This is a genomic window from Streptomyces sp. Y309, from assembly GCF_056712025.1.
On record NZ_CM160048.1, the window covers coordinates 8,245,693 to 8,301,241 of the forward strand.

Sequence of the window (55,549 nt, forward strand, 5' to 3'; positions counted from 1 at the left end):
CTTCCTGGTGCGAGGTGGCCATGGCCACCGAGTGGAAGAAGCCGTCGAACATCACGTTCATCGCGCTGAGCAGCGCCAGGTCGTACAGTGCGGCGATGCCCGCGTCGGCGCCGAGGTACTTGGCCGCCCCCAATGCCTCCAAGGTCTCCTTGTGCGCATCGAAGTGCGCCTTCTGACCGCTGTAGAGGACGAACGCCTGGGAGGTCGCGACCGTCGACGGGATCGCCATGATCCCGCCGTCCAGGTAGGCCGCACCATGACCCACTGCCCAGGCCTCCGCCTCTCGCGCCTGGGCCGGTGTGCCATTGGTGAGGTTGACCAGAGTCCGGCCGCGCAGAGCGTCGGCGGCGGGCCGAAGGGTCGCGTCTGTGACGTCGTAGTCCAGCAGGCAGACGAGTGCCAGCGGGCTGGCGAGGACCGCTGCCTCAACCGTCGAGGCTCGCACGGCACCGCGAGCCACCAGGTCATCGGCCTTGGCGGCGCTGCGGTTCCATACGGTCGTGGAATGCCCCGAAGTGATCAGGGCGTCCGCCAGTGCCCGTCCCATCTCGCCGAGACCGATGACTGTGACTGCCGTGTCGCCCACAAGTGCTCCTGTTGGTGCTCGCGTGATCAGATGCCTTCCGTTCACCTTCGGGTCGGCACCGGCATCTCACAAGTACGCACAAAAAAGTGCGTAGTTACCTACGGGTGTGTGAGGGAGGAAGGACGCTCGGCGAAGCCCCATGCGAAGGCCCGGCGCGGGGCACCCCACGCCGGGCCTCCGCTGACCCGTCCGTCAGGGACGGGCGTCGGCGCTGGAGGAGATGAACAGGCGTCCGTCGCTCCCCTGGCCCTTCCAGGCCGCGTACAGGCGGTTGTCGAAGACCGCGAGTGCCGGGCCCATGCTCGTGCCGCCGCCGAACGTGGCCTGAGGGCCGAAGGTCCGGCCGTCCGCGCTGGCGTTGTAGAAGAGGCGCTGGTCGTCGCCCGCGCCCTTCCATGCCACGAAGAGCGCGCCGTGGAACACCGTCAGGGACGGGCCGTGGCTAGTGCCGCCGACGCCGCCCAGCGGGCCGCGCTGGTCCCACACCAGGCCGTCGGCGGTCGTCGCGTGGTGGACGCGCCCCTCACCGGCGCCCTTCCACGCGAGGTAAAGCTGTCCTCCGAACGCGGTCGCCGTGGGCGCCCTGTCGGTGCGGGCGCCGGGCACCGTCTGCTGGTCCGACCAGGCCGTGCCGTTGGCGGTGGACGCGTAGAAGACGCGCGCGTCGTCGCCGGTGCCCTTCCAGATCAGGTACAGGCGGCCGTTGAACTCGGCGAGCGCGGGACTGGTGTTGGTGCCGCCGACCAGCGGGCTCTGTTCCGTCCAGCGGGTGCCGTCCGCCGTGGAGGCGTAGAAGATGCGCTGGTCGTCGCCGGTGCCCTTCCAGACGAGGTAGAGGCGGCCGTTGAACTCGGCGAGGGCGGGAGCGGTGTTGGTGCCGCCCACCAGCGGGCGCTGGTCGGTCCACGCGCTGCCGTCGGGGCTGGAGGGGGCACTCACCTGATCCGGCGATGTGGAGGTCCGGTGGCCGTGCTCGGCGGTGGCGCCCCAGGGCCATCCTGGAGAGGCGAGTGACGCGCAAGTACCCCCGAAAAGTCAGGGGGTGGGGGCCTTCGTCCATGAGGCAGCGCCACCGTGGCGCGCCTGGCACCCGGCCTTGCGGGAACACCGGGAGGCCGTGACGACCCGGGTGCATACTGGCGAAGTGAACTGGAGCGTCGAGGCAGTGACCCGGGGGGTGCTGGGCACGGCGTCCGAGTCGTCGAACTTGGGCGACCTGGCCGATGAGATCGCGCGCCTGGTCGGGCACGTCCTGCCGCACGACGGGTTCTGCCTGATGGGCATGGATCCGGTCGCCGGTACCCCCGCCTTCGCCGCCCGGGGCCACGGCTACAGCCCGAACGCATGCCGCAAACTTGGGATCGGCCACCGCGCCGATCGCGACCTCAACCCGTTCGCGGAGCTCGTCCGTGGCCCCTGCCCGGTCTGCGTCTTCGGCACCGGCTCGCCCAAGAATGACGTCACGGCCCCCTGGCACGAGGTGCTGGCCGCCGAGGGCGTTGCCTGTGAACTACGGGTGGCGCTCACGCTGCGCGGCCGTGCCTGGGGCGGGTTCGTGCTGGTGCGTGGGCCAGGGGTGCGGCCGTTCGTCACGGAGGACGCCGACCGCGCGGCTCGCCTCGGTCCCCGATTGGCCGCCGCCGTACGGAGCTTCGTGAGCAGGACGAGCCGCCTTGGGCCCGTGCGAGGTGGACCCGGACCCGGAACGCTGATCATCGATGAGCGCAACGGGATCAGCTCCGCCACTCCGGACGGGCAGGCGTGGCTGCGGAGACTGGCCGCGGACCCCCTGCACACCGGCGGCGAGCACGCCATCACCCCGATGTGGGGGCCGCTGGTCGCCGCCCGGCGCGGGGACCGGCGCGCCACCACCTGCGTCCCCACGGCACACGGCTGGATCGTCATCACCGCACAGCCACTGGACGGCCCTCTGGACGGACTTGTGGCCGCCACCATCCAGTCGGCCCCCACCGGCCATCTGCTCACCGCCGTGTCCGCCTGGCACGGCATCACGCCCCAGGAACAACTGGTCGTCCAGCACGCCCTGGAAGGAATGCAGGTCAAACAGATCGCACGCCGACTGGATCTCTCACACCACACGGTGAACGACTACTTCCAGGCGATCTACCGCAAGGTCGGCGTGAACAGCCGGGACGAGCTCATCACGATCCTGACGCGCTGAGCCCGGCTGCGTGCCGAACACCGAACACGGCTCGTACGTGAGCCGCGGCCGTCAGGTCCTCACGCGGCGCGGGACTGGCGGCGATAGCCGCCGGGGGCCTGGCCGTACTCGCGCTTGAAGGCCTTCGCGAAGGCGTACTCGGAGCCGTAGCCGGTGCGCGCGGCGACCGTGGTCAGCGGGGCCTCGGACTCGCGCAGGAGCTTGGCGGCGTTCGTCATGCGCCAGCGGGTCAGGTAGGCCATGGGCGGTTCGCCGACGAGGGTGGTGAAGCGGCGGGCGAAGGCCGCGCGGGACAGTCCTGCCCGGTCGGCGAGCGACTCGACGGTCCACTGGGCCGACGGGGCCTCGTGAATGGCGGCCAGGGCCGGGGCGACCGCGGAGTCGCCGAGCGCGGCGGCCCAGCCCGCGGCGGCCGCGGGAGGCCGGTCGTCGAGCCAGGCGCGCAGGATGTAGAGGAGCAGCGAGTCGATGAGCGCCGGGACGATGCCGGCCGAGCCGACGCGGGGATTGTCCAGCTCCACGCGGAGGAGCTGGACCGCCGCGCTCAGCTCGGGGTGCCGGCCCTGCCCGGTGGGCAGATGGATGACCTCGGGGAGCTGGCGCACGAGCGGGTGCGGGCGGCCCTGGTCGAGGTGATAGTTGCCGCACAGCAGGCTGGTGCGGGCGCCGTCGCCGCCGAGGGTGACGGTGCCGATCGGCGTACTAGGCCGGTGCTGTCCGGGCTGTTCCTCCTCGGCCGGGGTGGAGGGATCGTCGGCGAGGATGTGGCCGCGGCCGTCGCGCAGGAAGATCACGTCGCCGGGGCTCAGGGGGATCGGCTCGGTGTCGGGTGCGTCGGGTGCGTCGGGTGCGTCTTCCAGCGGGATCAGCCAGCACGTTCCGTGCAGTACGACGTGGAATCCGGCGCCCGCGACCGGGGGGAGGCGCAGGCCCCAGGGGGCGCGGCCCTCGGTGCGGACGGACGTGGGGTGCCCCGTCCGCATCGAGGCCAGCGCCTCGGTCAGGATGTCCAACGCTCTCCCCTTCCCCGCGTGCCCAACGCCTTCTTCCCCCTCTTTCGCTCCGCGTCCCGGCCCTCCACCCTAGGCTGCCGCTCACGCGACGGTGAGGACGACCTTGCCCTGGACGCTGCCGGTCCCGACCAGCTCGTGGGCCTTGGCGGCGTCGGCGAGCGGGAACGTCTCGGCGACGTACGGACGGATGCGGCCCGCGTCGACGAGAGCGGCGATGGCCTCCAGCGAGGCGTAGTCGGGCTCGACGGAAACGCCCGCGAAGTGCCGCCCCGCCGCCTCGACCTGGGCGGCCAGCTCCTGGTTCCAGTGCTCCATGATGCTGACGAGGACACCGCCGGGCCGCAGCACCTGAAGGGAACGCGTGCCCTCGGAGGAGGAGTCGAAGACGGCGTCGACGTCGCGTACCACCTCGGTGTAGTCGGTGGTCCGGTAGTCGATGACCTCGTCGGCGCCCAGGCCGCGTACGAAGCCGTGCTTCGGCTCACTGGCCAGGGCGATCACGTGGGCGCCCCGGGCCTTCGCGATCTGGACGGCGAAGTGGCCGACGCCGCCGGCCGCGCGATGGATCAACACCCGCTGTCCCTCGGCCAGTCGGGCCGCGTCGACCAGGCCCTGCCAGGCGGTGAGCGCGGCGAGGGGGAGGGCGGCGGCGTGCACGTGGTCGAGCGTGGCGGGCTTGCGGGCCACCTGCCGCGAGGGAACGGCGACGTAGTCGGCGTATCCGGTGGCGGCGCGGGGGAAGAACGGCATGCCGTAGACCTCGTCACCCGGCTTGAACCGGGCCCCGGGACCGGCCTCCTCGACGACGCCGGAGATGTCCCAGCCGACACCGAACGGCGGCTCGCCCAGCAACGGGTACGCACCCGAACGCACGGCCACGTCCACCGGGTTGACCCCGCTCGCGTGGACGCGGACGAGTACTTCGCCGCCGAGCGGGCTGGGGCGCTCGGCCTCGACGGTCTCGAGGACCTCGGGCCCGCCGAAGGACTTTTGGATGACAGCACGCATGGGAGGAGTTCCTCTCGGTTCGTCCGGCCCCTCGTTCGGCCGGTCGTTGATGCCTCAACCCTAGGAAGATCGAACGAGCCGATGAATATCCTTCTGTCTCCAGAAGATGTCTCAGCGTCTTACGGGTCGAGGGCCTGGCTGCGACTGCGACTGCGACTGCGACGCGATCGATCGCCTTGCGGGCGTCCTGAAGTGGAGGGGCGCCTCTCAGTACCCGTACGGCCGGGGGCAGTTGAGCCGTCCGGAGGTGCTCTTGATTGACTTGCGGCGAGCCGAACGGGGAACGGGCGCTCGGCCCTGCCTCCGCACCGTGAGCCTGGGGGAAGAATGCCCGATCCGCAGAAGCCCGCCCTCAACCGCCGTGCGCTGCTCGGCGGTACCGCGGCAGCCGGAGTCGGTGCCATGGTGCCGGCCGGTTCCGCGGTCGCGGCCGATGCCGATGTCGATGCCGGTGCTGATGCCGGTGTCGACGGTCGGCGTGGCCCTGTTGATCAGGCGGCGATCGACGCCGTCGCCCGCCGGATCGAGCGCAATCTGATCGCGCTGCGGAGTGATCTCCACGAGCACCCGGAGGCGGCGAAGTGGGAGAAGGGGGAGGTCGCCACCTCCAGGATCGTGAGCCATCTGCTGCGCGCCGCCGGGCTCGAGGTGAGGACCCGCGTCGGCGGCCTCGGCGTCGTCGGCGTACTGAAGGGGGCCCGTCCCGGGCGAACTGTCGCCTACCGTGCCGACATGGACGCCGTACCGCCGAAGGGGATCATCCCCGCAGGCGACAGGCCCGCCCATGTCTGCGGGCACGACCTCCACACCGCCGTGGGCGTCGGCGTCGCGCAGACTCTCGCGCAGCTGAGACACCGGATCGGCGGCACTGTGGTCTTCGTCTTCCAGCCGGGTGAGGAAGCCCTGGAAGGCGCCGAGGCGATGATCGAGGACGCGGCACTGAGGGACGCGCCCGAGGAGATCCATGCCCTGCACTGCGGCCCGTTCCCGGTGGGGCAGTTCGCCGTGACGCCGGGGAGTGGCCTGCCGGGGCAGGACGGGGCCGCCATCACGGTGACCGGCCCGGACGCGCTCGCATCCGCCGAGCGGCTCGCTGCCGAGATCAAGCAACTCGCCACGGTGGCACCCCCGCAGACGCCCGCCGACCTGGAGAAGATGGTCGCGGACGTGCAGACTCCGCATGGGCCGCTGGCCAGGTTCGTCGCCGTCCGTGCGAACGCCATGAAGGACAAGGAGACCGGCCGGGTCACCATCCCCGTGTCGTACCGCTGCTGGCCCGAGGAGCACTACACCGAGGTCCGCAAGGCGATCCGGCGGCTGGCCGAGCCTTACGACGGTGTGGTGGTGGACTTCGCCAAGGAGCCGTTCCCCGCGATGGTCTGCCCGGAGGGGGACGCCCTGAACCTGAGGCGGCACCTGCGCCGCGTCCTCGGCCCGGACGCGGTGACCGTGATGCACGCCGCGTTCCCGTTCAACGGCGAGGACTTCGCGCTGTTCCTGAAGAAGATCCCCGGTACGTACACCTTCCTGGGCGTGCGGACGCCCGGGACCGTCATCACGAAGGGCTACCCGCACTACGGAGACTTCGACCCCGACGAGCGGGCCATCGGCATCGGCGTCCGCGCGATGGCGGGGTGGCTTGCCGAACGTGCCCGGGGCTGAGGCTCATTCGCTCGCGCCACTTCGCTCGCGCCACTTCGCTCGCGCCACTTCGGTCGCGCCGCCCGGGGCCATGATGGGGGTCATGACGTTGTCGACGGCATTCACGAAGTTGTTCGGTGTGCGGCATCCGATCGCGCTGGCGCCGATGGGGGGTTCGGCCGGTGGTGAACTGACGGCGGCCGTCTCGCGCGGCGGCGGGCTCGGGTTGCTGGGCGCCGCGCGCGGGGATGCGGACTGGTTGGCCCGTGAGCTGCCCATCGTGGCGCGGGGCACGGCGGGCCCCTGGGGTGTCGGCCTCTGGAGCTGGGCGATCGACATCGGCACGGTCGAGCGGATATTGGAGCACAGCCCCAGGGCGGTGATGCTGTCCTTCGGGGACCCGAGCCCCTTTGTCGAGCGCATCCGCAGGACGGGCGCGGCACTGATCATTCAGGCCACCAGCATGGAGGAGGCCAGGCAGGCGGTGGACCTGGGCGCCGACGTCATCGTCGCGCAAGGGACGGAGGGCGGCGGACACGGCGCCCGACAGGGGCGGTCCACCTTGCCGTTCGTGCCGCTGGTGGTGGACCTGGCGGCACCCGTGCCGGTGCTGGCGGCAGGCGGGATCGCCGACGGCCGCGGCGTGGCCGCCGCCCTGGCCCTGGGCGCGGCGGGGACGCTGATCGGCACCCGCTTCCAGGCCACGGCCGAGGCCTTGGTCCACCCGTCGATCGCCACCACGATCGTCGAGGGACGCGGCCAGGACACCGAGCGCAACCGCGTCCTCGACATCGCCCGCGGATCCGACTGGCCCTCGAAGTACACAGCCCGCACTCTGGGCCACCGCTACCTCGACCGATGGCGGGGCCGGGAGGCGGAACTCGCCGCGGATCCCCACGCGCAACGGGCGTACGAGGACGACGTGGCACGAGGCGAGGTCCCCCCGCTACCCGTGTGGGCCGGCGAGGCGGTCGACCTCGTCACCGACCTCCCGCCCGCGGCCGACCTCGTCGCCACCCTGGCCGCGCAGGCCGAGGAGGCACTGACCCGAGCGGGGAGGCACTGACCGACAGCCTCCGCGAGGACGGCTGACGCGCGCGGCCGGATCCGTCGCGGAGAGGTGTCAGGTGTCAGTGTCCCCGAGTAGGCCCAGCCCCAGCGTCTCGGCGAGGCCGTACTCGTCGGCGAAGAACCAGGCTTCGGCGACCTTGCCGTCGGTGAGGCGCCAGATGCCAAGTTCCAGGGTGTCCAGCGGCTTGCCCGTGGGCTCGATGCCGAAGAGCGGGCCCGTGTGCGTGCCCCGGATCGTCCAGACCGCCCAGACGCGGTCGCCCTTGGCGACGATGTCCTCGATCCGGTCGTGGCGGTCGGCGATGGACTCCGCGGTGTAGCCGCTGCCGTGGGCGAAGCCGCCGCGCGCCGCCAGGTGGGCCATGCCGTGGCGGTGCACCCGGCAGCCGGGGGCGAGGAACGCCCGGCGGCCCTCGACGGTGGCGCGTCTGAGGGCGAGGATCGTCGCGAGGTTGCGGCGCTCCTCGGGGGTGTGGACCGGTACCGGGCCACTGGCCGTCCGGCTGACGAGCGAGGACATGGGGCGCTACCTTCCGTCGGCGAAGTAGCCGGAGACGTCGATCGGTTCGTCGGACAGGCCGTACGCGCGCATCGCCTTGGCGACCCGCCCCACCATGGGGCGGACGGTGGCCGCGTCCTGCTTCTCCAGATAGCGGTTGATGACGACGTCGGCGGCGACGTCGGCGTCCGTGCCGGTGAAGGTGGGCAGCAGCTCACGGACCTCTTCGGGGTGGGTGTTGGCGTACCGCGCCGCCTTGGTGAGGGCCGTCCGGAAGGCGGTGATCTCCTTGGGGTGGGCCTTGGCGAAGGCGGAGGTCACCAGATAGCCGCCGACCGGATAGCCCTTGAGCTCGCCGGTGTCGGTGTCGAAGACGGAGCGGGCGCCGAGCTTCTGGATCATCTGGGTGCGGAAGGGCTCGCTGGTGCAGGTCGCCGCGACCTCGCCGGAGGAGAGCACGTTGGCGTGCTCGGGCGGCGACACGGGCGTGAACTTGATGGTGTCGGTGGGCAGCCCCTGCGCCTTGAGCGCCGAGCGGACGTTGAGGATGCAGACCGTGGTCGGCGCGAGGACCGCGAGCTTCTTCCCCTTGAGGTCGGCGAGTTCGCGGGCGGAGGACTTCTTGGCGACCAGGACCTGCTGATTGCCGTGCCGCGCGGTGTCGGTGATGGCGACCAGGCTGACGCCGATGCCCTTGCTGTACGCGGTCAGACCGCCGACCGAGTTCGCCCACGCCATGTTCACCTGCCCGCCGACGATCGCCTCGATGGTGCTGCCCGAACCGAGGTCCGGCTCGGCCTTCACGGCCAGGCCCGCGTCCTTGAAGTAGCCCTTCTTCAGGGCGATGTGGAGCGGGACGTTGCTGACGTTGGTGGGGTAGGTGACGCTGATCTCGGACCGGCCTGCGCTGTCCTTCGCGACCTTGGCCCCGGTGTCCCCGGAACCGCCGCACGCGGCGAGCAGGCCCAGGGCGCAGGCGGCGGCCGTGCCGGAGAGGGCGGGGGTCGAGCGGTGGTGCGGGGGCATGGTGGTCCCTTTCTGCGGTGAGTCAGCCGTTGGCCGCCGCGGGTTGGGGGTCGGCGGAGTCGGACGGGGCAGGATGGTCGGCGGCCGGAGTGCCGACCACGGCGGCCTCGCCGGACGCCGCGCGGATGTGCTGGGCGACCAGGCTCCGCTGGCGTACGAACTCCGGCAGCGACCGCGTCGTGATCTGGTCGCGCACGGCGGGCAGTTCGACGTCCATTTCGGTGAGGACGCCGCCGGGGGAGCGGCTCAGCACCAGGACCCGGTCGGCGAGGTACACGGATTCGTCGATGTCGTGGGTGACGAAGAGGATCGTCATCCTGGACTCCTGGTGGACCCGCCGGGTCAGGTCCTCGAGGCCCGCCCGGGTCTGCGCGTCGACGGAGGCGAACGGCTCGTCCATCAGCAGGACCCGCGGCCGGTACGCCAGCGCGCGGGCGATCGCCACGCGCTGCTGCATGCCGCCCGAGAGCTGCCACGGATACCGGTCGGCCTTGTCCGCGAGCCCCACCGACTCCAGGGCCAGGGCCACGCGCTCCCGGCGCTCGGCCGTGCGCAGGCCCAGCGAGCGCAGCGGGAAGTCGACGTTGCGGCCCACTCGCATCCACGGGAACAGGGACCGGCTGTAGTCCTGGAAGACGACGGCGAGCCCGTCCGGCACGCCGTCGGCCACCTGCCCGAGCACCCGTGCCGTGCCGGAGGTCGCGGGCATCAGCCCGGCGACGCACTTCAGCAGCGTGGTCTTGCCGCAGCCCGACGGGCCGACCACGGACAGCAGTTCGCCCTCCACCACTTCGAAGGACACCCCGCGCAGGGCGGTGTGCGCCGACGCCCCTTTGCCGTACTCCTTGGTCAGGTCCCTGACCTCCACTGCGCTCACGGTCGTCCTTTCCTGTCGGAGTTTCCTGTCGGACCCGGAGGGGATGGCTCGCAACGGCTCAGCCGCGTGCGGAGAGATGGCGGTGCCAGCGCAGCAGCCACTTCTCGGCCGCCACGAACAGCAGGTTGAGCAGATAGCCGACGAGGCCGAGCAGCACGATGGCCGCCCACATGTCGAGGATGTCGAAGGTGCGCTGCGCCGTGATCAGGAAGTTCCCGAGACCGCTGTCGGCCAGCAGCCACTCGGACAGGACCATCAGGATCAGCGAGAGCGACAGCGTGATCCGCAGGCCCGCGGCGATCTTGGGCAGCGCGGCCGGGACGATGATGCGGACCAGTTGGACGCGCACCGGAATGTGGAAGGCGCGGGCGGTCTCGCGCTGCACGGGCTCGACGGACCGTACGCCCTGCAGGGTGTTGAGCAGCACCGGCCAGGTGCAGCCGAACGCGATGAGCCCGACCCTCATCAGGTCGCCCGCGCCGAAGACCAGCAGGAACACCGGGACGATCGCCGGTTTCGGCAGCGAGCGCAGAAAGTCGACGGGCGGGTCGATGTATCCGGCGGCCCGCTTCCACTGCCCGGCCACCAGGCCGAGCAGCACGCCGGCGGCCCCGCCGAGCGCCCAGCCGCCGAGCGCGCGCAGCACACTGGGCCCGGCGTCCCGCAGGAAGCGATCGGTGAGCACGCCGTCAGCGAGCGGAGCGGAGAACCACAACTCCCGTACGCGTACGGCGATGTCGGCTGGGGTGGGAAAGTAGGGCGACTGTTCGGCGGCCGCGGCCCACTGCCACAGCAGGACGGCGATCAGGGCCGGGACGACGCGGATCAGCACGCCGCCGACGACGCCGAGGATCCGGCGTACGACGTGCTCGGGAAGCCGGGTCGCGGCCGAGGCCAGGACGGCCATCATGAGGCCTCCCTGGTGTCCCAGCCCGTCAGGCGCCTGGAGGCGGCGCTCGTCAGGGAGTTGAGCAGGAAGCCGAGGAGACCGGCGACGGTCACGGCCGCGAAGACCCGGTCCGCGTGGAAGCCCGCGTGGGTCGCGGCGAGGACGGTGTGCCCGATGCCGTGCTGCGTGCCGACGGCGATCTCGGAGGCGATGGCCACGGTCAGTCCGGTGGACAGGGCCAGGCGCAGGCCGGTGAGGATCAGCGGCAGCGCGCCGGGCAGGACCACGCGCCACCAGGTGGCGAGCGTGCCGACGCGGAAGCTGCGGGCGGTCTCCACGGCCACGCGGTCTGCTCCCCGCACTCCGTACATGGTGTTGAAGAGCAGCGGCCACGTGGTGACGAAGGCGACGAGCGTCGCCTCCATGCGCATGCCCTGGCCGAGGACCAGCACGAGCAGCGGGATGATGGCGATCCCCGGCACCGAGCGCAGCGACTCCACGATGGGCGTCAACGCCTTGGTGAGCAGGGCGTACGAGCCGAGCAGCAGCCCCGCGGGCACGGCCACCGCGCAGGCCAGACCGACACCGGTGAGCACGGCGCGCAGGGTGTGCGCCACCTCGCCGAGGAACTCCGGATCGGCGAGCATGCGCGCGGCCTCCGGCAGGATCACACTGGACGGCGGCAGGAGTTGACGGTCGATCAGGCCGAGTCGTGCGAAGCCCTCGAAGCCCAGGGCGAGGACGGCGGCACCGACGAGTCCGCGCCCGAAGGGGGCCAGGCGCTGCCGGGCAGCGGAAGCGCGGTGGGCAGGGGCATCCCCGTCCGGCCGGTGCGCGGCGGAGGCCTCCTCGCCCCCGCTCGCCGACCGTGTGCCACCGGTCTCACCTTTCCCGTCCGGAGGGCCGCCCCCTCCGCCACGCCGACGGGTCGCCGACACGGCCACCCCGCACACCACCCCGGCCGCGACCGACACCCACCCCCACCCGCTGAAGTCCCCCCGCACGCCCACGAGTGCGTCGACGGACCAGGCGCCGGGACCCGCCAGCGCGACGCAGCACGCGGCCGCGAGCAGCACCAGCTCGTACTCGAATCCGCCGCGCCTGCGCGAGAGGCCGCCGCGCACATGCAGCAGCAGGATGTTCACGAACGTACCGATGAGCGCGGCGGTGGCGAGCGGTGTGAGGGCGCCCAGGGCGAGGAGCACGCCGCCCGCCGTCTCCGACAGGCCCGCCGTCGCGGCCATCATGCGCGGCGGCCGGTAGCCGACGCGGGCGAAGAACGCGGCCGCGCCGTCCAGGCCTTCGGCTCCCCACCAGCCGAAGAGCTTCTCGGTGCCGTGATAGACGATGATCGCGGCGACGGCGAGGCGGAGGGCGAGCAGACCCGCGTCCACGGCGGTCGACGAGTCCATGTCAGCCCCGCCCGGCGGCGAACGCGGGCAGGACCTCGTCGATGAACAGGCGCAGGGAGCGGTCGGACGTACCGGCGTCCATGAAGCCGTAGTTGAACAGCAGACCCATGTGCCGGACACCGGCGTCCTCGTACGTACGGATCTGCTCGCGCACCGACTCCGGATCACCGACGACCATGGCGTGTTCGAGGAAGGCGTCGGGGGCCTGCGGGGACACGCCGACCACGCTCTTCATGTGCTCGGCGTCGCGCAGATTCCGTACGGCCCCGAAGCTGCGGCGCTGGCTCTCGCCCATGAGGACGAGCCGCTCACGGGTCTCGCGCTCGGCACGCTCGGCGGAGCCGGCGACGTACACCTGCTTCTGCACCATGCTCCAGTCCAGCCGCTCCTGGACCTCGCCCTCGGTCAGGGCGGTTTCGGCGCCGCGCAGCGCCTGCTCGTACACCCGCCAGCGGGCGGCGAGCCGATCGGGCTTCTCGCGGGCGGAGAACAGATACCAGCCCTTGTCCCCGGTCCACCGCGCGCCGTCGTCGCTCTGAGTGGCGCGGGCGAAGGGCGGCGCCGTGCGGTGGTACGCGGACGGCATGATGCGGGTGTGCAGGGTGCCGTGCTCGAAGGCGCTCTTCCACTCCAGGGGCGGATCGTCGGGGCGCTTGGCGAGGGCCGCCTCGAGGATGCCCAGGTTCTGCGTCAGCTGTGCGTGCCGCTCGCCCGGGTCGCGCCCCATGCCCGCGTACTCCACGGGCGAGCCGCCCGCCGCGAACCCGACGATCAGCTCGCCCCGGGTGAGGATGTCGAGCAGATTGCACTGCTGCGCGAGCCGCATCGGATTGTGCAGCGGCGGCACGGCCACCGCCAGGCAGAACTTGACGCCCTCCCGGACCCGCGGCGCGAGATGCGCCGCGTACATGAAGTTGTCGCCGTAGGTGTTGTAGCCGGAGAAGTGGTGCTCGGTGAGGACGACGCCGTCGAAGCCCGCGTCGGTGGCCTCCACCGCCTGCCGGGTCAGGGTCTCGACGATGCCCACGTCCTCGTGCGGGCCGAGGGTCTGGGCGTTGAGATAGATCGAGAAGCGCATGCGGGGCTCCTTCGGAGCGGTCGGGCCGCCTGCCGGGGCCGCTGGGCCGCTGGGCCACGGGTCCGCCGGACCTGCCGAGTGCCGAGCAGTTTTGTGAGGGTGCCCGGTGGCGGTCAATGTGGTTGTGGAGTTCGTAACGTGGGGCCGTGGCGGGCGGGCGGGGTGGGCATGGCACGGGTGACGATGCGGGCCGGGGCGCGTCCGCCACGGAGGTGCTGGGGCGTGTCCGCCACGGAGGCGAGCGACATGGCAGCGGAGGCGGAACCGCCGGTGCGGGTGGGCGAGTTGAGGATCTCCGGTCTCTCGGCGAGCGCCTCGCGCCGCCTCGCCGCTGCCGCACGGCGTCTCCAACTGCCCCGGGACGCGGTGGTGTTCGGCCCGGGGGATCCCGGTGACGCGCTGTTCGTGGTGGTACGTGGCCGGGTGCGGCTCGAACGCCGTGCCGAGGGGGCCCGGGAGTTCGCCCCGGCGCTGCTGGGTCCCGGCGACGTGTTCGGCGAGCTGACGGTGTTCGACCCCTCGCCGCGCGGTGCCACGGCCCGCGCACTGACCGGGACGGAGCTGCTGCGCATCGGCTCGGCGCGGCTGCGCGCCGTCCTCGCGGCGGAGCCGGACGCGGCCTGGCAACTGCTCGGCCTGCTGGCCCGCAGGCTGCGGGGCGCGCACGCCGCCACCGAGACGCTGCTGGCCACCGACCTGCCGACACGCCTCGCCAGGACCCTCCTGGAACTGTCGACCCGCTTCGGCGAGCGGACGGAGGCCGGTCTCCTCGTACGGCACGGGCTCACCCAGTCCCAGCTCGCCCTCCACGCGGGGGTCTCGCGCGGCAGCGTGAACCGGGTGCTCACGGGGTTCGCCGAGCGGCGGCTGGTGCGCGTGCGCAGCCGGGCGGTTCTGATCACCGATGAGGGAGAGCTGCGGAAGGAGGCCCGTCAGGGGCCGGGTGGTTCCGGTGGCGCCGTCGCCAGGTCCGCTGAGCCCGGTGACTCCGGTGGGAAACCCGCGTAGCGCCTGCGGTGGTAGAGGAGCGGCGCGGCGCCGGGCCGGTGGTCACCTTCGACGACGAGGCCGATGGCGACGGTGTGGTCGCCGCCGTCCACGGTGCGCAACAGCTCGCACGAGATGTACGCGACGATGCCCTCGGTCAGGACCGGCGTGCCGTTGCGCGCGGGGCGCCAGGCGACGCCGGTGAACTTGTCCGGGCCCTGCCGCGAGAAGCGGCGGGACAGGGCGGTGGCGTCGGCCGCGAGAACGTTCACGCAGAACGCGCCGTGGCCGAGGACGGCGGCCAGCGTGCGGGACTCCTTGCCCATGCAGACCAGCATCAGCGGCGGCTCGCACGACAGCGAGCAGACGGCGCCGGACGTCATGCCCGCGGGCGTGCCGGAGGCGCCCAGGCCGGTGACGACGCAGACACCGGTGGGGAGCGCGCCGGCGAGGGGGCGGAACAGGTCGGGGGGTACGCCGCGGCGCCCGCCGTGTGCCGCGGTCGGCGGGGGCTGGGAGGGGGCGTTCGGCACCGGGGCCTCCAGGGAGGGGCGGGAGCGGGTGGGTGCCTTCAGCGTGCGCGGCGGGCGCGGACGGCGGCCGGGGCTGTGGAACTCGCCACAGGGTGGGGGCGTGAACTGTGCGTGAGTGCACGGGAGTTCCCCGGCGGTCTCACATGAGGAGTCGCAATGGCTGCTCCAGGTACGAGGTGAACTCCCGCATCCACTGAGCTGCCCCTGGGCCGTCGATCGAGCGGTGGTCCACGGACAAGGTCGCGCGGAGCACGGGTTCGGCCCGCACCAGGCCGTCGACGACTACGGCTTCGTCCCGGGAGGCTCCCACCGCGAGGATCGCCGCCTGCGGAGGGTTGATGACGGCGGTGAACTCCTCGACCCCGTACCCGCCGAGGTTGGTCAACGTCAGGGTTCCGCCCACGAGTTCGTGCGGACGCAGCCGACCGGTGCGGGCGCGCGCGGCGAGGTCGGCGGCGGCCCCGGCGAGTGCCGTCAGCGGCAGCCGGTCGGCCGCGCGCAGCACGGGCGTGACGAGTCCGCTGTCCGTCGTCACGGCGATCGCCACGTCCACGCTCTCGTACGCGCACACGGCGTCGTCGGTCCAGACGACGTTCATCGCGGGCACCGCGCGGTGGGCCAGGGCGGCCGCCTTGACGAGGAGGTCATTGACGGAGATGTGCGGGGTGCCGCCGTCCCGGCCGGCGTACTCGTTCAGGCGGCGTCGCAGTGCGAGGAGTTCGCCGACGCGAGCGGAGCCGCGTACGTAGAAGTGGGGCGCGGAGCGTTTGCTCTCGACGAGCCGGGTGGCCATGGCGCGGCGGGCCCCGCTCGCCCCCTCCCGGTGCACGTCCGCCCTGTCGCTGTCGCCGCCGCCGTCGACGTCCGCCGTCGCCTTGTCGCGGGCGATCGCCGCGAGGACGTCGCGGCGTACGACACGGCCGCCCGGACCCGTGCCGGGAATCTCCTCGGGCGCGAGGCCGGCCTCGCGGGCGAGGCGCCGGGCGAGCGGACTGCTGAAGACCCTGCGGTCCGCAGCAGCGATGCTCCCGCCCTCGCCCTCACCCACGGCCCCCTCCGCCCCCAGCACCACGAGCAGCACCGCCTCCGTGGCGCCCGCCGCGACCTCCGGCATCCGCAGCACGCGTGCCATCTCAGGCCCTCGCCATCTCGGTCAGCTTGGCGGCGACCTCTGCCTCGCCCGCGAGCGCCGCGCGCTCCAGGGCCGCGCTGATGCTGGGGGAGGCCTCGCCGCCGGTGAGGCGCTGCACGGGATGGTCGAGCCAGTCGAAGAAGCGGCGCTGGATCTCGTCCGCGAGCCAGCCTCCGTACGACGTGCCCGCGGCACCCTGCTCGGCGATGAGCACGGCGCCGGTCTTGCGTACGCTCTCGCCGACGGTGTCCCAGTCGAAGCTCGCCCGGTCGAGCCAGCGCAGGTCGACCACCTCGGCGTCCACGGCACCGTCCAGCGATTCGACGGCACGCAGCACGCACCCCGTCATCGCGAGATAGCTGAGCACGGTCACCCCCGCGCCCACGCGCCGGACGGCGGCCCTGCCGACGGGCACGCAGTAGTCCCAGTCGTCGACGGGAGCGGGGCCCCGCGTCCCGTACAGATCGACGTGTTCGAGGACCACCACCGGGTCCTGGCAGCGCAGCGCGCTGTTCATCAGGCCGACGTAGTCGAAGGGGGTCGAGGGCGCGGCGATGCGCCAGCCGGGGGCAGTGGCGAGGATGCCCGCCGGGTCCATGGAGTGCTGGGAGCCGTAGCCCGTGCCGGCGGCGACCTTGCTGCGCAGGACCAGGGGGACGGCGGCCGTGCCGCCGAACATGTGCCGGACCTTGCCTATCTGGTTGAAGAGCTGATCCGCCGCGACCCACATGAAGTCCGCGTACATGAACTCGACGACCGGCCTGAAGCGCCCGTCGAGCGCGATGCCGCCCGCGGCGCCGCTGAAGGCGTTCTCGCAGATCGGGGTCCCGAGGACCCGGTCGGGGAATGCCTCCTTGAGGCCGCGCGTCGCGCCGTTCGTGCCCCCTTTGAGGCGGTGCACGTCCTCGCCGAGCACGACGACGGACGCGTCGTCCCGCATGCGGCGGGCCATGACGGTGGCGACCGCGTCGACGAACCGCGTCTCGGCGAGGGTGCCGGTGAACGTGTCGGCCTCGACGTATCGCGCTCCCTCGAACTCCGACAGGTCCCCGCGCACGCCCACGTCGGCGAAGGACGCGGCGGGCCACTCGGCGGGCCGTATGCGCCGCTGCCCCGCGCGGCCGCCGGGCACCGGCTCCAGGAGCGTGCCGCCGAGCTCTGCCATCAGCGCGGCGGCACGCGAGCCGCACTCCTTCACCTGCTCGGCGCTGAACAGGCCGCGCCGCTCGAGGTGCCCCGCCACCCGCGCCACCGGATCCCGCTCCCGCCACGCCCGCTCCTCCTCCTTGCTCCGGTAGCCGAACGCGCTCCCCGGAAAGGCGCCGTTCTGGTGGAAGTAGCGGTACACGTCGGCCTCGATGAGTGTCGGGCCGAGCCCGGCCCGCATGTGGTCGAGCGCCGCCCGCATCGTGCAATGCACCGCGAGCGGGTCCATGCCGTCCACCTTCCAACTGGGAATGCCGAAGCCGGGGCCGCGCGCGGACAGGCGCGGTTCGCCGGTGGCCTCCTCGACCGACGTGGACACCGCGTACCGGTTGTTCTCGACGAAGAAGCAGAGGGGCAGCCGCCAGGCCGCCGCGAGATTGAAGGTCTCCAGGGTCGAGCCGATGTTGACCGCCCCGTCTCCGAAGTACGTCACCGCCACCGCGTCCGTCCCCGCCTGCCGGTGCGCCCACGCGGAGCCCGCCGCGATCGGCACGCCGCCGCCGACGATGGCGTTGGTGCCGATCGCCCCCGCCTCGGCCCACCGCAGATGCATCGACCCGCCGCGCCCGTGGCTGAAGCCCCGGTCGAGGCCGCAGATCTCGGCGAGGGTGCGCAGCAGCAGCGTCCGTACGTCCGCGGAGACCTCCGAGCGCGGATCGATGCCCTTGGGTTCGAGGTGGCCGAGTGCCTTGGCCAGGAACTGGTGATGGCCCCGATGCGCGCCGTTCACCGTGTCCTGGCTGGTCAGCGGCAGTACGGAGCCGACGGCGCCGCCCTCCTGGCCGATGCTGGAGTGCGCCGGGCCGTGCACGAGCCCGGCCCCGGCCAGTTCGAGGACGTACTCCTCGAAGGCGCGGATGAGGAGCAGATGCCCGAGCACCGTGGTGAGCAGGGCGGGGTCGGCCGCGTCCCAGTCGGCGTCGGTCGTCGTGATCTCGGTCCAGGGTGCCGCTTGTTCCAGGCGGCGCTGAGCGGTCATGGCATTCTCCACAGTCGATTGCGGTGGGCGGGGACCTTCGATCAACGTGACGGTCGGCAACGGGGGTTGAGACCGCTGAGACCACCGAAAGAGCTTCGAGGAGTGTGCGAGATGAGCGACGGGATCCCGGGCCTTGCCCGCCTCGACCACATCGGCTTCACCGTCCCCGACCTCGACGAGGCGCGTGAGTTCCTCGTCGACGTGCTGGGGTGCGTGTATCTGTACTCGCTCGGGCCGTTCCGCGACGACGAGGGCGACTGGATGACCCGGCACCTGAACGTCCACCCGCGTGCCGTGATGCGGCGGCTGCACTTCTTCCGCTGCGGCGAGCAGGCCGTCTTCGAGGTCTTCGCGTACGAGGCCCCGGACCGCCGAGAGACGGTGCCGCGCAACAGCGATGTGGGCGGCCACCATGTGGCTCTGTACGTCGACGACCTGGACGCCGCCGTCGCGTATCTGCGCGACAGGGGAGTGCGGGTGCAGGGCGGGCCGACGGTCAGCCGGGGGCCGAGCGAGGGGCAGCGCTGGGTCTACTTCCTCGCGCCGTGGGGCATGCAGTTCGAGCTGGTGTCGTATCCGGGCGGGAAGGCCTTCTTCCGTGCGGGGGAGGAGTGAGTCCCTGCTCGACCGCGAGTTCACGGTTCACCAGTCGACAGCCACATACGTCGCCTCCAGGTAGTCGAGCAGTCCTTCGTGCCCGCCCTCCCGGCCGATGCCGCTCTGCTTGATGCCGCCGAAGGGCGCGGCCGGATCGCTCACCAGGCCCCGGTTCACGCCGACCATGCCGGATTCGAGGCGCTCCGCGAGCCGCAGGCCACGGGCGAGATCACCGGTGTACACGTACGAAACCAGTCCCATATCCGTGGAGTTGGCGCAGCTCACGGCCTCCTCCTCGGACTCGAAGGCGACGATCGGGGCGACGGGCCCGAAGAGTTCCTCGCGCAGGATCGGATCGTCCGGGCGGATGCCCGACAGGACGGTCGGCGGATAGAAACAGCCCGGGCCACTCGAACGGGCCCCGCCCGTCAGTGACGTGGCGCCGCCCCCCAACGCGGCCCGCACGAGGCGGTCCACCTTGTCGACCGCCGCCGCGTTGACCAGCGGCCCCACGTCCGTGCCCGGATCTGAGCCGGGACCCACGGTCAACGCGGACATCCGTCCGGCGAGGCGACGGCCGAACTCCTCGGCGACCGGGGCCTGGACGTAGAACCGATTGGCCGCGGTGCACGCCGCACCCGCGTTCCGCATCTTCGCGACCAGCGCGCCCTCGACGGCGGCGGCCAGGTCGGCGTCCGCGAAGACCAGGAAGGGGGCGTTGCCGCCCAGCTCCATCGAGACGTTGACGACCCGGTCGGCCGCCTCGCGCAGCAGCACCCGGCCGACCTCGGTCGAACCGGTGAAGGAGAGCTTGCGGACACGCGGATCGTGCAGCAGCGCGGAGACGACCTTCCCCGAACGGCGGGCGGGCACCACGTTGACCACGCCCGGTGGGACTCCCGCTGCTTCGAGCAGCGTGGCGACGTACAGAGCGGTGAGAGGCGTGTCACCGGCGGGTTTGAGGACCACCGTGCATCCGGCCGCGAGCGCCGGGGCGATCTTGCGGGTGACCATGGCGGCCGGGAAGTTCCACGGCGTCACAAGTACGCACACCCCGACGGGCCGGTGTCGTACGAGGATGTGGTGACTGCCGGACGGGGCGGTCGTCAAGGACCCGGTGGCGCGCACCGCCTCCTCGGCGTACCAGCGGAAGAACTCGGCGGCGTAGGTGACTTCGGCACGGGCGTCGGTCAGGGCCTTGCCGCTCTCGCGGGTGATGAGCCGGGCCAGTTCGTCTTCCTGAGCCTTCATCAAGTCGAAGGCACACAGCAGGAGTTCGGAGCGGCTGCGGGGCGGTGTCGCGGCCCAGTGCCCGGCCGCTTCGTACGCCGCGTCCACCGCCCGCAGCGCGTCGTCGACGCCTCCGTCGGCGACCTCGGCGACGACGGCGCCGGTGGCGGGGTCGTGCACGGGGAAGCGGCCACCGTCGGCTGCCGGGGCGGGGCGGCCGCCTATGTGGATGTCGGTGTGCATGGGGGCCTCCTGCGAGGGTGAAGTCAGTAGGCGTTGGCGACCACCAGATCGCCCGCCGGGAACAGCGTCAGGACCCGGGCCCCGTCCTCCGTGACCACGACCTCCTCCTCGATGCGCGCCGCGGAGAAGCCGTCGTCGGCCGGGCAGTACGTCTCCAGGGCGAAGACCATGCCGGGCTTCAGCTCCAACGGCTCGCGCGGGCTGTTGAGGCGCGAGATCACCGGCCGCTCGTGCAGGCCGAGACCGAGCCCATGCCCGAACTGCAGCCCGAACGCGGCCATTTCGTCCTCGAAACCGAACTCCGTCGCCGCCGGCCAGAGCCGCGCGATCTCATCGGTGCCGGCGCCCGGCTTCACGGCCGCGATCGCGCGGTCCATCCACTCCCGCGCACGGGCGTAGGCGTCGCGCTGCGCGGCCGTGGAGCCGCCCACCGCGAACGTGCGGTAGTAGCAGGTCCGATAGCCGTTGTAGGAGTGGATGATGTCGAAGAAGGCCTGGTCGCCGGGGCGGATGAGGCGGTCGGAGAAGTTGTGCGGATGCGGATTGCAGCGCTCGCCGCTGACCGCGTTGACGGCCTCGACCTGGTCCGAACCCGCCGCGTACAGCCGCTGGTTGACGAACGCGACGATCTCGTTCTCGCGCACGCCGGGCTTGAGCGCCTCCACCACGTCCTGGTAGACGCCGTCCACCATGGCCGCCGCCTGGGTGAGCAGCGTGATCTCGTCGGGCGACTTGATCTCGCGGGCGTCGAGCATGTGCTGCTGCGCGTCGGTGACGCGCAGCCCCTGGCGCTGCATCTCGAAGAGGAACGGCGGCTCGACGAGGTCCACCCCGACCGGCTCCCCGGCCAGGCCCGCGTCCTCCAGGAGCCCCTTGATCTCGCGTACGGCGGCGCGCATCAGCCCGGCGCCGGGGGCGATGGCGCCGCGCAGGCCCAGCATGCCGGCGTGGCAGCGGTCCGGGGCGAGCCAGGGGCTGTGCAGGCGGTGGTGGCGGGCGGCCGACCCGAAGTCCCACAGGCGGGGCTCGCCGCCGCGGGTCAGGAGGGCGTACCGCGTCATCTTGTCGCCGAGTGCACCCCCGATCCACGTCGACGTCGTATAGCGGATGTTGTAGAAGTCGAAGAGGAGGAACGACCCGCAGTCGGAGGCGTCGAGAGCCGCGCGGGCGCGGCCGAGGCGGTGGCGGCGCAGGCGGTCGAAGTCGACGCGCTGTTCGTAGTCGACGCTCATGTGGCCGGGGGCGGCGAGGGGCGCGGTCATGCGTCGGCGTCCGGGCGCGTGCCGGGGCCCGCGTCTGCTCGCACGTCGGCGCCCGCACCTGCGTCGGCGTTGGTGCCTGCGCCCGCACCCGCGTCGATGCCCGCGTCCGGCAGGCCGTCGTCGACCTCACCGTCCTCGGGCTTGAGCTCCAGGCCGGACGCGGCCGCCTGGAGATCGAGGAGCACGGCGAAGTCCTCCGCTGCCCGGCCGGAACTCACGCACGCCTGCACGAGCTGAGCGGTCGCCGACGCGAGCGGCAGCGGCACGCCGAGCTCGCGCCCCGCCGTGAGCCCCAGGTCGAAGTCCTTGCGCAGGAGCACCGGCGTGAACGTCGGCGTGTAGTCGAGCCGCACCAGCGCCGGAGTCTTGTATCTGGTGAACGCCGAGCCGACCACGCTGTCGTTGAGGAACTGAAGATAGGCGCGGCGCGAGACGCCGCCCTTCTCGGCGAGCACAGCAGTCTCGGCGAGCGCCTGGGCGAGGACGCCGAGCACCAGATTGTGCGCGACCTTCACCAGGCGCGCACTGTCGCCCTCTCCGGCATACGTCACGGAGCGACCGATCAGCCCCAGCAGCGGGGCCACTTGACGGTACGTCGCCTCGGGACCGGACACGACGAAGCCGAGGCGGCCCGCCTCGACCACCTTCGCGTTGCCGCTGACCGGCGCGGCAAGGAACGCGGTGCCGCGGTCCGCACAGGCCGCCCGCAGCGCCGCCGACGCCTCGGGGGAGACGGTGGAGCAGTCCACGACCATGCCGGGCGCCTGTCCGGGCTCGGCGAGCAGCCCGTCGTCGCCAAGCAGCACCTGGTCCAGGACGTGTTCGGTGGAGACCATGGTGAAGACCACGTCGCGGGTGCGCAGTTCGGCCGGTGAGCCGACGACCGTCGCGCCGTGCCCGGCGAGCGGGGCGGCCCGCGCGGCCGTGCGGTTCCAGACAGCCAGGTTCACGCCCGCCTCCACGAGCCGGCGCGCCATGGCGAAGCCCATGCGGCCCGTGCCGATCCAGCCCGTGGCCGGGTGCGGTGGTGCGATGGTGTCCACGGTCCCTCCTTCGTGCCCTGCCTCTGTGTCCTGGTTCTCGACGTTCTCGACGTCCTCGACCGGAGGCAGTCGATTGCGGCGAAGTTCAGCCTCGTCCCGCTCCTCCCCCTAGTCATGGAGGAGTTGAACTCTCCACAATCGATTGCATGTGTACGGACCCCGCCTTGGACTGGGGCGCCCTTCACTCTCCCTTCGGAGTTCAGGAGCGCAGATGCGCGATCGCTCTCTCACCGTCGGCGTCTTCAGCCCGTCCGTCCTGCTGCGCGTGGCGCGCGCGGCCGGATTGCTCGAACGGCACGGTCTGACCGTCACCGAAGTGCCGGTCAGCTCCTCGACCGACCAGTTCCGCGGCCTGTTCGACGGCGACCTCGACGCCGCGTTCACCAGCCCCGACAACGTCATCGCCTACCGCTTCGTCCGCGACAACCCGCTCGGCCGCACCGGCGACGCCCGCATCCTCGCGGCCCTCGACCGCGGGCTCGGCCTCGCCGTGTACGCCGGCCCCGGCATCACCGGTGCCGACCCGCTGCACGGCGCTGCGGTCGGTGTCGACGTACCCGATTCGGGGTTCGCCTTCGGCCTGTACGCCGTGCTGGAATCCCTGGGCCTGAAGGCACCCGGCATGCGGGCGCCCGGCGGCGAGGCACCCGGCGCCGGGGCGTCCGCCGTCGGGATACCGGGCATTGGGGCGTCCGCCGTCGACGGCGACTACGAGATCCGCTCCCTGGGCGCGACCCCTCGGCGCCTCACCGCGCTCCTCGACGGCCACTGCGCGGCGACCGTCCTGGGCGCGGGCAGCGAACTGCGCGCGGAGGCCGCCGGAGCGGTGCGTCTTTCCGGGATCGCCGAGGTCTGCGGGCCCTACCTCGGCACGGTGCTCACGGCCGTGGGCCCGCGGCGCGCCGAGGCCGCCCACGCGCTGTCCTCCGCTCTGGCGCAGACCTCCCGCCTCATCGTCTCGCGGGTGCTCGACCCTCTCGTCCTGCACGAGGCGCGCACGGCCCTCGACCTGCCCGCCGACCTCGCCGCCCGCTACGCCGCACGGCTCTGCGACCCCGCCGAGGGCCTGGTGCCCGACGGCGCCGCGGACCGGCCTGCCCTGGCGACCGTGCTCGGTCTGCGCCTGCGGTACCGGCCGGGCGACGGCTCCTTGGCTGGCGCCCTGGACCCGGCCCGCGGCCTGCTGGACCCGCAGGCATGCTGAGGCCCCGCCCCGTCCGCCTGCGCGACGTCGCCGACACCGCGGGCGTCCACCCGGCCACGGCCTCCCGCGCCCTCAACCCGGCCACCCGCGCCCAGGTCGGCGCCGACACCGCGCGCCGCGTGCTGCGCGTCGCCGAGGAACTCGGGTACCGCCCCAACCCGATAGCCCGCAGCCTGAAGACGGCCCGCTCCCACACCGTCGGCCTGATCGTCCCCGACCTGGCCAACCCCTACTTCCCGCCCATCGTGCGCGGCATCGAGAGCGTGCTCGAACCGGCGGGCCACCACGCCTGGATCGTCGACACCCGGGGCGACCCGGAGCGTGAACGCGCACAGATCGAGTCGCTGCGCTCGCGCCAGGTGGACGGGCTGATCGTGGCCACCGCCCTGCGCGAGCACCCCTACCTGCGCGCCCTGCACGCCGAAGGCGTCCCCATGGTCCTGGTCAACCGGTCCGTCGACGGGCTCGACGTCCCCTGCGTCACACCCGACGACACCTCCGGGATCACCCAGGCCGTCCGTCACCTCGCAGGCCTCGGCCACACCCGGCTCGCTCTGGTCGGCGGCCCCTCGCGCACGTCCACGGGCGCCGCCAGGACCCGCGCTTTCCGGCACGCGGTACGCGACGCGGGCCTCGCCGACGATCCCGGCCTGCGCACGGAGGCGGAGGAGTGGAGCGAGGAGTCGGGCGCCCAGGCCATGCGTCAACTCCTCGACGTACAGAGAGAGTTCACTGCCGTGGTCGCGGGCAACGACCTGCTGGCACTCGGCTGCTACGACGTCTTCGCCGAACGCGGCGTCGACTGCCCCGGCACCATCAGTGTCGTCGGCTTCAACGACATGCCGTTCCTGGCACGCCTTCGACCTCCGCTCACCACGGTGCGGGTCCCGCACCACGCGGTGGGTGCCGAGGCCGCCCGCATGCTCTTCGACTGCATGGCCGATCCGGCGCGCCCCGCCCGCTCGTTGCTGCTGCCGGTTTCTTTGGTGGTACGTGAGTCCACGGCGGTGGTACGTGAGTCCACCGCGCCGCCGCGCAGTTAGCGCCCGTCCGTACGACCCGGGAGGTGGCTCATGGGTCCAGCGCACACGACACACCGAGGCGAGGCGGCGTACCGGCGCGGCTTCGCGCACCCCTGGACGGCGGACGGCACGGCGGTCCCGCTCCTGGCGGGGCTGCCCCGCCCCGCCCTCGCGGACTTCGAGCGGATCGCCGTGCACGGCACGTTCCGGCGTGGGGCGCCGGTGTTCGTCGAGGGCGAGGACGGCGACTGTGTCTTCCTGATCCTGCGCGGCAAGGTCAAGGTCACGCGGCCGGATCACGAGGGCAAAGAAGTGCTGTTCACCATGGTCGGGCCCGGCCAACTCCTCGGTGAGCTCTGCGTGTTCGACGGCGGCCCGCGGCATTCGACGGCCACCGCCGTCCAGGAGACCGACCTGTGCTGGATCCCGGTGCCCGCCATGCGCGGCTGGCTCGGCCGCCACCCGGAGGCCTCGCTGCGGATGATGCACCTGCTGGCCACCCGGATCAGGAACGTCAACGACCGCCTGGAGGACGTCACCGGCGTCGACGTGGCCACGCGCGTCGCCCGCGCCCTGGTGGAGCAGGCGAGCCGGTTCGGCCGCCGCACACCGCTCGGCCTGCGCTTCAGCCTCGACCTCAGCCAGGACGAACTGGCGCGCCACGTCCGGGCGTCGCGCGAGCGCGTCAACCAGGTGCTCATGGACTTCTCACGGCGCGGCTGGCTGCTGCGCGAGGGCAACGAGTGGATCGTCCTCGACCCGCCGGGACTCACCCGCCGCGCCCGCTACCGCACCGAGACGGCGGCCCGCCGCCCGTCGATCACGGCCGGGCGGCGGCCGGTGGTCACCCCTGCCCCGGCACCACGAACAACGCCCACGTCGCCAGCGGCGCGATCAGGGCCATGGACATGCCCCACTTCATGAGCGCACCGAACACCTCCTGGCGCACCTCCTCGGGGGCGTTGGCCGTGACCAGGGCCCCGCTGGTGGACAGTGGGGAGGAGTCGACGACCGACGAGGAGACGGCGAGGGCGATGATCAGGCCGACCGCGCCGACCTGACCGTCCATCAAGAACGGTACGGCGAGGGGGATCAGGGCGCCGAGGATGCCGGTGGTGGAGGCGAACGCGGAGACCACGGCGCCGATCAGGCAGATCAACAGGGCGCCCAGGAGCGGGGAGTCGATCTTCGCGACGCTGTCGCCGAGCCAGTCGATCGTGCCCATGCGTTCCATCACGCCCACGAAGGTGACGACGCCGCAGACGAGCAGCACCGTCGACCAGGCGCAGCGGTCCACGGCGCCCTGGGACGCGTCGGGGTCGACGAGGGTGAGCACGGCGACCACCGTGAACGCCATCAGGCCGACGTTGTAGTCCAGGAAGAGCGCCCCGGCGACCATGCCGAGCAGGCCGAGGAGGGTCAGGGCGCGGGGGCGGTCCAGGCGCAGCTCGACGGCTTCGGTGGTTGCGGGTGCGACGGTTGCGGTGGCTGCGTGGGCCGGGGTGGAGGGGCCGCCGCCTGCGGGGCTGCCGTGGGGCGCGCGGGTGGGACCCGGGGCGCCGCCGCCGGTTCCGGTGCCGTCGGACACGTCCGCCTCCACGGTGTCCGACGCCCGCCGCCCGATCAGCTGCCGCCCCCCGAACATGAAGTACGCGACCACGCTGAGCGCCACGTTGAACAGGAACGACATGAGGAACAGCAGTCCGGGGTCGCCCGGCAGGTCGTTGCGTTCGACGACTCCGTTGGTGATGCTGCCGAAGACGCTCGCGGGCGAGAAGCCGCCCGCGCTCGCCCCGTTGATGACGAGCAGGCCCATGAGCAGCGGGCTGATCCGGTAGCGGGCGCAGAAGCTCATGCCGATGGGGGCGATGACGCCGACCGCCGCGGGCACCACCGCGCCGACCGCGGTGAGCGCCGCGGTGATGAGGAACATGACCCAGGGGATGAGTGCGATACGGCCGCGGACGGCGCGCGTCGCGGCGTGCACGAGCCAATCGATGGTGCCGTTGTTCTTCGCTATGGCGAAGAGGAACGTGACGCCCACGAGGACGACGAAGAGGTCGCCGGGGAAGCCGCCGAACACGTCGTCCGCGTTCTCGCCGGCGACCGAGGAGCCGACGGCGAAGGCGGCGACGAGCGCGAGGGCGCCCATGTGGACGGAGGTGAAGGTGGAGATGGTGAAGATGAGTACCAGTGCGGCGATCGCGATGAGATGGTCTGCCATGTGACACGTCCTCGCCTTCGGGCTGTCCGCAGGGTGGACTTGGAGTTCCGCCATGCGGAACTCCAGGCAACGTTGGCGAGTATGTGACGGCGGTCACGGCCCGTCAAGGGGGTGCGGACGCATCCGAGTTGTGGGCGAACGGGGCGGGTCTGGCAGGCGCCCCGGCCGGCTCGGCCCGAGGCGCCGCGGCCGCATTCACCCCGCCCGAGCCACCCGCGGCGCCTCGTAACCCAGCGCCGCGCTGATCTCCCGCGCCGCCGCCCGCACATGCTCGCCCAGCGCGTCGAGCCGGTCGCGATCGCAGCGGCTGGTGGGCATGTTGATGCTGACGCTGCCCACCGGGCTGCCGTCCGGGCCGAGCACGGGTGCGGCCACCGCGGACACGTCCTCGCGCCATTCGCCCTGGTTGAGGGCGTAGCCCCGGGCGCGGACCGCGTCGAGCTCGGCGCGCAGCGCGGCCGCGTCGCCGATCGTCGTCGCCGTGAAGCGCGGCAGGTCCTGGGCGAGATACCGCTCGACGGCCTCGGGGGAGCGGGCGGCCAGGATCGCCTTGCCGTTGGCGGACGCGTGGCCGGACAGGTGCTGGCCGAGCGGCAGCACGATCCGTACCGGCTGGGTCGTCTCCAGGCGCTCGACGAGCACCACGCGCTCGCCCTCCGGCACGGCCAGGTGCACGGTCTCGTCCACCTCGCGGCGCAGCTCCTCCATCACCGGCACCGCCACGTCCCGCAGGCTCAACTCGCCCGTGGCCTGCCGCCCGATGAGCAGGGCCTTGGTGGTGAGCGTCCAGCGGGTGGGCGTGGTGCCGGTCTGTCTGATCCAGCCCGCCGTGTGCAGCGTGCCGAGCGCCCGCTGGACGGTGCTCTTCGGCAGCTCCATGGCGCGGGCGAGCTCCGCGACGCCGATCGGCTGCCGCGGCGCCAACTCTTCGAGCACGCGCAGGGTGTTGAGGACGTTCTGCACCGCTGACCCCCTCCGGGCGTGGGCGTTGACCCCTCAGGGTGTGAGCCCTATGCTCCACCGTGCCGCATCACGATACGCTGTGCCGTGTCACGGCACAAGCGTGGAGGGGAGATCCGCGCAATGACCATCAGGACCGGCCGCCACTTCCTCCAGATCCCCGGACCGACGAACGTCCCCGACCGGGTCCTTCGCGCCATGTCCGCCCCCACCCTCGACCACCGCGGCCCCGAGTTCGCGGACCTCGCCCGCCGCGTACTCGACGCGCTGAAGCCGGTGTTCGGCACCTCGGGACCCGTCGTCGTGTACCCCTCGTCGGGCACCGGCGCCTGGGAAGCGGCCCTGGTGAACACGCTCAGCCCGGGCGACCGCGTGCTCTGCTTCGAGACCGGGCACTTCGCCTCGCTGTGGCGCGAGATGGCCCAATCCCTGGGCCTGGAAGTGGAGTTCGTGCCCGGCGACTGGCGGCACGGCGCCTCGCCCGAGGCCGCCGCCCAGCACCTGGACGCCGACATCGCCCATCGGATCAAGGCCGTGTGCGTGGTGCACAACGAGACGTCCACCGGCGTCACCAGCCGCGTCCCGGAGATCCGCGCCGCCCTCGACGCGGCGGGCCATCCCGCCCTGCTCCTGGTCGACACGGTCTCCTCGCTGGGCTCCATCGAGTACCGGCACGACGCCTGGGGCGTCGACGTGACCGTCACCGGTTCCCAGAAAGGGCTGATGCTGCCGCCCGGCCTCGGCTTCAACGCCGTCAGCGAGAAGGCGCTCGCCGCCTCCCGCACCGCCCGGCTGCCCAAGTCGTACTGGGACTGGACGCCGGTCATCGACGCGAACGAGGCCGGTTTCTTCCCGTACACCCCGGCCACCAACCTGCTGTACGGCCTCGACGAAGCCCTGCGCATGCTCGCCGAGGAAGGCCTCGAACAGGTCTGGGCCCGGCACGCCAGGCACGCCGCCGCCACCCGCGCCGCCGTGCGCGGCTGGGGACTCGAGGTGCTGTGCGCGGACGAACGCGAGCACTCCGGTTCGCTCACCGCCGTCCTCCTGCCGGACGGCCAGGACGCCGACGCCGTACGGAAGATCGTCCTGGAGCGATTCGACATGTCGCTCGGCACCGGCCTCGGGCGGCTCGCGGGCAAGGTCTTCCGCATCGGCCACCTCGGCCACTTCAACGACCTCACGCTCGCCGGGACGCTCGCGGGGGTGCAGATGGGGCTCGAACTCGCCGGGCTCCCCGTCGGCCCGGACGGCCTCACGGCGGCGCTCGACCACCTCCGCGCGAGCTGACGCTACCTCAGTTCCCGTCGATTGACTTTCTTCAACTCCCCGTTCTCGTACGCCCCTTCACCCCCCAGGAGCGTGTCGCATGACCACCAGCACGGAGTCCACGGAAGTCCGGCGTGACGAGGTCGGCGGCGACCTCGCGCGGCGGCTGCGCGCCGACCTCGACGGCGAGGTCCGCTTCGACGACTACAGCCGCCACCTCTTCGCACGCGACGCGAGCATGTACGCCATCACGCCGCTCGGCGTCGTCTTCCCCCGGCACGCCGAGGACGTGCGGGCGACCGTGGCCGCCGCCGCCGAACACGGCGTGTCCGTCGTGCCGCGCGGCGCCGGCACCAGCCTCGCCGGGCAGACCACGGGCCCGGGCATCGTCCTCGACCTGTCCCGGCACATGCGGCGCATCGTCGCCCTCGAACCCGAGGGCCGCACCGCCCTGGTCGAACCGGGCGTCGTCCAGGACCAGTTGAACCGCGCCGCCGCCCCGTACGGCCTGATGTTCGGCCCCGACACCTCCACCAGCAACCGCGCCACCATCGGCGGCATGATCGGCAACAACTCGGCGGGCAGCGGCTCGCTGCGGTACGGCATGACCATCGACCACGTCCGCGCCCTCGACGTCGTGCTCGCCGACGCGAGCACCGCCCACCTCGCGCCCCTGACCGCGCGCGAACACGCGGACCGCGCCCGCGGCGCGGGCCTCGACGGCCGCGTCCACCGCGAACTGCCCGCGCTCGTCGCCGCGCACGCCGACGCCATCGCCACCGGATTCCCCGGCCACTGGCGGCGGGCGGGCGGCTACCGCCTGGACCGGCTCGCCCGCGAGGACGCGCCGTTCGACCTGGCGAAGTTCCTGGTCGGTTCGGAGGGCACCCTCGCCATCAGCACCCGCGCCCTCGTGGATCTCGTACCGAAACCGGCGCACACCGTGTTCGCCGTCGGCCACTTCACCTCGGTGGCCGGGGCCATCGAAGCCACCCAGGACGCCCTCGCCTGCGATCCGGCCGCCGTCGAGCTGATGGACCGCACGATCCTCGACCTGTCCCGCCAGAAGATCGAGTACGCCTCGCTGGCCACCGTCCTCGAAGGCGACCCGGACGCGCTCCTGTTCGTCTCCTTCACGGGCGACGACGAACGCGAACTCATCGGCAGGGTCGAGCAGTTGACGAAGCTGTGGCAGCGCCACGGCCACGGCTACCACACCCTCGCCGCCGTCACCCCGGCCGACCAGACCGCCCTGCTCAAGGTCCGCAAGTCCAGCCTCGGCCTGCTCATGGCCGCCAGCGAGGGCACACGCCGGCCGCTGGCGTTCATCGAGGACACCGCCGTCGACCCGGTCCACCTGCCCGCGTACACCAGCAGACTGAAGAAGGTCCTGGACCGCCACGGCCTCACCGCCGGGTTCTACGGCCACTGCTCGGTGGGCTGTCTGCACATCCGCCCCTTCCTCGACGTGACCGACCCCGCCCAGCGGCAGACCATGCGCGCGGTCGCCGAGGAGATCAAGGACCTGGTCACCGAGTACGGCGGCGTCAACTCCAGCGAACACGGCGACGGCCTCGCGCGCAGCGAGTTCAACCGCGAGCTGTTCGGCGACGAGCTGTACGAGGCGATGCGGCGCGTGAAGGGCCTCTTCGACCCCGACAACCGGCTGAACCCCGGCAAGATCGTCGACGCGCCCGCGATGACGGACCACCTGCGGGACCCGGCGCTGCCGCCCGCGCCGGGCCTGCGCACCCGGCTCGACTTCGAGGTCGCGGGCGGCATGCGGGCGGCCGCGGACCGCTGCATGAACATCGGCCTGTGCCGCAAGAGCGAGACCGGCACGATGTGCCCCTCCTACATGGCCACCCGCAACGAGGAGGACTCGACCCGCGGCCGCGCGGGCGCCCTCGTCAAGGCCCTCTCCGAACCCGACCCGCACGCGGCACTCGGCGACGAGCGGCTGCACGAGGTCCTCGACCTGTGCCTGATGTGCAAGGCCTGCAAGAGCGAGTGCCCGCTGGGCGTGGACATGGCCTCCTTGAAGGCGGAGGCGCTCGCCCACCACCACGACGAGCACGGGACACCGCTGCGCTCCCGGATCTTCGGCGCCATCCGCCTGCTCAACCGCCTCGGCTCCGCCACCGCCCCCCTGTCCAACCTGCCAGGCCGCATCCCCCTCTTGCGCCGACTGCTCCACCGCACCCTCGGCATCACCCCGCACCGCCCCTTGCCGCGCTACGCCCGCCGCAACCTGGTGCGCTGGTTCGGCCGCCGCCCCGCCGCCGTCGTCGCGGCACCCCGGGGCACGGTCGTCATGCTCGCCGACTCCTTCACCACGTACACCGAACCGGAGATCGGCCAAGCCGCCGTGGAACTGCTCGAACGCGCCGGATGGGCCGTGCAGTTGGAGAGCGGCGGCTGCTGCGGCCGCGCCGCGCTGTCCAAGGGACTCCTCGACGAGGCGAGCGACAAGGCCTTCCAACTGGTCCACCGCATCACGGAAACCACGCCTCCCGACGCCCCCGTCACCGGCTGCGAGCCGTCCTGCCTCATGACGCTGCGCGACGAGCACCGGGCCCTGCTGCCGCTCGACTCCGCCCGCGAAGCCGTCACGGGCCGCGTCCGTCAGCTCGAAGAACTCCTCACCGAAGCCATCGACGACGGCGGCCTCACCCTGCGCGAGGACTCCTGGCTCAGCGGCCGCACCCTGTTCTTCCACGGCCACTGCCACCAGAAGGCCGAGGTCGGCACCGCGGCGACCGTCGCGCTGCTGCGCCGCATCCCCGGCGTCGAGGTGCGGGAACTCGACGCGGGCTGCTGCGGCATGGCGGGTTCCTTCGGCTACGAGTCCGAGCACTACGACGTGTCGATGACCGTGGGGGAGGACCGGCTGTTCCCCGCGGTGCGCGCCGCGTCCGAGGACACCGTCGTCGTCGCCACGGGCCAGTCGTGCCGCCAGCAGATCTTCCACGGCACGGCACGTAACGCCTGGCATCCGGTGCAGTTGGTGCGCGAGGCGCTGTGAGCGGGGCCCCGGCGGTCCCCTTCCCTACTCCTCGCCGACCTGGCTGAGCCGGTCGTCGCCCATTCTGTTCTGTACGTCGGTGAGCAGGACGTGCAGCAGATCCGTCAGGCGGGTCTGCTGCTCGGGCGTAAGACCGGCGACCAACTCGGCCTCGCGGTGCAGCACTTGGTCGACGGTCGCCTCGACGAGGTCGTGCCCGGCCGGGGTCAGGGTGACGAGCACCGTACGGGGGCGGCCCCCGGCCGCCTCGCGGGTCACCAGGCCCTCCTGCTCGGCGCGGGCGACCCGCTGCGAGACGGCGCCCGCCGTCACCAGTGAACGGCGGCCGAGTTCACGGGTGCTGAGGGCGTACGGAGGGCCGCTGCGGCGCAGCACGCTCAGCAGGTCGAGCGTGGCGGTGTCCACCCCGGCGCGGGCCAGGACCCGGCGGCGGTCGTCGCCGAACAGCTTCGCCAACTGCCAGATCGGCGTGACGATCCCGATCGAGGAGACCGGGGTGCCGGGGCGCTCGCGCTCCCACGCGGCGGCGATCTCCCGCGCGGAGTGGGCGCGCGCAGGGTCGTGAGGGGAGTGGTCGCGCCCAGCGTCCTGCGGGGAGTGGGCGCGCGGGGGGTCCTGCGGGGTACGTACGCCGCCGCTGCCGTCGTCGTCCCGCCCCGCCTGCGGATTCCTTGCCACCGTGGCCCTCCCGAGTGCTACATTGAGGTCTAAATTTAGCCCTAAACGAATCTGATTCGGAGCTCAGCATATGGCACGCACCATCCTGGTCACCGGAGGCGGCACGGGCATCGGCCGCGCGATCGCGCGGCACTTCGCGGCCGAGGGCGAGAGCGTGATCGTCACCGGCCGCCGCCCCGGCCCGCTCAAGGAGGCGGCCGCCGAGACCGGCGTCCGCACCGCGATCTGCGACCACACCGACCCCGCCGCGCTCACCCGGCTCCTCGACGACCTGCCCGAGCGGATCGACGTCCTGGTCAACAACGCGGGCGGGAACATCGCGTTCGACACGGACGGGAAGAGTGACCTGGCCTCGTACGCCCGGGACTTCCGCGCCAACCTCGACGCCAACCTGGTCAGCGCCGCGCTCACGACGAAGGCCCTGGAGGACCGGCTCGCCGCGGGCGGCGCCGTCGTCCACATCGGCTCGATCGCCGCCGAGCAGCCGTCCGGTTCCTACGGCGCGGCCAAGGCGGGCCTCGCCAACTGGAACATCGACCTGGCGCACGCGCTCGGCCGCCGCGACATCACGGCCAACGTCGTCGCGCCCGGCTACATAGCCGACACCGAGTTCTTCCGCGACCAGCTCTCGGGCGAACGGCGCGAGCAGTTGATCGCGGCCACCGCGACCGGCCGCGCCGGCGCGCCCGCCGACATCGCGGGCACCGTCGCCTTTCTCGCCTCCCCGGCGGCCCGCCACATCACGGGCCAGGTGTTGCACGTCAACGGAGGGGCACGCGCGACGCGTTGAGCCACGCGGCGACGCGTTGAGAAGCGGGTCGCCGGCACACGCGGAGACACGCTGCCGGGACCGCCCGGCTGTCAGTGGCCGCCGCTAGGGTGCGACGCGACACCGCGTGAAGGGAGCTCCGCCGTGGGCAAGCTGGTCTACTCGTCGATCGCGTCGCTCGACGGCTTCATCGAGGACGAGGAGGGCTCCTTCGACTGGGCGGTCCCGGACGAGGAGGTGCACAGCTTCATCAACGAACTGGAGCGCCCCCTCGGGACGTATCTCTACGGCCGTCGGCTGTACGAGATGATGACGGGCTGGGAGACCGAGCCCCCGGGGCCCGAACAGTCCGATGCCATGCGGGACTTCGCGCGCATGTGGCAGGCGGCGGAGAAGATCGTATACTCCACCACCCTGGAGCGGGCCGTCACCGCCAGGACCCGTATCGAGCGCGTCTTCGACCCCGAGGCGGTCCGGCGGCTGAAGACCGAGCGCGATCACGACCTGGTCGTCGGCGGCACCGGTCTCGCCGCCCACATGCTCACGGCAGGACTGGTCGACGAGATCCACCTGTTCCTCGCGCCCAGCGTGGTGGGTGGCGGCAAGGCCGTGTTCCCCGCCGGCCTCCGCCTGGGCCTGGAACTGCTCGACGAGCGGAGCTTCGGCAACGGCATGGTGTTCCTGCGCCACCGCGTGCGTACGTAGGGGTCGCGCCCGTACATGGCGTCCGCGTCGGGCGGGTGAGCCCTAGCTGCTGCTGCCCGCGGCGGGGTCCGGCAGCAGCTCCCGCAGCAGTTCCTCGAACTCGTCCGGCGTGGGCGGCTCGTCGTCGAGCAGGGCCTGGAGGAGCAGTCCGTCGTAGGCCTGGGTGAAGAGCTTGACGCGCAGCGGGTCGTCCGTGAAGGCGCGGGCGAAGGCGGCGAGCGCGTCCTTCCAACGGCGGGTCGCCGCGCGCTGCTCCGGGCGGCGGGCCGCGAGCAGGCACAGCTCGAACTCGGCCAGCAGATGCCCGGGCGGCGTCAGGGTCTCCGCCATCAGCAGCGCCAGCGACCGGCGCTGGTCGACGCCGTCGACCGGGGCGTCGACCAGCGCCTCGATGCGCGCGGAGTCCTCCTCCATGCACTGGGTCAGTGCCGCCGTGAGGAGCGCGTCGATGCTGCTGAAGTAGTACGTCGTCGCGGTCGTCGGCAGGTCGGCCTCGCGGGCCACCGTGCGATGGGTGACGCCGGCGGCGCCGTCCCGCGCGATGACGCGAACGGTCGCCTCGATCAGCGCCCGGCGACGGCGCTCACCCTTGGCGCGGCGGCCGTCCGTGGCGGCCGGTCCTTCCGCCCGCTTGAGGTGCGGTGGGGCCTGCTGCCCGGCGCTCGTCGCGCCGCCCGGCCCGGCCTTCGTGCCCGTGCTGGTGTCGGTGCCCGTCTCGTTCAGGGTGACTCTCCGTTCCGGCTGTTGTCCTGCGCCGAGCTGTTGTCCTGCCTCGCGCTGGGTTGCCTGAGCCTCGCCCGGCTCACTCGGCGGCGACCGCGTCGGGCAGTTTGGCCGGGGCGTCACGGACCCCCAGGCGCAGGTGTTCGACGTGGTAGAGCGCTTGGTCGAGGAGTTCGGCGACGTGGTTGTCGTAGAGGGCGTAGACGATCGAGCGGCCGTGCCGCTCGCCGGTGACCAGGCCCAGGTTGCGAAGCAGGCGCAGCTGGTGGGAGCAGGCCGAGGCTTCCATGCCGACGGCGTCCGCGAGGTCGTTCACCGAGCAGGGCCCTTCCTGGAGCCGGGCCAGGATGTGCAGTCGCGAGGGGGTGGCGAGGGCCTGGAGGGTGGCGGCGACGTCGGCGGTGCCGACCGCGTCGAGGCGCTCGCGCGTGGTGGCGCTGCTGGTGGCGTCGGTTCCGTGGCCCATGCGGGCCATCATACTCACGACAACTGAAGACCTGTTCAGCTGTTCCGGTATGGTGAATGTGTTGCCCCGTCCGCCCGTGAAGGGTTGCTTTGTCATGTCTTCTGTCCTGGATCAGCGCCGGCCCGCACCGGTCGGCGCGCACCCCGCACCGGTGCGGCGGCGTACGCGCGTCCTGGCCCTGCCGGAGGCCCGCTGGGCGCTGGCGGCGCTGGTGCTGTTCCTGCTCGCCCTCCCGCCGTATCTGCTGGATGTCCCGGCTTGGTTGTGGGGGACGTTGTTCGCCGCCACCTACGTCACGGGCGGGTGGGAGCCGGGATGGGAGGGCTTGAAGGCACTCAAGGGCAAGACCTTGGACGTGGATCTGCTGATGGTCGTGGCGGCGCTCGGTGCCGCGGCCATCGGTCAAGTACTCGACGGGGCGCTGCTGATCGTCATCTTCGCCACCTCGGGCGCCCTGGAGGCGGTCGCGACCGCCCGCACCGCGGACTCCGTCCGCGGCCTGCTCGACCTTTCCCCTTCCACCGCGACCCGCCTGCTGCCCGACGGCACCGAGGAGACCGTCGAAGCCGGACTGCTCGACGTCGGGGACACGCTTCTGGTCCGGCCCGGAGAGCGCGTCGGCGCCGACGGGCAGGTCCTGTCCGGTGCGAGCGAGGTGGACCAGGCCACCATCACCGGCGAGCCGTTGCCGGTCGCCAAGGGTACGGGCGACGAGGTGTTCGCCGGCACCGTCAACGGCACCGGCGCGCTGACCGTGCGGGTCGGGCGCGACCCGTCGGACTCGGTGATCGCCCGGATCGTGAAGATGGTCGAAGAAGCCTCCGCGACCAAGGCGCCCACTCAGCTGTTCATCGAGAAGATCGAGCAGCGGTACTCGATCGGCATGGTCGTCGCGACCCTGGCCGTCTTCGCCGTCCCGCTCGCCTTCGGCGACGAACTGCGGTCGGCGCTGCTGCGGGCGATGACCTTCATGATCGTGGCCTCCCCGTGCGCGGTGGTGCTCTCCACGATGCCGCCGCTGCTGTCCGCCATCGCCAACGCCGGACGCCACGGTGTGCTCGCCAAGTCCGCCGTCGTCATGGAGCGCCTCGGCCGGATCGACACCGTCGCGCTCGACAAGACCGGCACCCTGACCGAGGGCACCCCCCGCGTCACCGATGTGCGCCCCCTGCCCGGCAGCGGCCTGGACCAGGACGCGCTGCTCGCCCTCGCCGCCGCGGCCGAGCATCCCAGCGAGCACCCCCTGGCCCGCGCCGTCGTCGACGCCGCCCACGCACGCGCCCTGCCCCTGACCGGGGCCGCCGACTTCACGTCCGCCCCGGGCAAGGGCGTGCGAGCCACCGTCGACGGCCACACTCTCCAGGTCGGCTCCCCCTCTCGTCTGCTGCCGACCGAGGGCGACCAAGCCCATGCGGTGGTGCGGGAGTTGGAGGACGCCGGACGCACCGCGGTGGCGGTGGTGCGCGACGGCACGTCGGTGGGCGTGCTTGGCATCGCCGACCGGCTGCGGCCGGACGCCGCCGCCACCGTCGCCGCGCTCACCCGCCTGACCGGGCGCACACCGGTCCTGCTGACCGGCGACAACGAACGCGCCGCCCGGCACCTGGCCGCCGAGGTCGGCATCACCGACGTCCGCAGCGGCCTGCTCCCGCAGGACAAGGTCACCGCCGTCCGGGAATGGGAAGAGCGCGGCCGCAAGGTGCTCGTCGTCGGCGACGGCGTCAACGACGCCCCGGCGCTGGCCGCCGCCCACTCCGGGATCGCCATGGGCAGAGCAGGCTCCGACCTCGCCCTGGAGACCGCCGACGCCGTCGTCGTACGCGACGAACTGGCCACCATCCCCACCGTCGTGCAACTCTCGCGCACCGCCCGCCGCCTGGTCGTCCAGAACCTGGCCATCGCCGGTGCGTTCATCACCGCCCTGGTCGCCTGGGACCTGATCGGCACCCTCCCACTGCCCCTCGGCGTCGCCGGACACGAGGGCTCCACCGTCATCGTCGGCCTCAACGGCCTGCGCCTGCTGCGCGAGGCCGCCTGGAACGCCCCGCGCGTGCGGTACTAGCGCCGCAGGGCCAGCAGGCGCTCGGCGTTGGTGTGGGCGATCTTCTCCCTGTCGTCCGGACTCAGCGGGAGGCCGTCGAGGAAGGCGCGGCCGGCCCGGTTGGAACTGTAGGGGTAGTCCACGGAGAAGAGGATGCGGTCCGGGCCCAGGGTGTGCAGGGCGGCGGTCAGTGGCGCGTAGTCGAAGATGCCGCTGGTGGTGATCCAGAAGTGGTCGGTGAAGTAGTCCTTGACCCGCCGCGGCAGCCCGGCAGCGGGCGTCAGCATCCAGTCCGCACGCCAGATCATCGACGGCAGGCACTCGCCCATGTGCCCGATGATCATCCGGAGTCCGGGGAAGCGGTCGAAGACCCCGGCGAGGATCAGGCGCAGCACATGCGCCCCGGTGTCGATGTGCCATCCCCAGGCCGCGCTGCCCAACGCCTCGCCGACCAGTGGGGAGAAGCCGGAGTAGCAGGCGTCGAACACCGCCTGCGGGGGCCGGTTCGGGTGCAGGTAGACCGGTACGCCCAGTGCCTCGGCGCTCTCGAAGACCGGCCAGAACGACCGGTCGTCCAGATAACGGCCGTCGACGTGGCCGTTGACCATGGCGCCCCGGAAGCCCAGCGCGGTGACCGCGCGCTGGAGTTCCGCGGCGGCGGCCTCGGGGTCCGGCATGGGCAGGGTGGCGAATGCCGCGAACCGGTCGGGGTGGGCGGAGACGGCCTCGGCCATGGCGTCGTTCGCCTCGCGGGCCAGGCCGACGGCGCGGTCCGCGGGCAGGGCCTCCGTCGCGGGCACGGTGTGCGACAGGACCTGCAGGGCGATGCCGTTCGCATCCATGTCGGCGATGCGCTGGTCGCCGATGTCGGTGATGCCGGGCGGCCGGTCTTCGCCCGGCGGCCAGAATCCCTCGTCGGCCAGCATCCGGTAGAAGCCCTCCATGGGGTGGTCCACGTTCGCTTCCCGGATGGCGTTGGTCGTGAAGTGCTCTTCCAGCGCGATGACGCGCAGCGGAGCCTCGGTGTTCTCGTGCGCGGAGGTCTCTTCGTGCGCGGACGCTTGGGGCATCGGTGAGGTCCTGGGTGGGGGAGGGGAGTTCGTACGGTCCGTGTGCCACGGCCGCCGTTTGGAGCCGGCTCAGATCATCTCCTGGGGAGAGGGGAGGGCCTTCGACGTACAGGTGAGGAGGTGGCGATCCCACTCGGATGGCGCCCAAGGCCCAAACGAGAGCCCTTGGCTGACGCCTCAGCCGCTCGGCTCGCAACTGCCCGCCAGGCACGGGCTGTTCGACGTACGAAGGTCGCGCGAGGGGAGCAGTGGCGAAGCGCTTGCGAAAGGCGGCGGCGCCGAGCCGCCCTCGGCGAGGGCGTCGACCAGGTCGCGGGAGAAGAGGTGCACGGCGAAGCCGCCGTGCTCCCAGACGTCGTCTCCGTGCCCGGTCCCGGCCCGGTAGTGCGCGTCCCCGGCGTGGCGGACGGTGTAGACGAAGGACCCGCCTGGCCGCATCCGTGGACGAACGCGGTTTTCCACCCTCGTTCGCCGACGACAACACCCGGCGCGCGATGTTCTCGGCCGCCGCCGAGCTCGCGTACGTATCGGGCTGGATGGCCTTCGACAACAGCGAGCACGCGGTCGCACTGCGGCGCTTCAACACCGCGGTGAAGCTGGCAGCGCGGTCGGGCGACGCACCCCTGAGCGGACACATCCTGCGTGCCATGGCGCACCAGGCGCTCGACCTGGGTTTTCGACGCGAAGCCCGCCAGATCGCGCAGACTTCGGTGCGCGGCGAGCGGTACGCGGCCGCCTCCTCTCGCGAGCGAGCGCTCCTCGGCGTGGTGCACGGGATCTCGGTGACCATCAGCAGGCGGTCAGGGAGTTCCGGCGCTCCGTGCTTACGCGCGGCCGACCAGGCGTCGCCTGACGACGTGGTACCACGCCCGCAGCCCGCGCGGAAACCCGCAGCGGCCGGCAACGGGCACGTTCGCCCATCGCAACCATCGGCGCCCCAACCACGTGACCGACCTGGACGCCGTGGTCGGCACGAAGATCGATGCCGGCCGACTACTGGGCCGAGAAGCCCTGACCACTCAGGACTTGGCGGCATCGCTTCTCCGAGCATCGCATCCGCCGAAAATAGTAGCCATGGACATAGTAGCCAAGTACTCTATTCGGTATGAGCAAGGTTCCACCGGGCCCCACGCCCGGCTATCTGGTATGGCGGCTCGCCAACAAATGGCGCGTCGCGGTCGATCGCGCAGTGGCTCCGCTGGGTCTCACTCACGCGCAGTACGTACTGGTCGCGTCGCTGTACGGCATGCAGCGCACCGGCGAGCGGCCCAGCCAGCGCCGACTCGCCGACCACACCGGCCTGGAGGCGCTGTATGTCTCGAAGCTGGCGCGCGCCCTGGAGCCGGCCGGTCTGATCGAGCGCACCCGCGACCCCGGCGACCCCCGCGCCGTACAGCTCGCCCTCACCGAGCAGGGCGAGGCCGTCACGCGGCAGGCCATCGCCGTGGTCCAGGAACTGCTTCATCAGTTGCTGGAGCCGCTCGGCGGCCTCGACGCCCCGCGGACACGCGCGTTCACCGATGAGCTGACGACCCTGCTCGACGCACCTCTCGCTCCATCCGTAGCGAACACCGAGAGCACTCAGGGGACAACACCATGACCACCACCGCACCCGTCGCCAACGCCCGCGACCTCGCCCTGGCCCACTACGCCGCCCGCGGCGTCCTCGAGCACGTTCTGGCCCGGCACGGCGCCACGTTCCAGCAGCAGGTCGCCCTGCGCGCCGCCGTCACCTCCGACGCCCCGCAGACGCGAGACGATCTCCTCACCCAGGTACGGGACTCACTCAAGGCGGATCCGGCCGACGTCCGCGCCACGCTCGACGAGCTACTGGCCGAGCAGCTGCTCGTCGCCGACGGTGCGCACCTTCGCCCCACCGACGCGGGGCGCGAGCTGCTCGCCGCCGTCGGCGTGGAGGCCACCCCCATCTCCGCCCGTATCTGGGGCGGGATACCCGCCGAGGACCTGGCCGCCGCCGGCCGCGTCCTCGCCCTGGTCACCGAGCGCGCCAACGCGGAACTTGCGACGCTGACCGCCTGACCGAACCGATCAGTGAAATGTTCATCCACCGGTCCCCGAACGCAATGCCCGGGTGCTCGGTCGCTCGAACCGGGGCCGCGGCGGCTGGCTGCCCCGCTTCAAGAAAAGACCCCTAGCGTCGTACGGGCGCGTCACGAAAGCCGTGATCCAGCTGGTGATCTTGTGCGGGGTGAGGATGTCCGTGCGATGTCGCCGCCGCGGCCGCCGCTGCGGGTGTCGACCCGGTGCCGGCGGACGCGGAGGCCACGAAGAAGGGAATGGCGACGAGGAAGCGGCCGGTCTCGGCGCGGTGGTGCTGTTCGGCGAGCCACTCGTCCGCCTGTTCGCGGCCGACGGCGCCGCCGGCGCAGGCCGGCTCGGCGAGCCTGGTGAGCAGCGGCAGCATCGAGGGGTCGGTGAACACGCTGGTGTGCACCTCGACCGTGACGTCGTTGAAGCCGCCGTCCAGGAGCAGGCCGCGGTACTGGCGGCCGGCGCGGGGCGTGCCCAGGAGGTCGGCGCGGGCGTGCACGATCGTGCGGGTGAGCTCCGCGTCATCCGAGTCGATCATGATGGCGTCCCAGTCCTGACCGACCAGGACGATCCTGCCGCCCGGGCAGAGGACCCGTCGTGCCTCCGCCACCGCGCGCCCTGGTTCCTGAAGTACGTGGAAGACCTTGTCGGCACGGTAGCCGCGCACGCTTCCGTCGGCGAACGGCAGATCCTCCGCCTCCGCCTCCCGGAACTCGGCCTGCGACCACCGCTCCCGGGCCGCGGCCAGCATCCGCGGGTTCGGGTCCACGCCCACCGCGTGGACGCCGCGTTCGGCCAGCTCGGCGACGGCTCGTCCGGCGCCGCAGCCGACGTCCACGACGGTCGAGCCCGGGACGAGAGAAAGCAGTTCGTAGGAGCGGGCCCGCAGCCGAACGGCGCTCGGCATCCGGTCCGCCGCGTCGAGGACGGCCAGCAGGGCTTCGGTGTCGCGCAGGGCTTCGGTGTCGCGGTGCTCTTCCACCGCTTCCTGATTCATCGACATGGACGTCATGCTGCGACTTAATGTCGACATGAAGTCAAGCGAAGACGGCGGCACGTTGAGCATCGGCGCCCTCGCGGCAGGGTTCGGCCTGGCCACGCATGTGCTGCGGCATTGGGAGACGATGGGCCTGCTGCACCCCGGACGGGACGCCGGCGGGCGCCGCCGCTACGGTGCGGACGACCTCACCCGCGTGGCGACGATCCTCATCTTGAAGGACGCCGGCCTCGGCCTGACCACTATCAGGAGCCTGTCCGCGACCGTCGACCGCGCCACCCGGCACGAGATCCTGCGTCCCGCGGCCGAGGAGCTCCGGTCGAGAATCGCCGCGGCCCAGGCCTCATTGGAGCTCATCGAGGGCGGTCTCAACTGCGCGTACGAGGACGTCACCCAGTGCCCGAACTACCGGCGGCTCATCGCTGAGCGGGCCGGCTCCCGAAGTCCGGCCGGACAGCAGTGAAGTGATCGAGGCCGCGGCACCAACCCCATGAGACGGCACAGCCAAGCGGCTTTCCAGAAGTCCTGTCGGTAACGGGTCCGACTGGGTGCCGGGGGCGTCCCCCGGGAGAACGCGATCCTGTGCATGCCAACTTGATCACATCGGCCTGTTTTCGCCTGACGTGATGTCGAGTGGTTCGTAAGGTGACCACGACATCCAGCCGCCTCACCTGAGAGGGAACATGCCTCAGATCAGCGCATTCTCTACCGACAGGCATCGCTCACGCCGTGCCCGTCGCACCGTCGCCGCCCTGATCGGCGCGGCCGCCCTGGCCACGCTGGGCACCATAAACGCGCCAACTGCCACGGCCGCCCCCGCGCCGCCCGGCGGTGGCTCGTGGGACCACGTGTGGTCGGGCACCGGTGTCAAGGTCTACGTGAAGGAGCGCGGAGACATAATCTCCGTGTGCGACACGGCCGCGAACGGCCACTCGGCCTGGACGACGGTGGACCGTCTGAACCCCGACATCGAGGGCTACAAGATGTACGCCCGCGGCGGCAAGGGAACCTGCAAGTCCCACTCGGCTGCCGAAGGCGGCAGGTACAACCTGGCGGAGGGCGGCCAGTACACCCTCAACTTCGAGGGCCGCGGCGACAACGGCGGCTCGGTCGCGGGCTTCATCAACGACCACTGAGCATCAGCGTGTGGCGGCCCGTGCACGCCGTGCCCGGGCCGCCGGCCCTCCAACCCCTCGCACTCGGCCGGGACACATGGGCGAAGACGGTCGACGGGCGCACGCTGACCCAACCTCCGCCGTGACATCTCGAACGAAGGCCTGGCGAGGGCAGTGCCAACGCCTCCCGCATCACGCAGTCTCGGCTCGCGTTGCGTACAGCACTTCTGGATACGCGCTAGTCAGTCGCGGCGCCGCTCCGTTCGTCTCGTGGAATGTGCGCTTCAGCTCGTCTTCCCGGCGCCGCGGCGGAGGACGGCGCTACCGAGGCCCGGGTGCTCGGCCACGTACAGGGACAACTCCCCGTCGCCACACCCCGGTTGCATGATTTCGGCGCGTACGAGAACGGCTGGAGCTACGTCCTGATGTCCCGGCTGCCCGGCGAGGGCCTGCATCTCGCGTGGCCGCGGATCTCGGTGGGCGAGCGGGACGGGATCGTGGCGCGGGCGGGTGAGGCGCTCGCCGCGCTGCACGCGCTGGGCCACGCGCCGCTCGCGGACGTCCTTGGGCCCGGCGACTGGCGGGAGTTCACCGCACGGCAGCGCGCGGGCGCTGTCGAGCAGCAGCGTCGGCACGGGCTCGCGCCGAGCTGGCTGGAGCAGATTCTGGACTTGCTGGGCTTCGGCCTGTTCGTCACGCGCGCGGAGCCGAAGCTGCTCACCTGGTTCACGGCGGCGTACGGACAGACCTTCGAGCCGCGGCTCCTGCTGGCGTACACGCTGCTGCATGTGTACAGCAATCTGCCCTGGTACCTGCGGGAACTGCCTGCGCCGCCCGAACCGACGCTCGACGCCCCGCCCTGGGTGTGCGACTGGTGCAACCACGAAGCGATCCACGAACCGCGAACTCCCTTGGTCACGCCCGGCTAGAGCCGCACCTGCCGCGGAATGTCGGGCGTGGCGGGCGGTGGAAGGACCACCGCAGGGTGATCAACGGTGTTCTCTTCCGCCAGCGGACCTGTGTCCCGTGGCGGGATCTGCCGCCACGGTTCGGGAAGTGGAAAACGGTTTACGACCGGCATCGTCGCTGGTCGGCGGACGGTACCTGGGACAGGCTCCTGCGGGCTGTTCAGGTCGACGCGGATGCGGAGGGCCGGATCGACCGGACCATGGTCGGTGTCGACTCGACGTTCTGCCGGGCTCACCAGCACGCCGCCGGTCCTCGTGAACGCCCACCACGCGTTCCGGGTCGACGCAGCCGACCCGCTCAGCACCGCGACGACGAAGCCCTGGGCCGGTCCCGGGGCGGGCTGACCTGCAAGATCCACCTGGCCGGCGACGGCAGCCGCCGCCCACTCGCATTCGTCATTACGCCTGGACAGTGGGGTGATGCTGCTGGCGCAACGTCATCCGGCTGGGACTGCGGGATTCCCGACCGCGGTGGTGGCTGCGTCCTGGGTGGGGGTGAGGAGAAGGTCCTCGTAGGTGTGGTGATGGCGGGTGGTGGTGCGGTGGTGGAGCAGGTGGGCGGCGTGTTGGGGTTGGCCGGCGTCGATCAGGGCGCGGGCGAGGGTGTCCTGGATGATTTCGCGTTCGACGCGGACGCCGCCGATGCGTTCGGCCTGGTCGCCGAGGGCGGTGAGGAGATCGACGGATTGCCCGGGGCTGCCTGCGGTGAGGTGTGCCAGGGCTTGGACGACGGGTGCGAGAACCTCGGCGTAGTCGGGGCGGGGGTCGTTGGCGGCGCGGCGGGCGAGGGCTTCGAGGGCGTCGGTGTCGGCGGCGACAGCGAGGCCGAGGGCGAGCTGGAAGGTGTGGAACACCTCAGCCCAGCCGCCCGGTTCGGCCAGCAGATGGTGGATGTGTTCGAGGTCGGCGGTGCGGGCGGGGGTCTGACCGGCGAGCAGAAGGCGCCAGTTGGTCGCCGAGCGCATCCCCACGTCTCCGTAATGGAGTTCGGTGTCGGCGCGGCGGCGGGCGTCGGCGAAGTCGCCTGCGGCGATGGACTGCAGGGCGGCGTGCCATTGCAGATGGCGGCGCTGCACCGCATGCGGGTCGGCCGCGAGCCAGGCGTCGATGAAGGCGGTGGAGGCGGGGCCGGTGCCGTGTTCGTGTTCGGCGTGGGCCCGGGCGTGGGCTGCCGGGCCCGAGCGGGGGTTGAGCTCCAAGGCGTGGTCGGCCAGGGCCCAGGCATCATCGGGGCGGCCCTGTTCGGCGCGTGCCGTCGTCCTGCTCGAAGACGGCGGACCGGAGGCCTACGCCTGGCGGGCGCTGAAGATGCGCGTCGAGAGCCACTTGCGCATGAACCCCGGCCCCACCGCCGACGGGCGCAGCACGGCCCCGGCAACCGCGCGAACCACCGCCGTGCACGAAGCTGTCCGTGCCACGCTGGACGCCATGCGCGAGCAACTGGCGGAGCAGGAAACCCCGCTCGGCCTCTACACCGCCATAGCCGTGCTGCCCGAGCGACAGTTCGACGTCATCATCCTGCACTACGTATTGGGCTACCCCTCCAGACAGGTCGCCTCAATCATGGGCATCAGCGCGGGCACCGTGAGGACCCACCGCCGCCAGGCCCGCAAGCGGATCGCCACCAGACTCGGCCTCAACCTGGACCTGGACCTGGGTGATGACGAGGAGAAGGAGTAGACCGTGCGCCACCTCGACGAGATTCTCCACCAGGCCGCTCTCCCCGACATGGTCACCGACGACGACCTGGACGACCTGCGGCAGGAGAGCGTCCGCGACGTCACCGCCGTGCTCATGCTCGGTGCCCGCCCCGCGCCCGAGGGCCACCTCCCCACCCCTCTGGACCATGCCGAGGCCGACCTGCGGGCCCTGTCCACCGCGTTCCTCCGCAGCGAGACCGCCGCCAAGCACCTGTCCAGCCTCGCCCTCGAGCCCATCGACGCTGACGGCGCCCTGCACTTCGGATGCCTGCTCAACCTCGTCCAGGAGTGGGACGGGGCCTTGTGGTGGTGGCAGTTCGCCGCCGGAGCCGGCAACGCCACCGCCGCCCACTGCCTCTATCTCCTCCATCTGCACCGCGGCGAACTGCGGGACGCCGACCACTGGGCCCACCAAGCCCTCATCCTTGGCGCCACCGCCCATCTCTCCCCGCGATCCCGCTGCCCCCATCTGGACAGCAACACGAAAGCACTGCGCGAAGCCGTCGACCGCCTGAAGGTCGATGAAGTCGACGGCGCCCTCCTTCACCACCCCGACCAGCACCTCGCCGACCGAATCGAAGAACTCGCCGACGCCTGCTGACCCGTGAACGGTCGACCCGGCCGCAGCGGTCTCACGAGGCTGGTGCCACGGTCCCGAATCGGATTCCAGCTGTGCCGAAGAGTCGGGCGTACCACGCCAGCAGATCGGCGCCGCCCGCAATCTCGGCAAGACCACCTGCGCGAGCAGGAGGTGGGTCTGCGCGACGTCGCCAAGCGCCTCGTCATCACCACGAACTCCAGTTGACCAGCCCCGTCTCAGCCGCAGAGTCGGGGCTGGCGTGTGCACTCAGTGCCAAGTGGCCTCGCAGGACTCTGTGCGCCCATCGGAGTAGCCCAGGCACGATCGGGCCTGGACGGCCCGGGTGGGATAGCGAGAGTGATACGTGGGTCCGTGAACACCGCCGTCCCCGTCGACACAGTCCACGGCTGGCGACCGACAGTGCCAGTGGCCGGCGCGGAGTTCGCGGACCTCTTCCCGCTCGGGGCCAGCCCGCATGGCCGTCCGGCCGGCTCGCGGTGGCCTCGGTGCTCCAGTTCTTGGAGGGCCCGTCAGGCCGCGGCCGTCGTGCGGGGCGCATCGGCCCTGTACTCCCGAAGCTGACACCAGACGGCATGTAGCTGAGTGTCGGCGTCGCGCGAGCACCTGGAGGGTGCGGAGCCCAGCTCACTCAGCGGAAGGGACCATCGGTCGCGAAGGCGTGGGCTGCAAAGCGCTTGCCCATTCGACGGTATGCGGCGGCGGTGGGGTGAAGGCCGTCGGCCAGGTCATCTGCCTCGTCCGGGCCGAGCAGCTCGCGTCCGTCGAGATAGTGGAGGTGGGGATCAGACGCCTGTCGTGCCGCAGCGATCCGGGCCAGCTCGGCACGGACCACCGCCAGCGACAATGCCCCGCCGGCCACATCGGCGGGGTCGCCCAGGGCAGCGAGCCTCCCGTCCGGGCCGGTCGCGGTCGGGCCGGGGGCCTCTTCCAGGGCCGGACAGCTCACCGGAGAGATCAACAGCAGCGGGGTGTCCGGGTGTCCGTCCCGGACCGTGTCCAGGAATCCGTGTACCGCCGGACCGAACGTCCGCAGCCGGAAGGCGGACAGACTCACGATGTTGATGCCCACCTTGAGGCTGATCAGGTCGGCGGGCGTATCGCGGATCGTCCGGGCGACATAGGGATCCAGCAGCGCGTTGCCCGCCTGGCTGAGGTTGATCACCTCCACCCTTCCAAGCGCAGCCGCCACCACCGGCCAGGTTCCGGTCGGGCCGTCAGCCTCGATGCAGTGGCTGATGGAACTGCCGTGGTGCACCCAGCGGCGCCGCCCGTCCGGCAGCGGTGCCAGCACGTCGCCGTCAGCGCGCAGTGCCACCAGTTCCGTTGGGGTCTGCTGTGGCAGCCACAACTCGACGTCCTTCATGCCGGTCGGCAGCCCGGCGAACCGTACGGTCCCGGGCTCGCCCGGGATGAGTCGCTGTACGGCCCCGGGGCCCGCCATCCGCAGCACGTTGCCCACCGGCGCCTGCCGACGCCCCGCCAAGACGCCGTCCACCAGCAACTCCAGCATCCCTGTCGGGCGAGGGTGAGGGTCGGAGTCGAGCTGGCCAGTGGAGGTGAGTACCTCGAACTCCAATGCGCGCGCATCGGTGCGGAACACCAGCCGCACCCCCGAAGGCATCACGCTCACCCCGTAGACCGACGGGTCCTGGTACTGCTCCTTGGTCCACGCGGGCAACCGGCGCGGCATCACCCCTGCCTGTGTGGTCTCCAGGTCCAGCGCGCCCCGCAACTCCACCGGCCCGCCCACCAGTGGAACCGCCCGCATCGCCACCGTCACCGCTCCTTTCCCAGGTCAATGGGGTCCGGAGATTTCATCAACCCGGTGCCTTCGCGGCTCATCGACGCCCGCCGAACTCCCAGTCGTGTACCTCGATGTCCGCGTACCGGTCCGCAGTCAGGACGGCTCGCGCCGTCTCTGCATCAGAGGCCCTGAGCAGCACCGCCGTACCCAGCCAGGTGTCGCCGTCGTCGGACAGCAGCGGCCCGTACGCGACCAACTCGTTCCGGTCGAGCGGCAGGGCAAGGTCAGCGGCTGGGCCCTCGCCGAGGCCGAGCACCAGGTACCGGTTGCCACCGGTCCGGCCGCCGGGGCAATCCCACATGGTGCGCCCCAGCACGTTGCGCCACCGGCGCAGCAGCACGTCCCGGTACGCGCCGGCCTGGTAGTTGGGCTCGTCGAAGGCGAACGCGCGGGCGGCGGCGGGATCGGGCAGGTCGATGATGTGCACGCTGCCGGTGGGTGTTTCACCATCATCGGCGAAGGTCGGGCCGCGAGCGATCAGCTCCTTCGCGTACCGGTCCATGTAGGACCAGCGCTCTTCCAGCAACCCCTCGCGTAACGCGAGGGAGCCGGGCCGATCACGGTGGTAGCAGAAGAACTCCATGGCCACTGATCCTTTCCTACCAAGGGCACCATCTCAACTGGCTTCTGGCGACGATGCCCCCGCGCTCCAAACGAGGCAGCATTGGCGGGGAAGACAGGTCCGGGCACATACCGTGCATACAGCTGGACTACCGGGACCATCGCGACCGGCTCCGGCCCTACGGGCGCGTCGAGCGGCTTGTAGTGGTCCGGTTCGGCGCACATCAGCCAGGGCTCTTCGGCCGGCCACAGCAACGGCCCGCCGATGGAACCTTCCCTGGGCCCGGCTGCCCGGCCCGGGCGTAGAGGAGGGTGACCGTGCACACTACAGGGTGCGCTGCCGCTGCTCGACCAGGGTCCGCAGCCGGTCGCGCAGCTTCAGCTCGCACATCCACTCGCCCAGCGCCGCGCCCCAGGCGTCACGGTTTCCCGGTGCGATGAGCTTCCCGGGGCGCTCGGGCGCGGTGCTGCCCGGGAAGCAGGCGTGCCCCAGCTGCCGATCCGGTAACCGGTGGCGGCAATTTTGGTGGCCTTGCGCCAGTCGTCCTCATTCACTGCGAAGCGCCAGCCCAGTGCTGTCGAGAAGAAGGCCGCGGTGCGCGTCACGTCGCGGGTCTTGAGGTCCATCCAGCAGAACTTGTTCAAGGTGGCTCCTTGTCGTCCGGATACTGGGGTATCGGGTGACCGGAAAGCCGCTAAGTCGTCGCGACCTGGTCCCGGGCCAGGCGTTCGCGCAGCGTGGCGGCGAACTCCTCGGCCCGCGCCAACTGCGTACGCAGCTTCTCCACCTGCTCGGCCGCGTCCTGCTCATAGCCGCGCACGCGCTCCAGCAGGGCCTCGCGCTCGTCGGCCGCCAACTCCTCGCCGGAGTCGAGGCGGTCGGTGGCCTCCAGGAGGTCGCGCATCTGGTCCAGGGTGAAGCCGAGCGGCTTCATGCGGCGGATGACCATCAGGCGGGCCACGTCGGCCTCGGTGTAGAGGCGGAAGCCGCCCTGGGAGCGGGCCGAGGGAATGACCAGGCCGGTTTCCTCGTAGTGCCGGATGGTGCGCAGCGACAGCTCGGTCCGTGCGGCGACCTCGCCGATCTGCATGTGCTCGCTGCTCACGCGGGCGCCCTTCCTCCCTGTCGCCGAGGCCACAGGCGGCCGACGTCGATCTCTACCGTAACGTCAGGGTAGAGTAAGTGATCGTCGGGGTCGGCTCCGTGCCGTCCCCGCTCCCATGGTGCGGGACCGTTCCCGTGTCCCATGGTGCGGGACCGTTCCCGTGTCCCATGGTGCGGGACCGTTCCCGTGACCGTCAGCCGTGTCGGGGCCGACGATGCCCCCGGCGAAGACCGATGCCTGCAGGAGAGAGCGTGCGCATGCCCATGACGCCCGGCGCCGCCGCCTGCCCGCCGTGATCCTTCGCCCTGAAGCAGCGCCAGGAGCTCCCTCCCGCTCGCGCCTGCTGCTCTCTGATTACTGAACTTCGGCCCGCCGTACGTGGGCTTCGTGGAGGGCCGCCCGGTCTTCCGACGCCTTCCGCACGCCCCCACGACGCCGGGTGTGCCCGAGCACGACAGGTACTTGCTCTTGTCTACGTCCGCACTGTCCCCGGCCGCGCGGCTGCGCGGCCTCAAGCCCGACTGGCTGAACGACCCGAAGGTCTGGCGCACCGAGGTCCTTGGCGGTCTGGTCGTCGCTCTGGCGCTGATCCCCGAGGCGATCTCGTTCTCGATCATCGCCGACGTCGACCCGGCGATCGGCCTGTTCGCGTCCTTCACCATGGCCGTGGTGATCTCGATCGTCGGCGGACGCCGCGCGATGATCTCCGCCGCCACCGGCGCGGTCGCCCTGGTCATCGCCCCGCTCAACCGCGAACACGGCCTCGGCTACCTGATCGCCGCCGTCATCCTGGCCGGTGTCTTCCAGATCGTCCTGGGCGCGCTCGGGGTGGCCAAGCTGATGCGGTTCGTGCCGCGCAGCGTGATGGTCGGCTTCGTCAACTCCCTGGCCATCCTGATCTTCATTGCGCAGGTGCCGGAGATGCACGACGTGCCCTGGTCGGTCTATCCGCTGATCATCGGCGGCCTCGCGCTCATGGTGTTCTTCCCGAAGGTCACCAAGGTGATCCCGGCGCCGCTCGTCTCCATCGTCATCCTCACCGTGATCACGGTAGCCGCCGGAATCGCCGTGCCCACCGTCGGGGACAAGGGGGACCTGCCCTCCTCCCTGCCCGTCCCCGGCCTGCCCGACGTGCCCTTCACGATGGACACCCTGACCACCATCGCCCCCTGCGCGCTCGCCATGGCGCTGGTCGGCCTGATGGAGTCCCTGATGACGGCCAAGCTGGTCGACGACATCACCGACACGCACTCCTCCAAGACCCGCGAGTCCATCGGCCAGGGCATCGCCAACATCGTCACCGGCTTCTTCGGCGGTATGGGCGGCTGCGCCATGATCGGCCAGACCATGATCAACGTACGGGTGTCCGGCGCCCGGACCCGCCTGTCGACGTTCCTGGCGGGCGCGTTCCTCATGGTGCCGTGCGTCGTCTTCGGACCCGTCGTCTCCGACATCCCGATGGCCGCCCTGGTCGCGGTGATGGTGATGGTGTCGTTCGCGACCTTCGACTGGCACTCCATCGCCCCGAAGACGCTGAAGCGGATGCCCACCGGCGAGATCACCGTCGTGGTCGTCACGGTGGCCTGCGTGGTCGCCACCCACAACCTGGCCATCGGCGTCGTCGTCGGCACGATCACCGCCATGGTCATCTTCGCGAGGCGCGTCGCTCACCTCGCCGACGTCACCGCGGTCACCGACCCCGACGGAGGCAGCGTCGTCTACTCCGTGACCGGTGAGCTGTTCTTCGCCTCCTCCAACGACCTCGTTGGCCGGTTCAACTACGCCACCGACGCCGACAAGGTCGTCATCGACCTCACCGCCGCCCACATGTGGGACGCCTCCTCCGTCGCCGCCCTCGACGCCATCGAGACCAAGTACAAGCAGCGCGGCAAGACCGTCGAGATCATCGGCCTGAACCAGCCGAGCGCCCAGATCCACGAGAAGCTCAGCGGCGAACTCGCCGGGAGCCACTAGCTCGAGTTTCAGCTCGACGAGGTCTCGGGCTGCCGTATCCACGCGGCCAGCAGCCGAAGCGCCTCTTCGGAGCTGGAGCCTGCCTCGGCGGTATAGACACTCAGCCGCTGGTCCGGGTCGGCGGGCAGGGTGAGGGACTCGTAATTGAGGGTGAGCGGGCCGACGACCGGGTGGTGGAAGTGTTTGCTGCCGTGCGTGTGCCGATACACGTTCTGGTCGGCCCACCAGCGGCGGAAGTCCTCATCCGTGATCGAGAGTTCGCCGACGAGTTCGGCAAGCAGTGGATCGTGGGGATGGCGTCCGGCGTCGCGCCGGAGCGAGGCGACGATGTCCCGGGCGTGGGTGTCCCAGTGGATGTACAGCGAGCGGGCGGCCTCGTCGCAGAACATGAACCGCACCAAGTTCCGCTCGCGGTGCGGCAGCGCGTCGAAGTCGGTGAGCAGCGCGCGTGCCATCTGGTTGGACGCGAGTACGTCCAGTCGCCGCCCCAGCACAAGGGCGGGGGTGTGCTCGAGGATCCGGAGCAGGTCGCGCAGCCCCGGGCGGACCGCCTGCGGACGCGTCGCCGCGCGGCGGGGCCTGCCTGCGGCGGGCTTGGCGAGCTGGAACAGGTGGGTTCGTTCGACGGGGTCGAGGCGTAGCGCGCGGGAGATGGCGTCAAGGACGGTCTCGGAGACGTTCAGCCGGCGTCCGCGTTCCAGGCGTACGTAGTAGTCGACGCTCACGCCCGCCAGTTGCGCGATCTCTTCGCGGCGCAGTCCCGGCACCCGCCGAGCGCCGCCGTCGTCGGACAGGCCCGCCTGGCGCGGGGTGATCCGTGCCCGCCGGGAGCGGAGGAACTCACCGAGAGCTGTGTTGCGGTCCATGCCGTTCACGATAGGGCCCAAGATCGCCCCGACGACCCGCGAAAGGGGGACTGGCAGTCCCCCGGTCCGGCTGTCCCCGGGCCCGGCCGTCCCCGGGGCGAAGCGGACCCTCCGGAAGACGATCGGCAGCCGATTCCGGTGCTGAAGTGGAACGCGTCGAGACCGACCGGGGCCCAACGGCCCCCCGGTCGGCCTCTGTTCACATCGCACGAATCGCTCGAAGGGAACTCCTGTGTCGGACACCAAGACATTCCTGATCACCGGCGTCAGCACCGGCCTGGGCCGCGCACTGGCGCGCGCGGCGTCGGCCGCGGGCCACCGGGTGGTGGGCACGGTACGCACGCCCGCCGACGCACGGGCCTTCGAGGCGCTCGCCGGCGACGCGCACGCCCGCATCCTGGACGTGACCGACCATGACGCGGCGGACACGGTCGTGGACGAGACCGAGCGCGACCTGGGCCCGGTCGACGTACTCGTCGCCAACGCCGGGTACGGCCATGACGGCCTCTTCGAGGAGTCGTCGATGGACGACCTTCGCCGCCAGTTCGAGGTGAACGTCTACGGAACCGTGGCGGTGATCAAGGCCGTCCTTCCGCACATGCGGGAGCGCCGCTCGGGCCACATCATCGCCGTCACCTCGATGGGCGGGCTGATCACCATGCCGGGCCTCAGCTTCTACCACGGCAGCAAGTTCGCGGTGGAGGGCATCCTCGAAACGCTCGGCAAGGAGGTCGCCGATTTCGGCATCCATGTCACCGCCGTCGAGCCGGGCAGTTTCCGCACCGACTGGGCAGGCCGCTCGATGACCCGCGCACCCCGTGTGATCGCCGACTACGACGAGCTGTTCGAGCCGCTGCGCGCCCGGCGCGTCCACGGCAGCGGGCGCCAGCCGGGCGACCCGGACAAGGCCGCGGCCGCGGTACTGCGCATCGTGGCGGCCGACCAGCCGCCGACGCGCCTGCTGCTCGGCACCGACGCGCTTCGGCTCGTCCGGGCCGGACGCGACGCCTTCGAGCGCGACATGCTGGCATGGGCCGAGCTGTCGGTCTCCACCGACTTCGACGACGTCAGCCGGCCCGCCTGACGTCACTCGCTGCCGGGCCCCCGGCGCGGGGCCTCGACGGCGGCCCTCGCCCGACAGCCCCGCCACCCCGTCGAGTGAACGGTCGTATCTTCGGGCCGGTCCCGCCGTTGCTCAGGTCGTGATCAAGCACACCATTGCCGCCGGCGTTCTGACCGGCCTCGCGCTGACCGTCCTGCCGGCAGCCTCCGCAGCTGCGACAACCGCCCCCCAGACGAAGCCCGTTACCGCTGTTTCCTGGCTGACGCCTCAGTCCGTCATGGGAGACGGTGACGACGGGGGTCGTCACGACGATGACCGAAAGAAGGGCAAGAAGAAGCGGTACCGGGGCGACGACGACTAGTGACTAGCGACTAGCCCCAGGACCGTTCAACCAACTCGCCTCACCGTCATGCCCCGCCCGGCCCGCCAGGCCGGTGCGGGGCATCGGCGTTGCCGCCTCCTTACGCCATCTCGTTGGCGCTGGGGACGCAGTGCGTCATGTCCAGGCCGGTGATGTCGCGGGTGCCGTTGTTGCCGAGGTTGGCGGCGCGCTTGAGTTCTTCGTCCGTGAGGGTCTGCGTCGGCAGGGGTGGCAGGTCCCGCACGTCGTCCGCGGTGATGCCGAGGCCGTCGCCGACTCGGCGGCCGTAGGAGTCCTCGGCCATGAACAGGTGCCAGACCATGCGCTCCTGGATGACGCGGTCGCACTGTTTGAGGGCCGTGACGAGGTTGAGGACCAGGTCGTCCTGCTCCCAGGGCTCGGAGAGCAGGAAGCGTTCGCCGGCCTGCCGGTAGTCGTTGGTCCGCTCGATACGGGCGCGGGTCAGGCGTCCGGACAGCTCCGGGCCCTGCACGTCGGGGTGCGGGCAGTCGGCCTCGCGCAGGCCGGCCACCAACGACGGCTCGTAGTTGATGTGGGGGTCGGTGCCTCCGTAGTCGACGCCGTACGTCATCGCGCCGTCCCGCTGATTGGTGTTGACCTGGGCGTTCTTGGGCGAATTGACCGGCAGCTGCAGGTAGTTCGAGCCGACCCGGTAGCGCTGGGTGTCGCTGTAGGCGAAGGTCCGGCCCACGAGCATCTTGTCGTCGGAGAAGTCCATGCCGTCGACCAGGACGCCGACGCCGAAGGCGATCTGCTCGCTCTCGGCGAAGAAGTTCTCCGGCGCCCGGTTCAGGACCAGCCGGCCGATCGGCAGGAGCGGGAAGTCGTTCTGCGGCCACACCTTGGTGTCGTCCAGCGGGTCCCAGTCCAGCTCCGGGTGGTCGTGATCGTCCATCATCTGCACCCGCAGCTCCCACTCGGGGAAATCACCGCGGGCAATCGCGTCGTACAGGTCCTTGGTGTGACTGCCCAGTTCCGTCGCCTGCACCTGCGACGCCTGCTGAGCGGTCAGCGACTTCACACCCAGCTTCGGCGACCAGTGGTACTTGACGAGCTTCGTCTCCCCCTTGGCGTTCACCCACTTGTACGTGTTGACGCCGAAGCCCTCCTGATGCCGGTACGAGGCCGGGATGCCGCGCGGGCTGAAGATGAGGGTGTACATCAGCAGCGACTCCGGCGATGCCGCGGCGAAGTCGAAGACGCGGCCCGGGATCTGACGCTCGAAGGTGACCGGGTCGGGCTTCTGCGAGTGGATCACATCGGGGAACTTGATCGCGTCCCGGATGAAGAACACCCCGATGTTGTTGCCCACCAGGTCCCAATTGCCGTCCTCGGTATAGAACTTCACGGCGAACCCGCGCGGGTCGCGTACCACCTCCGAGGAGTCCCGGCCGCCGGCCACTGTGGAGAACCGCAGTGCCACATCGGTGCGCTTGCCCGGCTCCTGGAACAGCTTGGCCCGCGTGTACTTCGCGATCGGCTCGTCCCCGACCTTTCCGTACGCCTCGAAGTAACCAAAGGCCGTCGCGCCGCGGGCATGCACCACCCGCTCCGGCACCCGCTCCCGGCCGAAGTGGGCCAGTTTCTCGATGTATTGGTAGTTCTCCAGCGTCGCCGGACCGCGCGAACCTATCGTCCGCTGATTCTGATTGTCGTGAACAGGGTGTCCCTGCCTGTTCGTCAGTACTGAACGTCCGTCGTTCTCGGGGC

The 55,549-nt window shown here is 71.5% G+C and carries 52 protein-coding genes and 4 pseudogenes (2 of these 56 running past the window's edge); 26 read left to right on the forward strand and 30 right to left on the reverse strand.

From position 1 onward, the window contains the following. Positions 1-586, reverse strand: the 5' portion of a protein-coding gene (locus AC0KTA_RS34460; RefSeq protein ID WP_481052110.1) for an NAD(P)-dependent oxidoreductase. Its footprint begins 287 nt before the window's first position; the window shows 586 of its 873 coding nt (coding positions 1-586); it begins with the start codon at positions 584-586; its stop codon lies beyond the left edge, outside the window. Positions 587-778: 192 nt separating this feature from the next. After that, positions 779-1,525, reverse strand: a complete 747-nt coding sequence (locus AC0KTA_RS34465; protein ID WP_481052111.1) for a glycoside hydrolase family protein — start codon at positions 1,523-1,525, stop codon at positions 779-781. A gap of 205 nt (positions 1,526-1,730) precedes the next feature. Between AC0KTA_RS34465 and AC0KTA_RS34470 the strand changes: the two genes are divergently transcribed. Continuing rightward, positions 1,731-2,768, forward strand: coding sequence for a helix-turn-helix transcriptional regulator (locus AC0KTA_RS34470; protein WP_481052112.1), 1,038 nt, complete (start codon positions 1,731-1,733; stop codon positions 2,766-2,768). 59 nt (positions 2,769-2,827) lie between these two features. Here the strand turns inward: AC0KTA_RS34470 and AC0KTA_RS34475 are convergent, their stop codons facing one another. Continuing rightward, positions 2,828-3,781, reverse strand: coding sequence for an AraC family transcriptional regulator (locus AC0KTA_RS34475; RefSeq protein WP_481052113.1), 954 nt, complete (start codon positions 3,779-3,781; stop codon positions 2,828-2,830). 81 nt (positions 3,782-3,862) lie between these two features. Then, on the reverse strand, positions 3,863-4,789 hold the full coding sequence (locus tag AC0KTA_RS34480; protein ID WP_481052114.1) for an NADP-dependent oxidoreductase: 927 nt from the start codon (positions 4,787-4,789) through the stop codon (positions 3,863-3,865). A gap of 327 nt (positions 4,790-5,116) precedes the next feature. Here AC0KTA_RS34480 and AC0KTA_RS34485 point away from each other — a divergent pair, with 327 nt between their 5' ends. Next, positions 5,117-6,451 carry a M20 metallopeptidase family protein gene (locus AC0KTA_RS34485; RefSeq protein ID WP_481052115.1) on the forward strand — a complete coding sequence of 445 codons (1,335 nt, stop codon included), beginning with the start codon at positions 5,117-5,119 and terminating at the stop codon, positions 6,449-6,451. Positions 6,452-6,533: 82 nt separating this feature from the next. Further along, positions 6,534-7,496, forward strand: coding sequence for an NAD(P)H-dependent flavin oxidoreductase (locus tag AC0KTA_RS34490; RefSeq protein ID WP_481052116.1), 963 nt, complete (start codon positions 6,534-6,536; stop codon positions 7,494-7,496). 57 nt (positions 7,497-7,553) lie between these two features. On the opposite strand, the gene AC0KTA_RS34495 is transcribed toward AC0KTA_RS34490, so the two are convergent. From AC0KTA_RS34495 to AC0KTA_RS34520, 6 genes are read right to left on the reverse strand one after another with little or no spacing between them, the layout of a single operon-like run. Further along, entirely contained in the window at positions 7,554-8,021 is a 468-nt protein-coding gene (locus AC0KTA_RS34495) for an ester cyclase (protein ID WP_481052117.1), read from the reverse strand. 6 nt (positions 8,022-8,027) lie between these two features. Further along, on the reverse strand, positions 8,028-9,026 hold the full coding sequence (locus tag AC0KTA_RS34500) for an ABC transporter substrate-binding protein (RefSeq protein WP_481052118.1): 999 nt from the start codon (positions 9,024-9,026) through the stop codon (positions 8,028-8,030). Positions 9,027-9,048: 22 nt separating this feature from the next. Beyond that, positions 9,049-9,903 (reverse strand): ABC transporter ATP-binding protein, encoded by an 855-nt coding sequence (locus AC0KTA_RS34505; RefSeq protein ID WP_481052119.1) that lies wholly within the window; start codon positions 9,901-9,903, stop codon positions 9,049-9,051. 58 nt (positions 9,904-9,961) lie between these two features. Further along, positions 9,962-10,813 (reverse strand): ABC transporter permease, encoded by an 852-nt coding sequence (locus AC0KTA_RS34510; RefSeq protein WP_481052120.1) that lies wholly within the window; start codon positions 10,811-10,813, stop codon positions 9,962-9,964. Beyond that, positions 10,810-12,204, reverse strand: coding sequence for an ABC transporter permease subunit (locus AC0KTA_RS34515; RefSeq protein ID WP_481052121.1), 1,395 nt, complete (start codon positions 12,202-12,204; stop codon positions 10,810-10,812). Before AC0KTA_RS34515 ends, AC0KTA_RS34510 begins: the two co-directional genes overlap by 4 nt. 1 nt (position 12,205) lies before the next feature. Beyond that, on the reverse strand, positions 12,206-13,282 hold the full coding sequence (locus AC0KTA_RS34520) for an LLM class flavin-dependent oxidoreductase (protein ID WP_481052122.1): 1,077 nt from the start codon (positions 13,280-13,282) through the stop codon (positions 12,206-12,208). Between the two features lie 222 nt (positions 13,283-13,504). On the opposite strand from AC0KTA_RS34520, the gene AC0KTA_RS34525 reads away from it, so the two are divergent. Next, a complete protein-coding gene (locus AC0KTA_RS34525; RefSeq protein ID WP_481052123.1) occupies positions 13,505-14,290 on the forward strand; it encodes a Crp/Fnr family transcriptional regulator in 786 nt (261 codons plus the stop codon). Here the strand turns inward: AC0KTA_RS34525 and AC0KTA_RS34530 are convergent. The 3 genes from AC0KTA_RS34530 to AC0KTA_RS34540 all read right to left on the reverse strand — a co-directional run bounded on the left by AC0KTA_RS34530 (position 14,215) and on the right by AC0KTA_RS34540 (position 18,119). Further along, entirely contained in the window at positions 14,215-14,802 is a 588-nt protein-coding gene (locus AC0KTA_RS34530) for a flavin reductase family protein (protein ID WP_481052124.1), read from the reverse strand. The genes AC0KTA_RS34525 and AC0KTA_RS34530 overlap by 76 nt on opposite strands. Positions 14,803-14,941: 139 nt before the next feature. After that, positions 14,942-15,934: a dihydrolipoamide acetyltransferase family protein gene (locus tag AC0KTA_RS34535; protein WP_481052125.1), complete on the reverse strand. Its 993-nt coding sequence runs from the start codon at positions 15,932-15,934 to the stop codon at positions 14,942-14,944. Position 15,935: 1 nt separating this feature from the next. Further along, on the reverse strand, positions 15,936-18,119 hold the full coding sequence (locus AC0KTA_RS34540) for an alpha-ketoacid dehydrogenase subunit alpha/beta (protein WP_481052126.1): 2,184 nt from the start codon (positions 18,117-18,119) through the stop codon (positions 15,936-15,938). Positions 18,120-18,230: 111 nt separating this feature from the next. On the opposite strand from AC0KTA_RS34540, the gene AC0KTA_RS34545 reads away from it, so the two are divergent. After that, on the forward strand, positions 18,231-18,734 hold the full coding sequence (locus AC0KTA_RS34545; protein WP_481052127.1) for a VOC family protein: 504 nt from the start codon (positions 18,231-18,233) through the stop codon (positions 18,732-18,734). Between the two features lie 27 nt (positions 18,735-18,761). On the opposite strand, the gene AC0KTA_RS34550 is transcribed toward AC0KTA_RS34545, so the two are convergent. Genes AC0KTA_RS34550 through AC0KTA_RS34560 form a run of 3 tightly spaced genes read right to left on the reverse strand, consistent with a single transcriptional unit; the run spans position 18,762 to position 22,494 of the window. Next, the gene (locus AC0KTA_RS34550; protein ID WP_481052128.1) at positions 18,762-20,189 is read right to left on the reverse strand and encodes an NAD-dependent succinate-semialdehyde dehydrogenase; all 1,428 of its coding nucleotides are present in this window, start codon (positions 20,187-20,189) and stop codon (positions 18,762-18,764) included. Positions 20,190-20,212: 23 nt separating this feature from the next. Then, the gene (locus AC0KTA_RS34555; protein WP_481052129.1) at positions 20,213-21,451 is read right to left on the reverse strand and encodes a M24 family metallopeptidase; all 1,239 of its coding nucleotides are present in this window, start codon (positions 21,449-21,451) and stop codon (positions 20,213-20,215) included. After that, positions 21,448-22,494, reverse strand: coding sequence for an NAD(P)-dependent oxidoreductase (locus tag AC0KTA_RS34560; protein ID WP_481052130.1), 1,047 nt, complete (start codon positions 22,492-22,494; stop codon positions 21,448-21,450). Before AC0KTA_RS34560 ends, AC0KTA_RS34555 begins: the two co-directional genes overlap by 4 nt. A 211-nt stretch (positions 22,495-22,705) precedes the next feature. On the opposite strand from AC0KTA_RS34560, the gene AC0KTA_RS34565 reads away from it, so the two are divergent. The 3 genes from AC0KTA_RS34565 to AC0KTA_RS34575 are packed head-to-tail and all read left to right on the forward strand — an operon-like array spanning position 22,706 to position 25,644. Further along, positions 22,706-23,698: a substrate-binding domain-containing protein gene (locus AC0KTA_RS34565; protein WP_481052131.1), complete on the forward strand. Its 993-nt coding sequence runs from the start codon at positions 22,706-22,708 to the stop codon at positions 23,696-23,698. Beyond that, positions 23,692-24,741: a LacI family DNA-binding transcriptional regulator gene (locus AC0KTA_RS34570; protein ID WP_481052132.1), complete on the forward strand. Its 1,050-nt coding sequence runs from the start codon at positions 23,692-23,694 to the stop codon at positions 24,739-24,741. Before AC0KTA_RS34565 ends, AC0KTA_RS34570 begins: the two co-directional genes overlap by 7 nt. Before the next feature lie 30 nt (positions 24,742-24,771). Then, positions 24,772-25,644, forward strand: a complete 873-nt coding sequence (locus AC0KTA_RS34575; RefSeq protein WP_481052133.1) for a Crp/Fnr family transcriptional regulator — start codon at positions 24,772-24,774, stop codon at positions 25,642-25,644. On the opposite strand, the gene AC0KTA_RS34580 is transcribed toward AC0KTA_RS34575, so the two are convergent. Next, complete coding sequence (locus AC0KTA_RS34580; RefSeq protein ID WP_481052134.1) at positions 25,565-26,944, reverse strand: SLC13 family permease; 1,380 nt, start codon at positions 26,942-26,944, stop codon at positions 25,565-25,567. The genes AC0KTA_RS34575 and AC0KTA_RS34580 overlap by 80 nt on opposite strands. A 195-nt stretch (positions 26,945-27,139) precedes the next feature. Beyond that, on the reverse strand, positions 27,140-27,907 hold the full coding sequence (locus tag AC0KTA_RS34585; protein ID WP_481052135.1) for an IclR family transcriptional regulator: 768 nt from the start codon (positions 27,905-27,907) through the stop codon (positions 27,140-27,142). A gap of 120 nt (positions 27,908-28,027) precedes the next feature. Between AC0KTA_RS34585 and AC0KTA_RS34590 the strand changes: the two genes are divergently transcribed. Next, positions 28,028-29,194, forward strand: coding sequence for a pyridoxal-phosphate-dependent aminotransferase family protein (locus tag AC0KTA_RS34590; protein ID WP_481052136.1), 1,167 nt, complete (start codon positions 28,028-28,030; stop codon positions 29,192-29,194). A 79-nt stretch (positions 29,195-29,273) separates the two neighbouring features. Next, positions 29,274-32,198 (forward strand): FAD-binding and (Fe-S)-binding domain-containing protein, encoded by a 2,925-nt coding sequence (locus AC0KTA_RS34595; RefSeq protein ID WP_481052137.1) that lies wholly within the window; start codon positions 29,274-29,276, stop codon positions 32,196-32,198. 24 nt (positions 32,199-32,222) lie between these two features. Here AC0KTA_RS34595 and AC0KTA_RS34600 read toward each other — a convergent pair whose 3' ends face one another. Then, the gene (locus AC0KTA_RS34600; RefSeq protein WP_481056668.1) at positions 32,223-32,729 is read right to left on the reverse strand and encodes a MarR family winged helix-turn-helix transcriptional regulator; all 507 of its coding nucleotides are present in this window, start codon (positions 32,727-32,729) and stop codon (positions 32,223-32,225) included. Between the two features lie 217 nt (positions 32,730-32,946). Here AC0KTA_RS34600 and AC0KTA_RS34605 point away from each other — a divergent pair, with 217 nt between their 5' ends. Both AC0KTA_RS34605 and AC0KTA_RS34610 read left to right on the forward strand, forming a co-directional pair. After that, positions 32,947-33,666, forward strand: a complete 720-nt coding sequence (locus tag AC0KTA_RS34605; protein ID WP_481052138.1) for an SDR family NAD(P)-dependent oxidoreductase — start codon at positions 32,947-32,949, stop codon at positions 33,664-33,666. 123 nt (positions 33,667-33,789) lie between these two features. Continuing rightward, positions 33,790-34,350: a dihydrofolate reductase family protein gene (locus AC0KTA_RS34610; RefSeq protein ID WP_481052139.1), complete on the forward strand. Its 561-nt coding sequence runs from the start codon at positions 33,790-33,792 to the stop codon at positions 34,348-34,350. Positions 34,351-34,392: 42 nt separating this feature from the next. Here the strand turns inward: AC0KTA_RS34610 and AC0KTA_RS34615 are convergent, their stop codons facing one another. Beyond that, the gene (locus AC0KTA_RS34615; RefSeq protein WP_481052140.1) at positions 34,393-35,196 is read right to left on the reverse strand and encodes a TetR/AcrR family transcriptional regulator; all 804 of its coding nucleotides are present in this window, start codon (positions 35,194-35,196) and stop codon (positions 34,393-34,395) included. Next, positions 35,153-35,539, reverse strand: coding sequence for an ArsR/SmtB family transcription factor (locus tag AC0KTA_RS34620; RefSeq protein WP_481052141.1), 387 nt, complete (start codon positions 35,537-35,539; stop codon positions 35,153-35,155). Before AC0KTA_RS34620 ends, AC0KTA_RS34615 begins: the two co-directional genes overlap by 44 nt. A gap of 94 nt (positions 35,540-35,633) precedes the next feature. Between AC0KTA_RS34620 and AC0KTA_RS34625 the strand changes: the two genes are divergently transcribed. Then, entirely contained in the window at positions 35,634-37,601 is a 1,968-nt protein-coding gene (locus AC0KTA_RS34625) for a heavy metal translocating P-type ATPase (protein ID WP_481052142.1), read from the forward strand. Here AC0KTA_RS34625 and AC0KTA_RS34630 read toward each other — a convergent pair. Beyond that, positions 37,598-38,650 carry an amidohydrolase family protein gene (locus AC0KTA_RS34630; protein ID WP_481052143.1) on the reverse strand — a complete coding sequence of 351 codons (1,053 nt, stop codon included), beginning with the start codon at positions 38,648-38,650 and terminating at the stop codon, positions 37,598-37,600. The two genes, AC0KTA_RS34625 and AC0KTA_RS34630, sit on opposite strands and share 4 nt — an antisense overlap. Before the next feature lie 248 nt (positions 38,651-38,898). On the opposite strand from AC0KTA_RS34630, the pseudogene AC0KTA_RS34635 reads away from it, so the two are divergent. The 4 genes and pseudogenes from AC0KTA_RS34635 to AC0KTA_RS34650 all read left to right on the forward strand — a co-directional run. Beyond that, positions 38,899-39,363 (forward strand): annotated as a pseudogene (locus tag AC0KTA_RS34635) (NsdA family TPR-like regulatory protein); the annotation flags it as partial. Positions 39,364-39,514: 151 nt separating this feature from the next. After that, a pseudogene (locus AC0KTA_RS34640) lies at positions 39,515-39,631 on the forward strand (S-adenosylmethionine-dependent methyltransferase); the annotation flags it as partial. Positions 39,632-39,755: 124 nt separating this feature from the next. Beyond that, positions 39,756-40,250, forward strand: coding sequence for a MarR family winged helix-turn-helix transcriptional regulator (locus AC0KTA_RS34645; RefSeq protein ID WP_481052144.1), 495 nt, complete (start codon positions 39,756-39,758; stop codon positions 40,248-40,250). Continuing rightward, complete coding sequence (locus tag AC0KTA_RS34650) at positions 40,247-40,690, forward strand: MarR family transcriptional regulator (protein WP_481052145.1); 444 nt, start codon at positions 40,247-40,249, stop codon at positions 40,688-40,690. Before AC0KTA_RS34645 ends, AC0KTA_RS34650 begins: the two co-directional genes overlap by 4 nt. A gap of 112 nt (positions 40,691-40,802) precedes the next feature. Here AC0KTA_RS34650 and AC0KTA_RS34655 read toward each other — a convergent pair whose 3' ends face one another. Further along, positions 40,803-41,705: a methyltransferase domain-containing protein gene (locus tag AC0KTA_RS34655; RefSeq protein WP_481052146.1), complete on the reverse strand. Its 903-nt coding sequence runs from the start codon at positions 41,703-41,705 to the stop codon at positions 40,803-40,805. A gap of 28 nt (positions 41,706-41,733) precedes the next feature. Between AC0KTA_RS34655 and AC0KTA_RS34660 the strand changes: the two genes are divergently transcribed. The 4 genes and pseudogenes from AC0KTA_RS34660 to AC0KTA_RS34675 all read left to right on the forward strand — a co-directional run. Continuing rightward, positions 41,734-42,162, forward strand: coding sequence for a MerR family transcriptional regulator (locus AC0KTA_RS34660; protein ID WP_481052147.1), 429 nt, complete (start codon positions 41,734-41,736; stop codon positions 42,160-42,162). 220 nt (positions 42,163-42,382) lie between these two features. After that, positions 42,383-42,835 (forward strand): hypothetical protein, encoded by a 453-nt coding sequence (locus AC0KTA_RS34665; RefSeq protein ID WP_481052148.1) that lies wholly within the window; start codon positions 42,383-42,385, stop codon positions 42,833-42,835. A 275-nt stretch (positions 42,836-43,110) separates the two neighbouring features. Beyond that, positions 43,111-43,743: pseudogene (locus tag AC0KTA_RS34670) on the forward strand (phosphotransferase); the annotation flags it as partial. Then, a pseudogene (locus AC0KTA_RS34675) lies at positions 43,689-44,207 on the forward strand (IS5 family transposase); the annotation flags it as partial. The pseudogenes AC0KTA_RS34670 and AC0KTA_RS34675, both read left to right, overlap by 55 nt. Positions 44,208-44,219: 12 nt before the next feature. On the opposite strand, the gene AC0KTA_RS34680 reads toward AC0KTA_RS34675, so the two are convergent. Beyond that, positions 44,220-44,981 (reverse strand): tetratricopeptide repeat protein, encoded by a 762-nt coding sequence (locus AC0KTA_RS34680; RefSeq protein WP_481052149.1) that lies wholly within the window; start codon positions 44,979-44,981, stop codon positions 44,220-44,222. On the opposite strand from AC0KTA_RS34680, the gene AC0KTA_RS34685 reads away from it, so the two are divergent. Both AC0KTA_RS34685 and AC0KTA_RS34690 read left to right on the forward strand, forming a co-directional pair. Continuing rightward, positions 44,971-45,462 (forward strand): sigma-70 family RNA polymerase sigma factor, encoded by a 492-nt coding sequence (locus AC0KTA_RS34685; RefSeq protein WP_481052150.1) that lies wholly within the window; start codon positions 44,971-44,973, stop codon positions 45,460-45,462. The two genes, AC0KTA_RS34680 and AC0KTA_RS34685, sit on opposite strands and share 11 nt — an antisense overlap. 3 nt (positions 45,463-45,465) lie before the next feature. Next, complete coding sequence (locus tag AC0KTA_RS34690) at positions 45,466-46,083, forward strand: hypothetical protein (protein ID WP_481052151.1); 618 nt, start codon at positions 45,466-45,468, stop codon at positions 46,081-46,083. Positions 46,084-46,711: 628 nt separating this feature from the next. Here AC0KTA_RS34690 and AC0KTA_RS34695 read toward each other — a convergent pair. The 4 genes from AC0KTA_RS34695 to AC0KTA_RS34710 form a co-directional block, all read right to left on the reverse strand. Next, the gene (locus AC0KTA_RS34695) at positions 46,712-47,851 is read right to left on the reverse strand and encodes a GDSL-type esterase/lipase family protein (RefSeq protein ID WP_481056669.1); all 1,140 of its coding nucleotides are present in this window, start codon (positions 47,849-47,851) and stop codon (positions 46,712-46,714) included. A 70-nt stretch (positions 47,852-47,921) separates the two neighbouring features. Then, entirely contained in the window at positions 47,922-48,470 is a 549-nt protein-coding gene (locus AC0KTA_RS34700) for a YciI family protein (protein ID WP_481052152.1), read from the reverse strand. A 356-nt stretch (positions 48,471-48,826) separates the two neighbouring features. After that, the gene (locus AC0KTA_RS34705; RefSeq protein ID WP_481052153.1) at positions 48,827-49,093 is read right to left on the reverse strand and encodes a VOC family protein; all 267 of its coding nucleotides are present in this window, start codon (positions 49,091-49,093) and stop codon (positions 48,827-48,829) included. A 50-nt stretch (positions 49,094-49,143) separates the two neighbouring features. Continuing rightward, positions 49,144-49,554 (reverse strand): MerR family transcriptional regulator, encoded by a 411-nt coding sequence (locus AC0KTA_RS34710; RefSeq protein WP_481052154.1) that lies wholly within the window; start codon positions 49,552-49,554, stop codon positions 49,144-49,146. 468 nt (positions 49,555-50,022) lie between these two features. On the opposite strand from AC0KTA_RS34710, the gene AC0KTA_RS34715 reads away from it, so the two are divergent. Next, the gene (locus AC0KTA_RS34715; protein WP_481052155.1) at positions 50,023-51,528 is read left to right on the forward strand and encodes a SulP family inorganic anion transporter; all 1,506 of its coding nucleotides are present in this window, start codon (positions 50,023-50,025) and stop codon (positions 51,526-51,528) included. 8 nt (positions 51,529-51,536) lie between these two features. Here the strand turns inward: AC0KTA_RS34715 and AC0KTA_RS34720 are convergent, their stop codons facing one another. Further along, positions 51,537-52,394 (reverse strand): helix-turn-helix transcriptional regulator, encoded by an 858-nt coding sequence (locus AC0KTA_RS34720; RefSeq protein WP_481052156.1) that lies wholly within the window; start codon positions 52,392-52,394, stop codon positions 51,537-51,539. 232 nt (positions 52,395-52,626) lie between these two features. Between AC0KTA_RS34720 and AC0KTA_RS34725 the strand changes: the two genes are divergently transcribed. Further along, a complete protein-coding gene (locus AC0KTA_RS34725) occupies positions 52,627-53,478 on the forward strand; it encodes an oxidoreductase (RefSeq protein WP_481052157.1) in 852 nt (283 codons plus the stop codon). A 118-nt stretch (positions 53,479-53,596) separates the two neighbouring features. Then, positions 53,597-53,818 carry a hypothetical protein gene (locus AC0KTA_RS34730; RefSeq protein ID WP_481052158.1) on the forward strand — a complete coding sequence of 74 codons (222 nt, stop codon included), beginning with the start codon at positions 53,597-53,599 and terminating at the stop codon, positions 53,816-53,818. A gap of 100 nt (positions 53,819-53,918) precedes the next feature. Here AC0KTA_RS34730 and AC0KTA_RS34735 read toward each other — a convergent pair whose 3' ends face one another. Further along, positions 53,919-55,549, reverse strand: partial view of a catalase gene (locus AC0KTA_RS34735; RefSeq protein WP_481052159.1) — the 3' portion only. 43 nt of this gene lie beyond the right edge of the window; 1,631 of the gene's 1,674 nt are visible here — the last part of the coding sequence; the start codon falls outside the window, past its right edge — the gene reads right to left on this strand; the stop codon is at positions 53,919-53,921.

Bases quoted from the DNA above. Each gene is read 5' to 3' on its own strand.
- AC0KTA_RS34520 (WP_481052122.1), bottom strand. From the start codon at position 13,282: ATGCGCTTCTCGATCTATCTCAACGCCCAGACCCTCGGCCCGCACGAG.
- AC0KTA_RS34480 (WP_481052114.1), bottom strand. From the start codon at position 4,789: ATGCGTGCTGTCATCCAAAAGTCCTTCGGCGGGCCCGAGGTCCTCGAG.
- AC0KTA_RS34510 (WP_481052120.1), bottom strand. From the start codon at position 10,813: ATGATGGCCGTCCTGGCCTCGGCCGCGACCCGGCTTCCCGAGCACGTC.
- AC0KTA_RS34660 (WP_481052147.1), top strand. From the start codon at position 41,734: ATGAAGTCAAGCGAAGACGGCGGCACGTTGAGCATCGGCGCCCTCGCG.
- AC0KTA_RS34550 (WP_481052128.1), bottom strand. From the start codon at position 20,189: ATGCACACCGACATCCACATAGGCGGCCGCCCCGCCCCGGCAGCCGAC.
- AC0KTA_RS34695 (WP_481056669.1), bottom strand. From the start codon at position 47,851: ATGCGGGCGGTTCCACTGGTGGGCGGGCCGGTGGAGTTGCGGGGCGCG.
- AC0KTA_RS34570 (WP_481052132.1), top strand. From the start codon at position 23,692: ATGCTGAGGCCCCGCCCCGTCCGCCTGCGCGACGTCGCCGACACCGCG.
- AC0KTA_RS34620 (WP_481052141.1), bottom strand. From the start codon at position 35,539: ATGGGCCACGGAACCGACGCCACCAGCAGCGCCACCACGCGCGAGCGC.
- AC0KTA_RS34500 (WP_481052118.1), bottom strand. From the start codon at position 9,026: ATGCCCCCGCACCACCGCTCGACCCCCGCCCTCTCCGGCACGGCCGCC.
- AC0KTA_RS34495 (WP_481052117.1), bottom strand. From the start codon at position 8,021: ATGTCCTCGCTCGTCAGCCGGACGGCCAGTGGCCCGGTACCGGTCCAC.
- AC0KTA_RS34535 (WP_481052125.1), bottom strand. From the start codon at position 15,934: ATGGCACGCGTGCTGCGGATGCCGGAGGTCGCGGCGGGCGCCACGGAG.
- AC0KTA_RS34630 (WP_481052143.1), bottom strand. From the start codon at position 38,650: ATGCCCCAAGCGTCCGCGCACGAAGAGACCTCCGCGCACGAGAACACC.
- AC0KTA_RS34490 (WP_481052116.1), top strand. From the start codon at position 6,534: ATGACGTTGTCGACGGCATTCACGAAGTTGTTCGGTGTGCGGCATCCG.
- AC0KTA_RS34645 (WP_481052144.1), top strand. From the start codon at position 39,756: ATGAGCAAGGTTCCACCGGGCCCCACGCCCGGCTATCTGGTATGGCGG.
- AC0KTA_RS34665 (WP_481052148.1), top strand. From the start codon at position 42,383: ATGCCTCAGATCAGCGCATTCTCTACCGACAGGCATCGCTCACGCCGT.
- AC0KTA_RS34625 (WP_481052142.1), top strand. From the start codon at position 35,634: ATGTCTTCTGTCCTGGATCAGCGCCGGCCCGCACCGGTCGGCGCGCAC.
- AC0KTA_RS34575 (WP_481052133.1), top strand. From the start codon at position 24,772: ATGGGTCCAGCGCACACGACACACCGAGGCGAGGCGGCGTACCGGCGC.
- AC0KTA_RS34515 (WP_481052121.1), bottom strand. From the start codon at position 12,204: ATGGACTCGTCGACCGCCGTGGACGCGGGTCTGCTCGCCCTCCGCCTC.
- AC0KTA_RS34590 (WP_481052136.1), top strand. From the start codon at position 28,028: ATGACCATCAGGACCGGCCGCCACTTCCTCCAGATCCCCGGACCGACG.
- AC0KTA_RS34555 (WP_481052129.1), bottom strand. From the start codon at position 21,451: ATGACCGCGCCCCTCGCCGCCCCCGGCCACATGAGCGTCGACTACGAA.
- AC0KTA_RS34545 (WP_481052127.1), top strand. From the start codon at position 18,231: ATGAGCGACGGGATCCCGGGCCTTGCCCGCCTCGACCACATCGGCTTC.
- AC0KTA_RS34650 (WP_481052145.1), top strand. From the start codon at position 40,247: ATGACCACCACCGCACCCGTCGCCAACGCCCGCGACCTCGCCCTGGCC.
- AC0KTA_RS34485 (WP_481052115.1), top strand. From the start codon at position 5,117: ATGCCCGATCCGCAGAAGCCCGCCCTCAACCGCCGTGCGCTGCTCGGC.
- AC0KTA_RS34655 (WP_481052146.1), bottom strand. From the start codon at position 41,705: ATGTCGATGAATCAGGAAGCGGTGGAAGAGCACCGCGACACCGAAGCC.
- AC0KTA_RS34720 (WP_481052156.1), bottom strand. From the start codon at position 52,394: ATGGACCGCAACACAGCTCTCGGTGAGTTCCTCCGCTCCCGGCGGGCA.
- AC0KTA_RS34580 (WP_481052134.1), bottom strand. From the start codon at position 26,944: ATGGCAGACCATCTCATCGCGATCGCCGCACTGGTACTCATCTTCACC.
- AC0KTA_RS34700 (WP_481052152.1), bottom strand. From the start codon at position 48,470: ATGGAGTTCTTCTGCTACCACCGTGATCGGCCCGGCTCCCTCGCGTTA.
- AC0KTA_RS34565 (WP_481052131.1), top strand. From the start codon at position 22,706: ATGCGCGATCGCTCTCTCACCGTCGGCGTCTTCAGCCCGTCCGTCCTG.
- AC0KTA_RS34540 (WP_481052126.1), bottom strand. From the start codon at position 18,119: ATGACCGCTCAGCGCCGCCTGGAACAAGCGGCACCCTGGACCGAGATC.
- AC0KTA_RS34595 (WP_481052137.1), top strand. From the start codon at position 29,274: ATGACCACCAGCACGGAGTCCACGGAAGTCCGGCGTGACGAGGTCGGC.
- AC0KTA_RS34605 (WP_481052138.1), top strand. From the start codon at position 32,947: ATGGCACGCACCATCCTGGTCACCGGAGGCGGCACGGGCATCGGCCGC.